The organism is Pseudoalteromonas sp. 2CM41L (genome assembly GCF_023161905.1).
In the GTDB taxonomy this organism is placed as follows: Bacteria; Pseudomonadota; Gammaproteobacteria; order Enterobacterales; family Alteromonadaceae; genus Pseudoalteromonas; species Pseudoalteromonas atlantica.
In genome coordinates this window covers 344,839-402,509 of the sequence record NZ_JALNTN010000003.1, presented here as the reverse complement: position 1 = coordinate 402,509, position 57,671 = coordinate 344,839, and the positions used below count along the sequence as shown (strand labels likewise).

The following is a 57,671-nucleotide window of genomic DNA, read 5'->3' as shown; positions in this document are numbered from 1 at the left end:
ATAAAGCTTAAATAACCCATAAGTAACACTCACCTACCACTCAAACATGTACGCCATTTTACTAATGGTTTTTAAAGGCACGTTATGCGTGTTGCGCTTAGCGTATAAATGCTGCATAGACTTGTCTTTTACTTCACCAACAATAACTTCTTTAACTTGATAACCAAGTGCATGTGCTGCTTGAGAGTACGCAATAAACTCCCATTTTTTTATATTGGTGTTATCAACAATTACAAGCGGAATATTTTGCGCTAAAGCATTTATAAAGCGCGCTAAATTTAAATTATGATATTGCGGTAGTTTAAATTTATCAAAGTGATACTCGCCTTGCTCATTGACAAAGTAGTCATCGGTTGAACATATTAAATACTGGCTTGTATCTACTCCACCAAGCTCATCGGCTAGGGTTTGTGCATAGTAAGACTTACCACTTCCTGGTAGCCCTCTTAAAATAAAAACTTGTTTCATAGCATCCATTTCTGGGTAATGGTAAATATTAAATAGTTAAAATTATGATGTGCTGATTTACCGGCTTAATTGTTACTTATTATTTCATCATTGTAAGCCATTAGAATAATGCTGAAGCAGTTAGCGCGCCCACTAGCTTACACATTTTGCTCGGTGATTAAATAGCCTCAAGGTTGGCTAATTTCAATCCGTAGAGTCAACACGCAGTAATAATGCCACAAAATCACTAAATTTCAGAGCACCAAATAACAATAGTGGTAATTTAAAGCAAAAAACGCTTTAAAAGTAACCCACTTGCATAAAAACTTTTAAAGAGTTGCTCACAATAGTTTTTTTATTTTATTTAACTAGGTAAGATACACGGTTCAAGTTCAACGCACTAAATTTAACCGCTGCGTTGAGTAGTTAATATTATACAGTTAGGCAACTTATATCATTGGAGTGAAGATGAGCCATTTAGCGATTTCAGAGCTATTAAAAGGCAATGTTGCGGTAGACAGCCAAGTAACAGTAAAAGGCTGGATCCGTACACGCCGCGATTCAAAAGCAGGAATATCATTTTTAGCCGTTCATGACGGTTCGTGTTTTGATCCTATTCAAGCGGTAGTTCCTAATTCACTAAATAATTATGATGAAGTTACTAGCTTAACAGCCGGTTGTTCTGTGTCGGTTACTGGTGTGTTAGTGCAATCTGCAGGTAAAGGTCAGTCATTTGAAATTCAAGCTAATTCTGTCACAGTTTTAGGTTGGGTAGAAAACCCAGATTCATACCCTATGGCCGCTAAGCGCCACAGCATTGAGTATTTACGTGAGCACGCTCACCTTCGCCCACGTACAAACATGATAGGTGCGGTAACACGTGTGCGTAACTGTTTAGCGCAAGCTATTCACCGTTTTTACCACGAGCAAGGCTTTTACTGGATCAGCACCCCAATCATCACAGCCAGTGACTGTGAAGGCGCAGGTGAAATGTTCCGCGTATCAACACTTGATATGCAAAACTTGCCACGCACTGATAAAGGCGACGTTGATTACAGCGAAGACTTTTTTGGTAAAGAAGCCTTTTTAACGGTATCTGGCCAGTTAAATGGTGAAACATACGCATCGGCTATGTCAAAAATTTACACCTTTGGCCCAACATTCCGTGCAGAAAACTCAAACACGTCTCGTCACTTGGCTGAGTTTTGGATGGTTGAACCTGAAGTAGCATTTGCTGATTTAGAAGATATTGCAAAACTTGCTGAAAACATGCTTAAGTACGTATTTAAAGCGGTACTTGAAGAGCGCCGTGACGATATGGAATTTTTTGCACAACGTATCGAAAAAACAGCAATTAGCCGTTTAGAAGAGTTTGTAGAAAAAGACTTCGCCCAAGTTGATTACACTGACGCCGTAGAAATACTTAAATCATGTGGTAAAAAGTTTGAGTACGCCGTTGAATGGGGTGTAGATTTACAATCTGAGCACGAGCGCTACTTAGCTGAAGAGCACTTTAAAGCACCGGTTGTAATTAAAAACTACCCGCGCGATATTAAAGCGTTTTACATGCGCCAAAACGAAGACGGTAAAACCGTTGCCGCTATGGACGTTGTAGCACCAGGCATTGGTGAAATTATTGGTGGTTCACAACGTGAAGAGCGCCTTGATGTGCTTGATGCGCGTTTAGATGAAATGGGCTTAAACAAAGAAGATTACAGCTGGTACCGTGATTTACGTAAATACGGTAGCGTGCCACACTCTGGCTTTGGTTTAGGTTTTGAACGCCTAGTTGCTTATGTTACAGGTATGGGCAACGTACGTGATGTAATTGCCTTCCCTCGTACTAAAGGCAGCGCAACCTACTAATCAAATTAATTGATTTTAAAAGCCAGCTTTTTTGCTGGCTTTTTAATGCCTATTGTTTTTAATTATGGCTTTGTAAAATACTGTTTATAAATTAGAGATTTATAAATTTTGAACTATAGTTTTATAACGTATTCGTTATTTGGCTAATAGCATGATAAAAAACCTTATTTTGGCAGCAACCGTACTGCTTTCATCCTCTAACATTGCAACTTCAGTTTCTAATATTGCCCCCGATCACAAGCCTTTACTTATTGGCGGTTCTTCTTCGGTCTCGCACCTGTTGCTTTTATTAAAGCCCAATTATGAAGAGCAAACAAATACGGCCATGCAAGTCCGCTCCATGGGCAGTACTAAAGGCATTAAAGCCATAGCACAAAACATTATTGATATTGGTACTTCATCGCGCTATTTAACCAATGAAGAGCAAGAGCAATACCCTCATGTACGTCAAATTGTTATTGCGCAAGATGCGCTGGTATTTTTTACTAACAAAAAAAATAACATTGATTCGCTAAGCGTAGAGCAACTCAGCGACATTTATGCGGGCAAATATAAAACGTGGCAAGAAGTTAACCCAAATTATAAACCAGAGACACAAAGAGATAATAAAATTCTCCTGTTTAGTAAGGCCTATAACCATGGCACCTTTGATATTTTATTAGAGTTTTTAAACCTATCTTTTATGCGGGTTCCAAATGGTAATACAATTAAACTAAAGCAGGCAGGTAACCACGGGTTATTTCCTAAAATGGAAGTGCAGATGTATGACGAATTTAACCAAGCCCTTGGCATAGTACAACGCATGCCCAATGCCATTGCTTTTGACTCATACGGTGCAGTCTCGCAGCTGCTTGGCTCTAAAAAAATAAATAAAATAAATTTACTGGGTATCAATGGCGTTAACGTTTCAGATGAAACTATTAAAAATGGTGAATATACGTTTGTTCGCCCCCTAATTTTATTGGTAAATAGCCAATCTAGCCGCTCTGTAGAACAAGCAGAGGTGTTGCTCAATTTATTAAAAGATAAGCGTGTTTTAGATACTTTGTCAGCGCATCATTATTCTATGCTTGAGGTGGAATAAAAAAAGCCGCAGGAACCTAAGTTCACCGCGGCTTTACAACCAGAATATGTTTATAGCGCGTTTTCAAGCTGCGGTAATACCTCAAATAAATCAGCAACCAGGCCGTAATCAGCCACCTGAAATATAGGGGCGTCTGGGTCTTTATTAATCGCCACAATAACTTTTGAGTCTTTCATACCTGCTAAATGTTGAATAGCACCACTTATGCCCACGGCAATATACAGATTAGGCGCTACGATCTTACCCGTTTGCCCTACTTGCATATCGTTCGGTACAAAGCCTGCATCAACGGCAGCACGAGACGCACCAATTGCAGCGCCTAACTTGTCAGCAATACCGTTTAATAAAGCAAAGTTTTCACCATTTTGCATGCCACGACCACCTGATATAACCACCTCAGCTGCAGTTAGCTCAGGACGCTCTGACTCGGTTTGTTCAACACTTACAAAGTCACTTAATTGAGTATCACTTAGCGCATCTAATGCATTTATGCTGGCAGGTGATTGTTGGCTTTGTAAGTCAAAACTACTCGCTCGTACGGTGATCACTTTTTTACTATCAAGCGATTTAACCGTGGCAATTGCATTACCGGCGTAAATGGGGCGTTTAAATGTATCACTATCTATTACTTCTATTATTTCTGACACTTGCGCTACATCTAAAAGCGCTGCAACGCGAGGCATAAAGTTTTTACCTGTGGTGGTTGCACTGGCAACAATATGTGTATAATTATCGGCAATAGTTAAAACAAGCTCAGCCATATTTTCAGCTAACTGATGCTGATAAAGTGCATTATCGGCGGTGAGTACAGTTGTTACACCTTCAATACTGGCAACTTGTTCGCTCATTGCGCCTACATTTAAACCCGCAATAAGTACATCTATATCAAAGCCTAATTTACTTGCCGCATTGATTGTTTTTGAGGTTTCTGGTTTTAGTGCACCGTTATCGTGCTCTGCAATTACAAGTGTTTTCATTTAAATCACCTTTGCCTCTGTTTTAAGTTTCTCTACCAGCTGGGCTACATCTTCAACAATAATACCGCCACTGCGCTTGGCCGGCTCTTCTACTTTTATTAACTGTACGCGGGGTGTTAAATCAACACCTAACGAATCTGCTGCTATTACATCAAGTGGTTTACGCTTTGCTTTCATTATATTTGGCAGCGATGCATAGCGAGGCTCGTTTAAGCGTAAATCGGTAGTTACAATAGCGGGCAGTTTTAGTGCAACAGTTTGTAAGCCACCATCTACCTCACGGGTTACATTCACTGTGTTACCGTTTATATCCACCTTAGAGGCAAACGTACCTTGGCCGCGCTTAGTTAAAGCCGCAAGCATTTGGCCTGTTTGGTTGTTGTCTGAGTCAATAGATTGCTTGCCTAAAATAACCAGTTCTGGGGCTTCTTGCTCAACTAATTTTGCTAATAATTTAGCAATGTGCAGCGATTCTAGTTTTTCATCGGTTTCGATGTGAATGGCTTTATCTGCACCTAATGCAAGTGCGGTGCGTAGCTGCTCTTGCGCTGCTTTTGCACCAATTGTTACCGCTATAACCTCAGTTGCTGTGCCCGCTTCTTTTAATCGAATGGCTTCTTCTATCGCAATTTCACAAAATGGGTTCATTGCCATTTTTACATTTGCTAAGTCAACGTCGCTGTTATCAGCCTTTACGCGTGCTTTAACGTTGTAATCGATCACTCTTTTTATTGGAACGAGAACTTTCATAGGAACTCCATCTATATTTAAACCTACAAGCTAACGTGTACGTCAACCTATTTATTTTATGAATTCAGACTACTTCCTGTTGACGTAAACGTCAACCTAAAATAACCTTAAAGTATTCACAGCCTGTAACATTTAATGTGCAAGTATTAAAAAGGCTGCATTGCTTATCTAATTTAGCTAAGCCCGTCATAGATTAAGAGGTTATTATGGTCGAACGTGAAACCATGGAATTTGATGTAGTTATTGTAGGTGCGGGCCCAGCAGGCCTTGCCAGTGCTATTAAGCTCGCACAGCTAGCGCAAGAAAAACAACAAGAACAAACTATCTGTGTAGTAGAAAAAGGCTCCGAGGTAGGCGCGCATATTCTTTCAGGTGCGGTATTTGAAACCAAGGCCTTAGATGAGCTTTTGCCTAACTGGCAAGAGCTAGGTGCTCCCGTCACTACACAAGTGACACAGGATGAAATTTATTGGTTTAATAACTGCGAAAAAGCCACTACTCTCCCTCGCTTTGCGACCCCTAAAACATTTCATAATGAAGGTAATTACATTGTTTCTATGGGCAATGTGTGCCGATGGCTTGCCGAGCAAGCTGAAAATTTAGGCGTTGAAATATTCCCAGGCTTTAGCGCTCACTCTTTAATTATTGAGCAAGACACCGTTAAAGGCATTATTACAGGAGATATGGGCGTTGATAAAGACGGCAATGAAAAAGATGGTTATATGCCAGGTATGGAACTTCGCGCTAAATACACTGTATTTGCTGAGGGGTGTCGCGGGCATTTAGGTAAACAGCTTATCAACGAGTTTGCGCTTGATAAAGATGTGTCACCACAGCACTATGGCTTAGGCTTTAAAGAAATTTGGCAAATAGATGCCAGTAAACACCAGCAAGGTAAAGTAGTGCATGGTACGGGCTGGCCGCTAAGTGGCGATACCAATGGCGGCTCTTTTATGTATCACTGCGATAACAATCAAGTGGTTGTAGGGTTAATTGTTGATTTAAATTATTCTAACCCGCATTTAAGCCCGTTTGATGAGTTTCAACGAATGAAACACCACCCTGTTTTTAAGCAAACCCTTGAAGGGGGTGAACGCATTGCCTATGGCGCCCGTGCAATTGCAAAAGGCGGCCTTCACTCGCTGCCTAAGATGCATTTTGCTGGTGGCTTATTAATAGGTTGCGATGCCGGTACGCTCAATTTTGCCAAAATTAAAGGTAACCATACCGCAATGAAATCGGGCATGGTGGCGGCAGACGTTATTTTTAAAGCGCTCCAAAGTGGCCAAGCTAATACTGATTTAGCTGATTATAAAAACGCGTTTGAAAATTCTTGGGCTTATAAAGAGCTTTACCAATCGCGTAATTTTGGCCCCGCTATGCATACCTTAGGTAAGTTTGCTGGGGGTGCGTATAATACCCTTGATCAAAACATCTTCAGCGGTGCACTGCCCTTTACCTTTAAAGACAACACGCCCGATTACGACACGCTAAAGGATGCAGCTAACAGCCCTCACATTGACTACCCTAAGCCTGATGGCCTACTTAGCTTTGATAAACTCTCTAGCGTGTTTTTATCTAATACTAACCATGAAGAGTCGCAGCCTTGCCATTTAAAGCTTAAAGATCCCGCCATTCCTATTGCGGTTAATTTAGTAAAGTTTGACGAGCCCGCACAGCGCTATTGCCCTGCAGGGGTATACGAACTGCAACAAATTGAAGGTGAAGATCAGTTTGTGATTAATGCTCAAAACTGTGTGCACTGTAAAACCTGCGACATAAAAGACCCAAGCCAAAACATTACTTGGGTAACACCCGAAGGTGCTGGCGGGCCAAACTACCCTAATATGTAACTATTTTATGCACAAAGGTGCATTAAAAACCTATCTTTTACATATAAATTATAAACCTATCCTAAATTGCAGGGGCTTCGGCCCCTTTTTTACGGTATGCTCATAGGTAAGTTTCATAAAGTGAGTATTTAATATGCCGTCGTCAAATGTTGTATTTCGTTTTTTAGCAGAGCCTACCGATGTAAATTTTGGTGGGAAGGTTCATGGTGGTGTGGTCATGAAATGGATTGACCAAGCGGGTTATGCCTGCGCTGCAGGTTGGAGCGGCCATTATTGTGTTACTGTTTCTGTTGCTGGGGTTAAATTTAGACGCCCTATTTTGGTTGGGCAAATTGTCGAAGTTGAAGCAAAAATTGCGCATACAGGGTCAACAAGTATGCAGATATTTATTCAGGTACGGTGTGGCGATCCTAAAACTCAAAACATGGTAGAAACAAACCACTGTGTTATTAGCTTTGTAGCAATGGACGAAACAGGTTACCCGGTAGAGGTTCCTGCTTTTAAAGCACAAACAGAAGAAGATATTAAATTGGAAAACTACGCTATTAAAATGAAACAAATTGCAATTGAGACAGAAAATTTGCTTCATAAAGTATAAAAGTACAATGTAAAATTCACATAGACCGTGTAAAAGGTACAACCTTTACTTAGAAAACAAAAAACTAAAAAAGTTCACCCTGCTTATAAAAAATACAAAATAGCCGTAAAAATGCCGTATAAGTCGTTTTTACGGCTATTTTGCAACCACAGCCTATTGTTGGCATGCTCACTGCAAATAACTAATTGTCGTTTGATAAGTTAAATCAAACATTTATTATTTTTTTAAAGGAGCTATACAATGATTAAAACACTTTCTCTTTCTGCAATTGCTTTAGCAACACTGGGTTTTAACTCTGCAGCACACGCTGACATTACGGATTTTGATTCTCCTCGCATTTATACAGGTGTTGGTTATGGCCAATACTCATTTGAATTTGAAGACAGCGAAAACGACACTGAATTTGATGACGATGCACAAATGCTAAAAGGTTACATTGGTACACAATTTAACGAACACTTTAGTGTTGAGTTAGCTTATCAAAACTTTGATGAAGTGAGCGACATCGACAGCAAAGCAGAAGTTGATGGTGTGTCATTAGCAGCTATTTTAGCGGCTCCGCTTTCTGAAAGCTTTTCAGTATATGCTAAAGGTGGTTGGTTTGAATGGGATGCAGATGTAGAGCAAGAGCTTCCTGTTGGTAGCATTTCAGCATCACAAGACGGCGGCGACGTGTTTTACGGCGCGGGTATTCAATACGCGTTTTCTAGCAATGTTCAAATGCGCTTAGAGTACGAACGCTACGAACTAGATGATGAAATTGACCCAGAAATGGATGTTGCATCAGTATCAATTCAATACATGTTTTAATTAGCATTTAAAACACTTAAGGGTGAGCCATGTGCTCACCTTTTTGTTGCTTATACATAATATCCATCCGTAATAATAGCTAATCATATCGCGGCGCTAAACGTGTCGCTCCAGCCTCAAAATAGCTCCACTTAATTTAGCAAATTGGAATAAACACTAATCGCTATATTTTAAACCGTTTAGTCTAATACTCAATTAAACCAGCTAGTCTAAAATATAACGCATTAACTGTACTGCTATAAATACTAAATAGAGGTAGAATAGCGCCCTATTTTTTTGTTAACTGAGCATTATGAGCGATTATAGCATTTCGGCTGTTGGCCACATTCAATCCCCTTATAAACAAAAGTTTGCAATACCTAGGCAACCACGTTTAGTGCCTCAAGCTAAAGCCAAACTTATTTTTACTGCTGAGTTTAATCGTGAAGAATTTGTGCGAGGCATTGAAGAATTTAGCCATATTTGGCTATTGTTTAGGTTTCATGAAACCGCCGATAAAGGGTATTCAGCTATGGTGCGCCCACCACGTTTAGGCGGCAATGAGCGCAAAGGCGTTTTTGCAACGCGTGCAACATTTAGACCCAACGCCATTGGGATGAGCGCAGTAAAACTTGAAGGCGTTGAGTATAAAAACGGCCAACTTAGTTTACTGCTTGCTGGTATTGATTTACTCGATGGCACGCCTATTGTGGATATAAAGCCTTACTTACCGTATTCAGATGCAATGCACGACGCCAGTGCCGGTTTTGCCGATACCCGACCAGAAACACAAATGAGCGTCGCGTTTTCACCCGAGGCAATTGAATTTATTGCCAAGCAAACACACTACCCTGAGCTTGAAGATTTTATTACTAATGTACTAAAACAAGACCCACGCCCTGCCTATAAAAAACAAAAACAAGGCGAGCAAAGTTATGGTATGACACTGTATAATTATAATATACGCTGGCAGGTTAACGGCGAGCATAACTTAGTAACAAGTATAGAAAATAACTAAAAAGTGCAGTTAGCGCTTTAGTGTAAAAGCAAGCGCTGGTAAACTTAGCGCCCTATTAAAAAGAACATATTACTTAATTTCGGAAAAATCATGCGTACCAGTCAATATATACTCGCAACACTTAAAGAAACGCCATCAGATGCTGAAATTGTTTCGCATCAATTAATGCTTAGAGCCGGTATGATCCGTCGCGTCGCTTCGGGTTTATATACATGGTTACCCTCTGGTTTACGCGTTCTTCGTAAAGTAGAAAATATTGTTCGTGAAGAAATGGATAAAGCAGGCGCAATAGAAATGTTGATGCCGGTTATTCAGCCTGCTGATTTATGGCAAGAGTCTGGCCGTTGGGAGCAATTTGGTCCTGAACTTGTGCGCTTTAACGACCGCCATAACCGTGAGTTTGCGCTAGGTCCTACGCATGAAGAAGTAATTACAGATTTTGTTCGCAAAGAGATTAGCAGCTATAAACAACTGCCTGTTACTTTATACCAAGTACAAACTAAAGTGCGCGATGAAAGACGCCCACGCTTTGGTGTAATGCGTGCACGTGAATTTACGATGAAAGACGCGTATTCATTTCATTTAAGTGAAGCGTGTTTAGATGCCACATATAAAGTAATGCACAAAGCGTACTGTAATATTTTTGAACGTTTAAACCTAGAATACCGCCCTGTGCTTGCTGATACAGGCTCTATTGGTGGTAGCTTATCGCATGAGTTTCATGTACTTGCTGAATCAGGTGAAGACGCGATTGCCTTTAGTGATGCAAGCGATTATGCAGCTAACATCGAAAAAGCAGAAGCGTTAGCTCCCACTCAAAGTCGTCCTGAGCCATCTAAAGAGCTTAAAGCGTTTCCTACACCAGATGCTAAAACCATTAGCGAGCTTAAAAAACACTACGGCGTTAAACCACACCGCGGTGTTAAAACTTTAATTGTGTACGGTACGCCAGATGAAAACGAACAACGTGGTTTAGTTGCGCTTGTACTACGTGGCGATCACGAGTTAAACGAATTAAAGGCTGAAAAGCACCCACTTGTAGACTCTCCACTAGAAATGGCCACTGAGGCTGACATTGTTGCGGCTATTGGTGCAAAGCCAGGTTCACTTGGCCCGGTGGGTTTATCAATGCCAATTATTGTAGACAGAACTGCTAATGTAATGGCAGATTTTGTTGCCGGTGCTAATAAAGATGACGAGCACTTTAGCGGAATTAACTGGGATCGCGATGTTAAAGAATATCAAGTTGCTGATATTCGTAACATTGTTGAAGGCGATCCAAGCCCGTGTGGACAAGGTACTTTACAAATTAAACGCGGTATTGAAGTTGGTCATATTTTCCAACTTGGTACTAAGTACTCAGAAGCCATGAAAGCAGGCGTACTGAGCGAGTCGGGTAAAAACCAAGTAATGACTATGGGTTGTTACGGTATTGGTGTTTCGCGCATTGTGGCAGCGGCTATTGAGCAAAATAATGATGATTACGGTATTATTTGGCCACAATCTATTGCCCCATTTGATTTAGCTATTGTGCCAATGAACATGCATAAGTCGCATCGTATTCCTGATATTGCTAATAATCTATACCAAGGTTTAAAAGATGCAGGCCTAGATGTTTTATTTGATGATCGTAAAGAGCGCCCTGGCGTTATGTTTAACGACATGGAATTAATGGGTGTACCTTATACTTTAGTGATTGGTGAGCGTAACCTTGATGAAAACAAGGTTGAGCTTAAAAATCGCCGCACCGGTGAAAAGTTAATGGTTGATTTAGACACCGCAATTGAGACTATTAAAGCGGCTGTTAAAGGTTAATAACACCCACGCTTAAAACAAACTATAAGGCCGCATTTAAACATGCGGCCTTTTTTATGCGCGTTTAATGATAATGTATAAAACCGCTCACCTAATCTCCTTTCCATAACAATAAACTTTAATTAGCTGGTTTGATATAAATTGTCATGCAGGCTTCGCTAAAGTGTCTCATAAGTGTCATTAGATTTATCTACAGTGTTTAATTATTACACTATGGATGACGGGCATGACAAACAATCAACAGCGTAAAAAACAACATTATCCAGCCGTTTGGATATCGGATGTACATTTAGGTTATAAAGACTGTAGAGCCGACTATTTATTAGATTTTTTAAATTCAATTGAATGCGATACGCTTTATTTAGTGGGTGATATTGTTGATCTGTGGTCGATGAAGCGCAGTTTTTATTGGCACCCATCTCATTACCAAGTGCTTAGTTGTATACAACAAAAAGCCCTTGATGGCACCCGTGTAATATACATACCTGGTAACCACGACGAGACCTTTCGCCACTACATAAATCAAACTTTATTTGGTGTAGAGGTCCACCAGCAGTTTATTCATACCACTAAAGCCAATAAACGCTTTTTACTGATCCACGGTGATGACTTTGACTCGGCAACCCGCTACAACAAGCTCATAAGTATTGCAGGCGATGCAGGTTACGACTTACTGCTGTTTTTAAATCGATGGACTAACCGAGTTCGTAAAGTGTTTGGCGGTAACTACTATTCGCTTGCTGCGTGGATAAAAGCACGCGTACATAAAGCCCGGGAAGCCATTGCGGCTTTTGAAGATGCCGCTATACATGAGGCAAAAAAACAAAAGGTCGATGGCATTATTTGCGGACACATCCATCACCCTAAAATTAAAGTAGTAGATGGCATAGTATATTGTAATGATGGTGATTGGATTGAAAGCTGTACCGCATTAGTTGAGCAACCAAACGGTAAAATAGAGCTGTTGCATTGGTCTGATACGCAAAAAGTACTTGATACAGCCGATGTAACCAGCTTAGTTAAACCTATTCAAACTGATACCAAACCGAGTAAGTCAGCAGCGTAACTGCTGACTTAGCTCATTTAGTTTAACCAGGTTAGCAGCCTATTTTTAAGCGTTTTAGGCTTTATTGGCTTGGTTATATAATCATTCATGCCGGCGGTAATGCAACGCTCTCTATCGCCTTCCATTGCACTTGCGGTCATGGCAATAATTGGAATGCTAATATACTCAACCCCAGCTTTAGCATTTCTTATTTCGCTGGTGGTATCGTAGCCATCTAGGTTAGGCATTTGGCAATCCATTAAAATTAAGTCAAACGGTTGCTCTTGATTAAATTTAAGAGCCGAGAGTGCTTCTATACCATCACTTGCACAGGTAATTTTTATCCCTGTGCGTTTTAAAATAGCCTTCGCTACCTCAATGTTAATCATGTTGTCGTCAACCAATAATACATGATACTTAGACAACTCAGGCTCTGGCTCTATGTCGTTTGCTTGTTTAGGCGCGGTTAAAACAAACTCATTATTAGCGCCAAAAATACTGCCTAGCTTATAGGTAAATTGATCTTGCGTAAGTGGTTTGTGCAAAATGTGGCTATGCTCAGGAAACACCTTTTTAGATTGCTTATTAACCACCATGTCTCGCAATATAAGCACATATTTTTTATCTGCCTTTTCGCAGTAGCTTATTAGCGCATTAACTTGCGGGTGTTCGTCATCAATAATCAGTAAATCGGCATCAAATTCGCTGTGTTCACTAAAGTAGTCGAGCCTTGTAATGTGGCTTGGCTGAATTTTACAGGTTTGAGTTAATAATCCGCATACATTTTTAAATACGTTATCGCGCGCAATAAGCGCCGCTACACTGACCTCTTTTGAAAGCTCGATGCCGGTATTAAGTTTTTGCTGTTGCGCCACATGTAGCTCTACCGTTGCAACAAAGGTGCTGCCTACGCCCTTTTCACTGCTAACGGTGATATTACCGCCCATTAATTGCGCCAGTTTTTTACATATAGATAACCCTAAACCGGTGCCACCAAAATGGCGGGTTGTGCTTGAATCTTCTTGGGTAAACACATCGAACAGTTTATCGATGTTTTCAGGGGCAATACCAATACCGGTGTCTTTAATTATAAAGCTCATTAAAATTTTACTGTCGGTAATGTATTTAGAGTTTAAGGTTAAACTTACTTCGCCTTTATGCGTGAACTTAAACGCATTATTTATTAGATTAATTAAAATTTGCTTAAGGCGATGGCTATCACCAATAACCATTCTATCAACCACGTTTTGGGTATTTAAAAAGACCTCTAGCCCTTTACGTTGGCCCTGCAGCGCAATTGAATTAATCATATCGCTACAGACAGAGATAACATCAAACGAGTGATTATCAATATCTAGTTTACCCGCTTCAATTTTAGAAAAATCTAAAATATCGTTAATTAAATTCATTAACGAGTGCGCACTGCTATTAGCTAATTTTAAATAGTGTTGCTGTTGCTCAGTGAGGCTGTCTTCTTTAAGCATTTCAAGCATGCCTAAAACACCGTTCATGGGTGTGCGTATTTCGTGGGAAATATTGGCTACAAAGTCACTTTTTGCTTGGCTTGCGGCAAGGGCTTGGTCAATCGCTCGCTCAAGTTCAACAGTACGCTGAGATACCTTTAACTCTAAGGTGCTATTTAAACCCTGTAACTGTGATTGAGTTTGCTTTAACGAGCTGATATTACGTAAAATAGCAGCAACCTGATAACGGTTGCTAAATACATCAAATACGCTGGTCAGCGTGATTGAATAATATTCTTTATTGCCATCATCACCAGTATAAACCGCTTCAAATGGCATTTTAGAGCCATGCTCTATGGTTTCACTAATGCAGTTTTTATCTTCATCTGCAAGGGTAAATAAGTTACTAAAGCGGGTGTTGTCATTACCTAGCCTACTTGCAAAAACTTTTTTAGCCGTTTGATTACAGTGAATAATAGTTTCATCACTGTCTATGGTAAAAATAGCGTCGAGTGAATTTTCAATCACTTTATTATTTTGCTCTGTTAAAGAGTGTATAAGCAGCTTGCGATTAATATAGCGCTGATACAACAGCGTAATAATTATAAATATGGTAAAAAATGTGGCGGTGATGGCAATAAAACTTTCGCGCCTTTTTGCAACGCGTTCCAACAAGGTTTCAGAATCAATAGAAACGGCCATCTCTAACGGCAGCATGGCAATATCGCCTTCAAAACTTACTCGTTTATTTAAAAAGTACTGTTTTGGCGCATCACCTATTAACAAGGTTTCGTGAGAGTTCATGTTTTGTGTGGGGCTAAATTCATCGCTCCAGGTTTTGGCTTGGTTAAATTCAAAGCCAAACCGTAAATCTGGATTTGGGTGGTATAAAAATTCGCTTTCATTATTAAGCAAATAAATATTAATCCCAGGTGGAAGTTCAAACGTTAAACTTTCAAATAACTTATCTGCGGAGTAGTTTGTCACTAAAATTGCAAACACTTGCTTTAAATGATCAAAAACAGGCTTAGCTACGCGGTATGTACTCACAAAGGGTTTTTGTATTTCACCGTTTTCGCGGTTGTAGTTAATAGGCGATATATACACGCTTTTTTCATCAAGCATGCTGGCTTTAAGTACGTAGTCTCGCCCGCCTTTTTTTTGCAGTTGTGCGCCCTCTAGCCTAATTATGTCACCTAAAAAGCGGTCTACTCGTACTATCTCTTGGCCATTTTCAGCAAGCATAATGTAACGTGCTTGCAAAATAGAATCGTCGGTTTGCATAAACCCGCTAAAAATATCAGCAAGGCGGTCTTGCCATACAGCAATTGGGGTTTGTAATAGAGGGTCAATTAATTGGTTGTCGGTCGCTCTAGATATACCTTGAATAGGTGGAGTGGCGTTTAAAAAGCGAATCGCGGTAATACTGTCGTTTAAATGATTTTTTAAAGACGCGGCTTTTGTTTCAAGCTCACGATTGAGTTCACTACGAGCATCGTTATATATCTCTGCGCGTACCTTTTTTTCAAACACATACACCGAAGGCAATGCAATAACTAAAAAAACAATAATGGCAACCAGTAATAATTTATTACCTTTTGCTGCTGTTATAAATACATTCCTTTCTAACATTAACCTTCACCAACAGATTTTACTCGCTACAGTATAGAGTATTAAAAGCTAAAAAGGAGCCCAAAACTAACTACTTATCGTTATTAACTTTAATATTTTTAATAATTAAAGTACTAATGTATTAGACAAAACAAATAACCACCTCAAAGAGTTAACCCAAGATGAACAAGCGCTCAATCGAGGAGCTACTTAGGAGTCTTCTGGTTATGCAAACCTTCTTTTACAACAAATATGGCTATAACCACACAAAAGGTAAACCCTCCTCCAATACAGATATAGTTGATTATTGGGCTGGATTCAGTATCTAAAGTCATCGAAAAAAGTCCATAACTCAATATGAATAAAGCTATTAAAGATGAAATAATTATTACAGTGAAGTTTTTCATTCTATTACCCCTGTTTCTTTGGCGATACTCTTTAAATTATTCAAAAATTGAATTGATTCATGCGTTATGTCTTTAATTATAAACTTAGACTCTATTTCAAGATCGTCTTGATCTATGTCATCGTTACTAACTGTCTTTAAAAAAACAGCTTTTCCTTCATTGTGCAGTGAGATTTCCGTCGGTAATTGATCTGTGTCGTATTTAAATTTGCGCATAAAGTCTATTAAAGGCACGTCTAAAAAACCAACCAACGCTTTTCCAAAATAAGTATCTTCTTTTGCTCGTTTTAACAGCCAAGTATATTCAGTAGATGATATAAATTGATTTGGGAATGCACTTATTTTAACTGTTTTTACTTTATCACCATCTAAATATCCTACAAATAAGTTATCTCCTTCCTTTTCATAAGCAATGTAATTATTAGGGTCATTTTTAGGATCTAAGCTCATTTCATAAATTTGCTCTTTGGTAAATCCTGGAGCGTATTGCAGCATTCCTTTTAAAGCATCCTCTGCGCGCTTATACGTAACTGAGTAATCAGTTCTGTAAGCAATGTTTTTTTGATGATCTAGAATATATTGGCCATCATCTTTAATGGTCATTTCTGTAAAGGTTTTATTTGGCAAAATATAATCTGTACGAAGGTATTTATCGGTGACCTTTATTTTAATATGTGCGAAATGATTTAACTCTTTAGTGACTTGATAATTAAGTGTTAGGCTATTTTGCGCATGTGCATAACCACAAAAAACCACAGTGATAAAAACTATTAACTTAACAATATTTTTCAAAATTTCATCCTTAAAACTTAGGAGCTAAAAAGCGATATAACACGCTATATTAAGCTGTTATTAGCGCCTATATTAAAGTATCTATTACATTAAATAGACATAACTTTTTCTAGGTTCATAACAAGTATAATGAGTATAAATAAAAAAACGAATAATCCCACATGAAGCTCAAGTGGGTAAACCATTTGACTTGTTCTGTCTAACGATACTGGGTATTTGTGTTTTAATAATGAAAACACAAGTGCTTCACTATCAACACTCCAGTGCGTCAGCGAAATGCTATTAAGCCAAACTGTAGCGGCCTGCCTCAAACATATGAAAGTTAACAATATGTTTTCCCAATTTCTTATATTCACTAATAACATACTTACTAATTACTCTGCCTTCTGAGTTTGATACATAAACTTGCGGGTCAAATCGTTTAGCTGCACTTTCAAATACAGCAGTGACCATAGTTCCATCATCAACGTTAAAACCATATAAATCACCTTTGTCTCTTCTTGATGAAATAACGCCCTTAACTTTAAAACCTTTACCAAGCTTTACTGCAGTTGCAACAGATGGGTTATCGTTAGGTTCTTTTTCAAAATAAACAGGGTATTGAGTTTTACTCGCTTCAAACGGATAGTCACCTTGCTCATCAGGCACACCATCACCGTCTTCGTCTTTGTTTTGCGATGTACCTATATAGGTGGTTGGCTGAATGCTTTTTGCATGTGAATTTTGTGTATAGGTTAGCGTGCAAAAAGCACAGCTAACACTTAAAAGCGAAAGATATATTAGTGGTGTTTTCAAGAGTCCATCCTTGTTTAATTATCCAATTTTTATAATTTAGTGCTGATAACGCTAAAAGCTAAAAGCTAAAAAAGATGTGTATTAAGTACTTATATAATAAATACTTACTTTACACATCCTTAAGATTAGCATAGTGCGCGTGGCTGTTTTCCAACTAGCGAAAATGTTATCTATCTTTATTTTTAGCATTGAAAAATTACCAACTTAGCTTTTTAGCATTAACTAAGTTGGTTATATTATATTTTTAAAATACATTAATTTGCATCAGACAGCCTTTCAACTAACTCAACACGACGGTTAAGCTCGCGCCCTAGCTCATTTTTATTAGTCGCTGCCGGAGAATAAGGCCCAACACCTTGAGGGATTAACCTTGTTTTGGCAATGCCATAATCAGCGATTAACGTTTTAACTACCGCATTAGCTCTGCGTTTAGAAAGGTCTAGATTATATTCTGCAGATCCTTTGTCGTCTGTATGCCCAACGACATATAAACTCAATTTTTTATTTTTTTCAAGAACTTGCGCTATCACATCTAAAGATTGCTTAGATTCAGGTTTTATAACTGCTTTATCATAGTCAAACAGTACACCATAAATAGACGCTTTGCCCTTTTGCTTTAGTTGTTCTAGTACTTTATCGCTATTTGTTTCTATTAACCCCGTTATTAGTGGCTCGGTTCTCATAACTAAAAGCTGAATACGAGAGTCACCTTCAAAGTTGCCTATGAAAAACGCTACGTAAGTAGTCTGCCCCTCAAATGTGCTTTTCATTACGTTATATCGCGGCTGATTCCAGTAATTGTAGACCTGTGATATAGAAATAGTATCCCCTAATTTTTGTACCGTAGGTCTATAACCACACCTAGATTTTTGACAAGAAAATATGGTTTCAAACCCTTCTTTTACTAATGCACTTAGATAGTTATGATAAATTTTAAGTGTTGACACATTTTTCACAACATAAGTAATTTGTGTTAAATCGCCAGTTACATCAAGTGTTGGAAGCTTTTTGGTCTTTTTATCAGCAATACCAATAGGAATGCTAAATTCTTCATAATCTACTTGTTTGTAATCTTCAATGTAACTGCTGGGGTAACGACTGATTAATGGGTGATCAGACGACCCACCTTTATCTTTGCGAGGGGGTTTTGTTGTTTTTGTGTCATTTTGTTTTTTGAATGCATTAAAATCAGCTGAGATAAGGCCTGTTTCAATGTCTTTTATATCCACAGAGGTTAATAGCACTCTTGTTTTATTTTCATGTTGTCCTACGAATAATGAAATTGCGGCTTTAAGTTCGTCACCTCCTTTTGTAGCAAAAATATAATGAGGCTTTTTATAGTAGGTATAAGCTTTAAAATAACTAGTCTTTTCTGATATCAATTTACCATTATTATATTTCCCAGAATTGCACTCACTCAAAGAACACCTGTAAATCACGTTAAAGCCTGCATCTTGTAAAGCGTTTTCATAGTTTTTTGTAACCTTTAACGAAGCTACATTTTTTATCTCATATGCGTAATGAGCTGTATCACCAATCAATTTTGTAAACTCAAACTGCTTAGATTTTTCTGCATTAGGATCAAACTTTGTCATTAACTGAGTTTCTTCACCCGCTAGAGTAACTGAATTATCTAGCTTTGCTTTTGGATACGGTGACAATAATGGCTTTGCTTGTACGCTTGATACTCCAATTAGATAAATAATAAATATTTGGAGTATTTTTATTACTTTATTGTTCATTAAAATTCCTTTTTTTATAGGTTCGGCTCTAAAAATTAGTTTATTTAGAAAACGTTAAATATTCTAATACTTTAACTCGTAAATTAAAACTTAACATATGGGTATGCATGAGTATTTTATTATTATTGATAGACATTTCAATTTCAATTTCAAATCTTTCCTTAGTTTTTTAAGTATATTAAACAATAAAGCCCAATAAAAACCCGATTGGGAAAAGAGATAAGTAGGTTAATGTCCACCATGAAAAACGGTGTTTAGTTTTTACGTTATGCACTTTCGCTAAATAATTAACAATTGCTCTATAGTCACTTAAATTAAACGTATGTACTCCGTAACGCTCTCCATTGACTGTTTTAATCGCTAAATGCGTACTTATGTAAGGACCAAACCAGAGAAGCGGCGTTAACGGAAAATAATTGATATACATCGCCTCTATATCTTTAAAGGCGATAAATACTTCACGCTCGCCTTTAAAATCTGGCATGGTTAAACCTTTGCGCGTGATAAATACATCGGCATTGTAAAATGTTTTTTGTAACGAAGATTGCAATAACACCAAACCAAAAAACAAAAACGGGGTAACCACAAACATAGTATTCAATGTTTGGTCAGCGTTTGAGTAACTCGGTTGACCATCAATAAAAAAGGAGGCGACAAAAGCGCCCAGTAGCATACCTAAAAACGATTTTACTCGGGTATAAGGCACCCAGCGCTTGTGTGCAAAACAGACTTGAAATGTATTCTTAAGCTTTTCAGATATTAAATTCATAATAATCAAGCTAGTCTATGATATGAATAAGCGTCGAGATCATCAACCACCCCATCGCCGTCTTCGTCTTTATTTTGCCACGTGCCTATATGGGTAGTTGGCTGAATAGTTTTTGCGTGTAATGGTGTTATAAAAGCACAGCTTACGCTTAGTAATGAGATGTAAAATAGAGGTATTTTCAAGAATCCATCCTTGTTGATTAGTCCGCTAAAGTAACGATTATTTGCCTAAAATTTATTCTTTTTTAGTTTATGATGTCATCGTACCTAAATTAATACAGCCATTCAAGGTTACAAATATATAGGTACCTACTTATTGATAGATTTTGCAAACCAATCATGTATGGCGATACTGTATTTTCTTGGTAAGTTGTAACCTAAACAAATCGCGCCAGATTTAGTTAACAGGTAAGTCCTTCGCGCGACTTTGGCAGCGCCCCACACATCGTCTAGCTTTATAACTTTGTTTTTGACCCCAGTAGCTTTAACTATTAAATCGCCATTGCTTACGCTAAACCGCTTACGGCCCATAACTAACATACTTAAATAACCCCCTAACACAATGAGTACTACCGATAAAACTGACTGTAGAGCGGCTGGTAAATATTGAGCTCCTACAAGGTCTGCATGGTTAAATAAAAACCAAATAGTAAATAATGTAAACAACCAAATTAGGATTAAGAGCGAGCAAAATTGCGGTGATGTAACGGGTCTGGCAGTTATTATTAACTCACCACCGTTACTTTGTTTAAAGTAACGGTCATTAGGAATATCAGCTGACTCTGTGCTTTTAGTTTTTAATCCATCAATACTTAATTTATGCCTACGATTACCAGCAACCAACGCCAAATCAGTATCAAAATGCGCCTCTAAAAAAGCAACTGATTTTAAAATATCTGAAAGTGTCGCAACGTTCATTGTGAGCTCTGGATAACTAAAAAACTTCATTGAAAAATGTTCTAGTACTGGCTTTTCTGGATCAAAAATTTTTTCAAACTCACCGGTTGTGAAGCCACTTACTTCAACCAGAGACAACTGTAAATTAATAATATGCTTTTTTTTAGTAACAAAGCCAAGCCAAGAGCGTGTACTGACAATATCTTTATTTTTAGCGCTTAGTATTACTTTATTGACTTTTAATACCGGCGTGCACAGCACCAAACCCAATAAAATTATTATACTGGACCAAACTAGCTCGCCTGTTTCATATATACCTATAACACTAATATAAATTAGCCATGCGCCTAAGCACATTAACAAAAAGTGAAATATAACCCCTGAAACTCCGCCATTATCTGTAAATATTTGCTGCTCATCGTTTTGTTTTTGTAATTTGTAACTCATTGATACACCATCATGAAAAATGAATTTCCTTTTTTAGTAAATTAGGTTTTTTGAGCTAAGTACAAACGGCCATTTTCATGCCGTAGCTACCCCTAAGACACTATATACACACCATAGTCCAGTACAACCAGATAAAATAAAGTGTACACTTTATTTTCAAAAAAAACTGTAAACTCAACATTTAAGCTAGTCTTCAATTCAACCTGCGACCTAATTTTGAAAGCTTGAAAGATATAATCATATAAAAACTGTTTTTATAGTTTAATACTCAAATACTACTTTGCTAACAGCTTACAGTACCTTGAAACAGTTATTAACTCATACTTCCATGTTTTAATTACCGTTGAGAACTTTAGAGTTAAAAACATGCTTCTTTGTAAAGATTAACTTTTTTAAATTAAAGTACGATATTAATTTTTAATACATAATAGAAAGAAAGCTCTTATTACTTTTCCAATTTTATAACTTAGATTAACAGACAGGTTTTTTTTAAAATTATTTTTTGCTAGAGTAATTGCATTGAAAGGATTAAATTGCTCAAGGATGATGATGATAAAGAACAATGTTATTGTGGATTCTGCATCAATTATACGCACACCTATAACTCTCTATTACTCTCACACTATTGGGGAGATCACTAAACACCCAAATAATGAATTTGAAATGTTTAACTATAATTCGAACTCACTATTTTCGCCACATTATAACTTGGACATACGTTATGATTAAGCAATGTACCTGTATCCCGTCTATTGTAGCCACCAAGCATTATTTTAGTTCATGCATTTATTGCTTAACTCTTATTTTATTCAGTAAATTCAGAATAATCAGTAAAAAATTTAATACATCTAAATGTAAAATAATAAAAATTAATTTTCCTTACTTAAATGTGAACCTTTTACCAATACTTGAGAATATAAATACTGATCTATATATATTTAAGAAAAAACGATAATAGTAGTTCTAATTATTTAAAGTTATAGCATGTTCAATGATTAGAGAAATCACCAATAACCGTTAACAAAAAAAGGAATTAACAGTGCAAAAAAGTAAATTAACTAAAAGTGCGATTTGCGTGGGGCTTGCTTTAGCCTCAAGCTCAGCCGTTGCAGCTAACAGTTGGTTGTCACGTGTAACTACGGATGACCAGCAGCAACATCAAAACATTCTTATGTCACAAGGAGTACAAAACACATCATCTTTAAGTACTGATTCATCTAAAGCGGTATTTGATATTACAGTATCTTTGCATAATAACCCTCAAGGCTCAGATAAAGTTGCCTACGAGCAAATATTTTCCCATTTTGCAAATGCAGTTTGTGAGCAAACTAATGGCGCACATAAGCTCGGCAAAGTAAGAGTATTTAGAGAAAACAAGCATCGTTCTAAGTCTGATATTATATGGGGTGAAAGAGAGTGGCCCCGAGCTAATGTTTCCGGTTTTGGTGCAAATGGCATGCACATTTGGTTTGGTGATGTTTTTCCTAATGGCTCGGGCCCAGGTCAAGACCATAACATGCTACAGGACCCAAAAGGAGCAGGATATACTTTAGCACATGAATGGAGCCATTATGCGTATGGTTTATTTGATGAGTATAAAGGTACAACTGATTCAGCAGAGCCTAACACTCCTATTAAGTCAGATGCACCAACAACCTCTATCATGAGTAACCAATGGCAAGCATTAACGGCAGGTATGCAATGGTTAAATCACTCAACTAAGGACACTATTGGTAATATTGACAGTACAGCACAAGGCCGAATATATGGTAAAAGTGCGTGGGAAGTGCTTCTGCAAGATATTAAAGATGATCCTAAATCTGGCCGTAAAACCGCACAGCCAAGCCGAACACGCTATTTAACTTTGGCGGATAATGCTCCGGATACAAATACACCATTAAAGATCGAATTACCAGCAGCGCAAGATTCCTGCCAAAACCAGCTTAGTGTAGAGTGGGTTGAAGGTGATATAGACATGCAAATTGTGATAGACCGATCTTATAGTATGCTAGGTCCAGCAATGAGTAATGCCAAACAAGCTGCTAAAGTGCTTGTTGATGCGTCATCTTCAGGTGGTACATCAATGGGGCTTATTTCTTTTTCAGACAAAGAGCTTGTTAACCAAGATTATCCTATTACAAAAATTGATAGTCCTAATTCAAATGTTAAAACAGAACTAAAAACAGCAATAGATGCTATTTACGAAAATGGCACTACTGCACTCTACGATGCTTCACAACTTGCATTAGATAATTTAACCGCGTATCAATTCAACGAAGAAAGCAATGCACCTGGCGTTGTTTTTCTTTTGGCTGATGGTTATGACAACGACTCAAGCTATACACAAGAACAGATTATCGCCAATTATCAAAATAATGACATTGCTATTTTTAGTTTAGGCTATGGTTTTGCATCACCTACAGGGCCATTATTAACACTTGCTAGCGAAACTGGTGGGAAATACTTTTCTTCACCCACCACACTTGCTGAAATTGTAGATGCTTTTTTACAAGCTAATGCTACTGCAACAGATAACCAAAATTTAGCATCTACAACCTTTACGATAGAAAGTTCGCAAAGTGCCACTCAAGTGATTGCCGTTGATTCAGGGCTTGATAACGTAAGTGTGTTTATTAACCACAACGCCAACCTAGATGATGTACAACTTACTCTTTTAGATAGTACAGGTAGTGAAGTAAGCGATGTGGTTTTCAACTGTAATGATGCTTCAGAAACGTTAACTTGCGGTGCTTATATTACTAACCAACACATAACATCACACGGAACAGGTGAATGGCAGTTACAAGTTACTAATTTAAATAATACCAATAGCTTAAATGCTATTGTTAATGTGAGTGCTGAACCTAACCTATCGGGCAGCTACACATTAAGTGTTGAAGGCCCTCAAGGAAACTCTGTCACCTACCCCAGTCCTATGATCTTAACTGCAGCGATTACTAAAGACAAACTAATCACGGGCGCTAATGTGTTAGCAACCATTACCGATCCTGATCAAAATTCAACTAATTTAGAAATGTCTGATGATGGTCTAGAAGGCGATGCCGTAGCGGGAGATGGTATCTACTCGGTAATAGCACCATATAACGAAAATGGTATTTACCAAATAGAAGTACATGTAAATAATGATGATGGAAATGCAATTTATACTACAACAGGTTTATTAACGCCTACACTTGATGGCTCAGTACCTGAGATGGAGGCTTTGCCAAGCATAGATGAAAATTTTGTACGTATAGGTAAAACCACGTTAGTTGTTAACGATGTACCACGCTCAGACTATAATGATGACTTTTATTTTAGCGAACAATTGGCTTCAAATAATGTATATATGAATGGAGTAATCAATAATAAGGGCGACAAAGATTTTTATGAAATAAATGACATAGATATAACTAAGGAGCTAGTTGTACGGGTATCTGACATGAGTTTGGGGATGGTTCCTACCCTTAATATATACAAATCTGATGGTACAACTCCCATTCAAGAAAATATCACTTTGCAGAGCAATCCATCCAACACAGATTATGTATATTATAAATTTGATAAATCACAACTTGAATCAAAAATTTATGTAGAAGTTATGCATCAAGATGAAAATGCAAGTATGGGGGGATACCAAATAAGTGCCGGAGAGCCTATTTATACAGATACACCTGTTAGCAATGAACCATCTAACAATGCACCCGAAGTTAAGCCTGATAATATCTCTTTGAAATCCGGAGAAATTAAAGTAATTAAGCCCTTAGAAAACGACTCTGATCCAGATGGTGAAACATTAGCTATTAATAGTATACAAACTGATGGGACTATTGGATTGGTTACTTTAGAACAAAATGAAGTAACTTATGATGCAACCTCTGCATTTTCTGATCAAGCACCAGGCACGGTCATAACCGACTCTTTTACTTATACAGTAACCGACAATAACGGGGCTTTTGTTGAAGGTACAGTCACTGTTACAGTAACAATCCCAAATGAAGGCTCAGAGCCGGAGGAAGAACCAGACGAGGTTAGTTCAAGTGATGATGATAGCGGCAGCCTATTTTGGCTTACATTGATGTTGGCACCACTTTCGATATTGAGACGCCGTAAGAAGTAATTTACTCTGATATCTTCATGATTTTAAAGGCCTTCGTAATTAACTTATACGAAGGCCTTTTTATATTAATTAGTTTAGGTGAGTAAGGCCGGCCAGCTGCACAATGAAATACGTGCGTGAATTGTGTGTTGAGCTTTAATTGGGTTTGTACCCACGTACACATATACCCTAAAAGTGCCGCTTCATTTAACAAAGCTAATAATTGCTGATTATCAAAAGTAAAAGCCCTTCCCACATAATTGTATGGAACAACTTTGAACGCCTTAGGCGGCCCGAAAGGTGAGCGCCATTGATGACTGAGAATAAAATCGTGCTGTGCAGTTACTTCTACGTTTGCTCTTCGTACAATGTCTTCATTTAACAATGTATAAGTAAGCTTTTACTTGATACCCGCTCTCGGTATTGTTTCACTGTTTGATTAAAAAAGATAAATTCTGATTTACTTAACTTTTCACCTTGTATGTAATTTTTCGTGATTAACGTGCCATTACACAGTTAATGCCAGCGAATAACAATTGCTTTGTCATGTAATCGATTTACTATTTTGCCATCAACATACAAGACTAAATGCGTGTACTACAGGCATCCTGCCTTCCGCCCTGCTGCGCTGTTGTAAAATATTTCAATATTTTGCTGGTTACTCATTACGGCATAACCAGATAGATTAATGCAAAACACCTTGGCTAACTAAAGCAGTTTATTTTAACCCAGCCTCGTCGATGCCTGTAAGTCTTACCTGTAAAGTGGTCTTCACCACATAAAAATTCACGTCGCACGCAACGAGAAATACAGTGGTAATATTTTTATCAACCAAACTTATTTGTCGCTTTCTTGCAATTGCCATGTGACACCCTGCTTGTTTTTAACACCACACAAAAGCTAGCTTGTAACTTAGAAAAGTGCAAAATTTAGGATGAGTGTCTTATTAATTGTTTACTGTGATATGAGATAAATGATAATTAAAGAAAAATATTTATTTTGATGTTCATACATTAGCTCATCTAGACTTCAAAGGAGCATCCATATATGTCTTATTAATTGTCTTCATTTTACAAAGCCAATGCAAATAGCCTATAGAAGCCACTCATAATCGCTTGTCGTTTATACTCAAGTGCTCACATTAACTTGATTGGATCTAAGTGTTTTACTCGCCATGAAACCTGTTAAGTTACTTAGCTAATTTAACTAGTTTCCTCAGCGATTTTGAATCGCTCTAATATTAGTTACTTACTTAAAACTCAAAGAAGTACATCGCTATTATAGGGAAGTTAGCTAAAATGCCAGAAACGCGTAAAAACAAATAGCCGATACTAGAACCTCCTCCTTCAAATGATTTTTTATAAATTAACGGGTAATCAAAGTAATACAACAAATACAAAACATTAAACAACCCCACTCTGTTAACGTTCAACTCAATGTTTTCGCCTGTTTTTAGGTTTATAAAAGCCCTGTTTAGCGCAGCATTTACTTGAATTTGTGTATCAGACACATGAGTAATAAAATTGTAATTAAATAATACCGACTCGATTTCATCCCTTTTGAATAGTCTGCTTTGTTTTAATGAATCATTAATAAAAGGGTAAACTTCAATTTTCTCTTTACTTATGGTCATCACGTTTTTTGAACTAAGCCCAAACTTGCGCCATATAAGAATACGTTTTAATAATAGGGTACCAATAAGGAGCGGTAAATAAACAACTAAACCAGCTAAGCTATAGCTATCAACTAACCAAAGTCCGGCCACCAATGAAAGTGAAATTAAAGCTACAGCAAATAATATCTCAATTGGGTAAGACAGATGACATAATAAACGCAATAAAGGAAGTTTAATTTCACTCGTAGGGCTTAAGGTATCCTGCTCTTTAAAGTGAACATTTTTAAACCATTTTTTATCGTTTAGGCTGGATGGCTGTTCATTGTTAGTCATAGTTAGCTTCTTAATAAGTTGACCATAAGCCACTTGCCATCAACTTGCCCAAATTTACATTTTCCTTTTATTGTTACGTTATCTTTCTTTTTACCAAGGAATAATTCTGAAGTTGTAAATGTATAATTAACCCACAGCTCGTCAGTATAACCATACTTCAATGCATTCTTTTGTGATGTTTGATATATACTATTCTTAGCATCCTCAAGCACCTCAGTACCAACGATTGTAAAGTCATGGATACCCAAATACTGTTTTTTTGTATAATTAGCATGCTTACGAGCTAACATTCCTTTTACAATACTTTGGTCCATATCTTTAGGTAGCGGTGCATAAAGCTGCTTGAAAAGCTCATAATCTTGATTTAAAACGATATCTACTGACTTTTTACAATTTTCAATCGGGATGCTGTAGTCAACGGCACTTGCCGTAAATGACAAAAGTAATGATTGAGCCAGTGTATAAAAAGCGATTTTTTTCATAGTTTTCTCCAGAATAGGTAATTAAAATGCATTAAATAAATGACAGCCCTCAAACTAGGCCAAAAGTTTATTTTTTTTATAAAAATATTCTCTACTTAAAAAGTGTTTAAACGATGATTATATTCAGGTTATATAATCCGTCTTTCACAAAATATTATTTTCAGAAATGTTAAACTCCCTGTACCACTCAATACCTAGCATTTAAATATTACAGGTAAAAAAATATGTAACCTTACTCATAATGTGCTTTACGCACTAAGGCTATGAGAAACACTCATAGCCTCTAGCAGTTTAACCCAATGAGGTACTAGTAACTGACTCAAATTAGCACAATCATGCAGTCGTTTTATTAATGTTTAATTAGTTACAGATGAACATTCTACCTCACTAGTTATACTCTCACTTTGTAAAATAAGATCCCTATTTAACGATATTACTGTATTCAAAGTTGAGCTTTTCTCACTTGAGTCAATAACGATATTATATGTTTTAACTACCTCAGGGCACAAATCTCTTCCTGATTGAGCGTCGCCACTAACACTACTAACATTACCGGCAAACTCAATATAATATGTGCCAATACCATCGTCAGCTCTAATACCCGTTAATTGTACTTTATGAGTGCCTTCTTCAAGAGAGACTCGGATAGGGCCTACGGTTCTTTTCGGTGTCGAATTGTCATAAATTACATCATCATTTACTGACAACTTATAAACATCATCATTTAAGTTACCATTATCTCCAAAGGTTATTAATAGCTCACTAGGTCCTATGAATGGGTACTCATTACTCAGTTCATTGTTTATTTCTACTGTTATTACTCCAGTTTGAATACCCTCAGGAACGATGACAGTTAAACTTTCATTTGATGCTTGTATCACTTTAGCTTCAAGCTCTTGCCCAGAATTATTTTTAAATATCACTTTATTGTCGATTAATTTTTCACTAAAACCAATACCAGATATGATAAGTTCCTGATTAACTTGAGGCTTATTTGGAGTAATGGCGGTTATTGAAAGATCAGATCCTACTAAAATTTGGTATGGTAGTTTTGCTGTATCCCCGCGGTGAGTGACAAATACATCTAATGGACCTGTAGCGGCATCAATTTGCCCAACATCACTAAGCATAAACTCTAATTCAGTTCCTTCTTTATTAACATTTAAAAAAGTTACTGTGAGGCTAGTATCTGTTTTAGTGTCAATAATTTTAACTAATGGAGCCTCATCAAACCACTTTTCTAATTTAGACATTCCACTACCAACTAAAGTAAACTTTTTTGTATTACCATTTTGCTCGATACTTCTTGGTGTAATATCTGATAGCGTTAACCCCCAGGTTACTACATAATCAAGCTTTGTAGGAACAGCTGCCAAATCTTTAATGGTTTTGGCCATATCAACCATTGCTGACGCTAATTGACTAGCATCATAAGCTGTATCAATCTGACCGAAACCAGGTAGCAATTTTTTCACAAGTTTTTCAGCAAGTGCTTTTCTAAAGTCTGGGACATCAATATCCAGTGCTTTCATAATTGCATTTGTAGCAGGCCCAAAATTAATATCTGGTAATTTAGCAAGGTCGCTGAAAATAGGCTTTATTTCATTATTATAAATATTAAGCCCTATTGCTTTTGCTAAATTCTGCCAATCGTCACCCGTTACATTGTCTTTTGTCGCTAATTTTTCAATTTCAGTAGTAATAAATGGCATGTCTTTATATGCAGCTTCGATTACTGCTTTAACTATTTTAGGATTCTTTAAAAGATCATCAGTAATACCGAGACCCGCAGCATCAAAGAGTATTGTAAAAAAACGAATTATTATATTGTCGATAATCGTTCTAACAGCAAGCATTTTTTTAGCTTTTTGAGCAGCTTTATTATATTTTTCACTGCCTGTTAAACTAAATGGGCTAGGACCATATATACCCTCTACGCCTGGTGTTATTATTTGGAATAAACAGTCCTTATACACACATTTGTCGATTAATTTGTCTGCCGACCAGTACTCTATTCCAATAAAAGAGCCACTTATGGGTGACATAATATCTATATGGTACGGACTATCGATATGTTCTTGTAGCGGGTTTTCAAGCGCAGACGAGGCCAAGTCACCAGTATTAGGGTTAACTTCGTAAGCTCTATAACTTAGGTAAAGTTGACTTCTATTTTGAAGCTCTACGCACCCATCGTAATTTAAAACCTGATACCATTTACTCTCTACTCCTTCACCACATTTATTAGCAACTTCCGTTATATTATCAGCGAAAGTTGTTGCTTCCATGGTCATGTCAAAACTATCCCAAGACCCATTAGTCGGTGGATAAGAGACAATGCTTGGTTCAATAGATGAATCAGTAACTGTATTCGCTGAGAGCGCAGGTAAGTATGATGCAGTGAATCTATTTACTAAATTATTTGTCTCTATATCTATTTGTTTAGATTTTAATATTTGCTCTTTAAAGTAACTTGCATACCTTTCTAGCAATTCCTGACTTGCTTTCCTTGAGTTTAGATATGAAAAAAAGCCACTATCTTGTTTTAGTGCAGTAGTAACTTCTTGCAAAAAAGCTGGGAATCGTTTGCTATTTTTAATTATAGAAGCGACCTCTTCAAGTGAAATTTGTTCAGCTTCATAAAAAAAAGTTAAATGAGATGCCATTGCAGACACCGCGGTTGAAGCGTAGCTGAATTCTATTTCAGTGGTATTTTTAGGAAGAACAGCGCTTAAGTAAGATTCAAGCTCCCCTTTATCATTAAGTGTGAAAGAGTATATAACTTCAGCACTAGAGCCTACTTTTGTGAATGCAGCTTTATTAGCGTTAACCGGTTCAGCAAAACTCGGAAAAATACCTCCGACAGCAGAGATTGGTTTAGCTGCTGACTCTACAACCGTAAAAGTTAGATTAGTTTGCAAGGTGTAGTTAATCGAGTTACTTTCTCCTGCTTCATTGACAACCCAATACCTTCCCGAACTAACTTGATTAGGGATTTCAACTACTATTTCAGAATCATTGCTTATAATTGGTTTGACAGCCGTTCCTGAAAAGAAAACTGTTGTATCTGAATCAAAGTTTTCACCATTTATTGTAATTGTTTGTCCTGGAGAAAAACTTTGTAGGTCACTAGTTATTATCGGGTTTGAAGAGTCAAATATTTCAATAGGTAACTCCTCAGATATAATCTCATCATACGCAACTTGTAGATATCCCGTACCCTTTAGGCTTGGTAAATCAAGACTCAAATAGGTAGAGTTACCGTCTTTTCGGTTAATGCGTGGGATTGAATTAAAGACTAAACCATTAACATAATAAACTATAACTAAATTATCAGCAGAATCAGGAAGACCTACGACTTCTAATTCAGAGGTATCCCCAATTCTCACAAATGATCTAATTTGATTACTGTCAGTACTAATTAAATTATAGATCCATGAAGGAGAAAAACTACCAGACTCTGATGATACGAATCGTTCGGCCTTTTCTAATCGATTAAGATCATTAATATCAAAAATACCATCGTTATCATCATCTAAATCTAAGTGATCAATTTTTCCATCATCATCAAAATCATTTGGGTTATTGAAATCACCACTTTCTAATTTATCATCTATGGTATTACCATCAGCATCTCGGTCAATATAATTCGGGAACCTATCGCTATTTAAATCTTCTATACCTTCTATTTTGTCTGAAAATGAATCACCATCAGAGTCAGTATCTTGCCAATTAGGTATCCCATCTTCATCAAAATCTATATCAGTAGAATTATTTAGTAAAACATACTCTAAACCATCTAAAATATCATCTTCATCTTGGTCATTCTTAATAAGGTCACTACCAAATGCACGTTCCTTTTCATCATCAAAGGCGTCTACGTCTTGGTCATGAAATAAAACCATACTGTAAGTCAAATCAGGTCCGCCTGCGTAATTATTATCCATCACACTGAGTTGATAACGACCTGCATCAAACATTTGAAAACTCACAATATGTTTACCCGATATTTTATATTCACTCATAACATATTTACTAATTACTCTCCCATCAGAATCTGAAACGTAGACTTGCGGGTCAAATCTTTCCGCTTGACTTTCAAATACAGCAGTTACTATTGTTGCTTCAGAAACATCAAAGCCATATAAATCCCCTTTATCTGTGCTAGAGGAAATAACGCCCTGAACTTTAAAGCCTTTACCCAGCTCGACCGGTGTTGCAACAGATGGGTTATCATTAGGCTCTTCTTCAATATAAACAGGATATTGGGTTTTATCCGCACCAAACGGATAATCGTCCTGCTCATCAGGCACACCGTCGCCGTCTTCGTCTTTATTTTCCCATGTACCTACATTTTCAGTCGGTTCACCACCGGTATCACCACCGGTATCACCACCGGTATCACCACCGGTATCACCACCGGTATCACCACCGGTATCACCACCGGTATCTCCGCCTGTTCCATCAGGTATTGAGGTTGAATCATCTTCACTTAATGATTCGTTACATCCGACTAGTGTGACACTCAATGAGCCTGCTAAAAGCAATGCTAAAAGTTGTTTTGCGTTCATTTTCCTTACCCTTATTGTTGGTGCTTTCCTTTACATCCGATATGGTGTTTGCATTCGGATCAGTGCATAAGATTTAATTGTAATGTAGTACCCGCTATAACTAGTATCCCCTGCTGAGGATGTTACAGCCCCCAATGCAGAGCACGTTAGTTGTTCTTGGTTTGGTATATAATAAACAAATTTGTCTGAAGTGGGATCGGGGTCTACGTCTGTTAAGGTTAAAATTTTACCTATTAACCAGTTAGCTAATGGCACCTCTAGGCGTTTACACCAATCAACTTCTATTTGTAGTAAGTTGGCATCTTGTATATTAAGTTTTTTGTCACTTGATATTGTTTCAACCTGCGGGTTTCTGTACATCAAGTTGTCGTTCGGTATTTCGTAGACTGTAGGCCCGTCTTTATAGTGCCTACGTTGCTTAAATTTATTAAACACATCACTTGTAGGATTAAGTACCGTTATGTTGGAGGCGATTGCAGTATATGCTTTAGACTTTGCAAACGCGGTAGCTACATCGAACCCATCTGGATCATCGCCTGAGTCAACCATAAATAGTGGCATCATCCCTTGTGCAAGTGCACTTTGCATTTTAGACATACTGCCATGATTTAATGCCCCTGCACGCGCAGCATCAAATGTTGCCGCATTTAGAGTTACTTTATCTTTGTAAATCAGCACCCATTGTATAAGCAACATGATAAGCACTAACACCAACGGCGCTAAAAATGGCAGGGTTATTGAAAACTCCACCATTGATTGCCCTCGCTGCTTTTGTAAACTCCTTTTTAGCTTACTCACCCTACTACTCCCTACTCTTTTTTCCCGGTTTGCAGACGCATTAATTGAATAAAAAGCTCATCCATTTGTGCTTTACCTGCAGAGTTCTCTTCAAGGTGTTTTTGCGCTTCTATTAACACCTCTGTTGCTTGTCTCATTCTGGCAATAGCCAAGTTGTACCATGCTTTATCATGCTCTACATCTAATTGAATACAGCGTTGATAGGCACTAATAGCAGCGTCTAAACGGTTAGTTCGGGTATAAATATTACCGAGCCTAAACCACGCTGGGGGGTAGCTATCTTTTAATTTAATTAACTGCCTATATAGGCCTTCTGCCATATCTAAGTGCCCTGCTAAATAGGCAGCTTCAGCTCTGTTTTCAATTTCGACCAAGTTTACTTTTGATTCTGGCTCTTGCTGTGGTGAGCTACTACAACCAGAAATAAGTAAAATCATTAATGCTATATATATAGTTTTCATGTACTTCTCAGTTATTCTATTATTAAGTTGTCGCCAACTTTTAGTGTTTGTGTATTATTATTTTTTGTTGATAACTCAATTACTTTGTATGCTTTACCACATGCACTAAATTGCCAGGGGCGTAAGTTTTTAACAATTTTTATAACCGTGTTTTGTTTATTTAAATAAACAACGTCTATGGCATATCGCATACCAAACATATGAACTGAGTTACAAGGTGTTATAAGTAACCCATCATTTTCCTTAAGCGTTCTGCCCAGCAATCCCCTTAAACGTAACCACCACGTATTTGCAATAAATAAATTACAAATGGTGTGCCCTGTTATTGTTTTTACTTGATGATTAAATCCGTTACAGGTCATACATAAACTTCATTACTATTGGGAAAAACAAAATCATAAATGTAACAGGGAAAATAAACATGATTAGCGGAAACACCAACTTTACTGGCGCTTCTAGTGCTTTTTTCTCTGCACGTTGGAAACGCTCAACACGACGTTGATCTGATTGCACTCTTAAAGTTGACCCTAAACTTGCCCCTGTTTTTTCGGCTTGTGCTAATGCACTAACAAGATTGTTTACTTCGGAAGTTTGTACTCGCTCTGCCATTGCTCTAAACGCATCAACTTTATTAACGCCAGCTCTTAAGTCTCTAAGCACCTTACCAAATTCAACTTTTAAAGGCCCTTCAGGTCCTTTATCAACCGCTTGGCTAAGGCCGCCTGTTAAGTTTAACCCGGCTTCTACAGACATGGTTATAAAATCCAAATAAACTGGTAGAGATTTTACAATTGCAAGTTGCCTTTTTTTCTTTAAATCGTTTAATGTTAACAGCGGTAAAAAATAGCCAAATATAGCGCCGTAAACTAAGGCCATAAAAGTAACGGCATCAAGCATTGCACAGACTAAGAATGTAAATAGTGTACAACATAGTGACGATACAACCCTTACACCAAAATACTCTTCTGCAGTCAAAACATAAGAGAGCCCAGATATTTGTAATTTTTTTCCTGTCTTTACAAGGTAATCAATGGGTAAACGTTCACCGATGTAAAATGCAGCTAAACGCACAAATGGCCATATTAATTTTAATGATGGCGGAAGCGGATCCATAAAATCACGAGTATCTTCAGGCAGCCTTTGTTTAATTTTATAACCACTATAAAAAAGTAAAAATAGTGATATGCCTGCTGTTATTAATATAAAAAGCATCTATTCACCTACACATCTATATTTACAATTTTACGGATGAATATATAACCAACATAAAGCATTATTGCGGTAACTGCACAAACAGCCCACCCCATTGGCTCTGTAAAAAGCCGCATCATGTGTATAGGCTCCATATGGTATAAAATAAAGCCTATAAATAAAGGTAATGCAGTCATTACTATGCCTTGCATTTTACCTTGACCAGTTAATGCATCTATCTTACCTTCCATTTCTAATTTTCTTCTAAGTGTGTCCGCTAGCCTTTCAAGAGTTTCAGCGAGATTCCCACCTATTTCCTTAGAAATTTGCATGCCAGAAACCACTAATTTAAAGTCAAGCTCAGGGATACGAGTTAACATATTATTCAAGCCATCGTTAAAGTCTACACCGAGGCGCTGCTCTCTTAAAAACAATGAAAACTCTTGACTGATTGGTGCGGATTGTTCCTGTGCCATCGTTTCTAACGCATTCGTTAAACTTGACCCTGAGCGCATCGAAGCACATACCATGTTCAAGGCATCAGGCAACTGCTTTATAAACAATTTACGTCTGCGCTTTTGTAAAAATTTATAAAAATAGGGTGGCAAAAAGGCAATAATACTCACTAATATAAATGCAAGTACAACCGCCCCTGTATATACCCAAACTATTAAAAAAAATACAAACATACCTATCATGTTAAAAATAAACAGTTTCTGTGGTTCTATAAATAAAAACATATCTGATAGGTTTACTTTGGCCGCATGAGTGAATGTTTCTCGGTATTTTTGTGCCAACTCACGGGAAACAAAGTTACCAGCATAAATAAGTAAGGTTACTGTTAGCCCAACCAGTGTCATTATTACTATATTACTCATGATGATCGCCTGTTTTAAAAATACCAAGGTCAACATCAACACCTCTATCGCGAAGCTTTTCGTAAAACTCAGGGATCATTCCTGTTGCGACGTATTCACCTTGTACTTTGCCGTTTATGTCATAGCCTGTTTGCTTAAATTTAAATATTTCAGAAAGCTGAAGTACGTTACCTTCAACGCCTGTTACTTCACAAATAGAAGTAACACGTCTTGAGCCATCGCTAAAACGTGATTGCTGCACAATCATGTTAACTGCGGAACCAATTTGTTCTCGTATAGCTTGTATAGGTAAATCCATTCCGGCCATCATAACCATTACTTCTAAACGTGATATACAATCTCGCGGAGTGTTGGCGTGAGCAGTTGTTAAAGATCCATCATGGCCTGTGTTCATGGCTTGAAGCATATCCAGTGCTTCACCACCACGACACTCACCAACAACAATTCTGTCTGGTCGCATACGTAAGCAGTTTTTTACTAAGTCACGAATTTCTACAGCTCCCTTACCTTCTTGGTTTGGGGGCCTTGCTTCTAGTGATACTAGATTAGGCTGATAAAGTTTTAACTCGGCGGCATCCTCGACTGTGATTATACGTTCATCATCTGGAATGAAATTAGATAAAACGTTAAGCAATGTTGTTTTACCAGAACCAGTACCACCAGAAATAACTACATTCCTCTTATTTACAACTGTCATTTGTAAAAACTTAACCATGGCCGGAGACATCGAACCAAAGTTTACTAAATCTTCTGCTTCTAACTTTTTGGCCATGAATTTACGAATCGTGATGCAAGGTCCTTTTAATGCTAAAGGCGGAATAATGGCATTTACACGAGACCCATCTTTTAGCCGCGCATCAACCATTGGCTGGCCTTCGTCAATCCTTCGCCCTAGCGGTGTAACAATTCTCTCAATAGCACTTAATACGGCTTGATCATCAGTAAAAGCAATGTCAGATAAAAATAGCTTACCCGCTTTTTCATAAAATATTTCATCGTGGGAATTAACCATAATTTCTGAAACATCAGGATCACTAATAATATTTTCAAGTGGCCCTAATCCAATAGTTTCATCTAGAACCTCTTTGCAAAGCTCATCAAAATCTACGTTTACTGGTATTTGTAATTTAAAGATTATTGACTCAATAAGCCCTTTACTTTGCTTTCTTAGTTCCTCATCGCTCATTTCTGATACATTTACTCGACGAAGGTCAATTTGTTTAATTAACTCCTTGTGTACTTCTTTCCTAAGTTCGTTACGTTTTTTTATTCTTTTACGAGTTTCTAGTTCTTCTACAGTTGCTTCATTATGTACTTCAACAGATTGTTTACTTTGTGGTGTAAGATCATCAAAAGTTACTTCAGAACTAGACTTTAAATGTGTATTTTCAGGTTTGTTTTCTTTTAATGAATCAAAGCCTTCGTTAAGTTCTACTCTTATATGATAACCACCAATTTCGATAAGGTCAGTGGACTTTAGCGGACCAGCAGAGTCAATTTTATTTCCATTTACTTGTGTACCCGTACGGCTTGCTCTGTCTTCTAAGAAAATTCCCTCGTCATTTAAATAAAGTTTCGCGTGCTCTTTAGATACCTTAAAACCATGGAGACTCACTTTATGCTGTTTATCTTTGCCAATCACACAGGTTTTTTCATTGCATTTAATTCTATTTACCGGTGTACCTTTGGCAGTTTGGACAATTACATCAAACATAGTGCTATCCTTAGTCTAAAATATAAAAAGCTTCAAGCTGCTGTGCTTCATCTATCATATCTCTGGCACGCTTAAGCCTGTTTTTTTGGTTTTCACTCTGTAGTGATACTATGTGAGGTGTAACTAAAATCACCAGTTCAGTTTTATTATCAGCAAAATCTCTAGATTTAAATAACTCGCCTAAAATTGGTATAGAACCTAAAAAAGGTACTTTATTTACAGCTTTAGACATCTCGCTTGAAACTAAGCCTGAAATGACAATAGTATCGCCGTTTTTAACATTAACTACTGACTCTGTTTCACGCGTTTTAAAACCAGGTATGCCTGCTACTTGTACTGATGCATCTACAGAGCTAACTTCTGCACTAACGTAAGATACGATATTACCTTCAGTGTCTGATACTGGCTCGATCTCTAACTTAATCCCATACTCTTTAAATTCAACACTTGGTGAACCATTTGCAGAAAGTAGAGGAATTGGTATTTCTCCACCCGCTAAGAACCGTGCTTTTTCACCACTGCGAGTGCTCAAGGTTGGTTGTGCTAACATGCGTGCATCACCTTGTTCCGACAAAAGCTGTATTTGTGAAGTGAGGCCTGTCACGATACCAAAATGTGAAAAACTATTTGACCCTACAAGAACATCCCCAACTTGTTCAAATATTGAGTCTGAGACAGTACTTGGTGTGTAAACTGAAAATAAATCATTACTAGTCCAATTACTAACAGCACCAAAGGCAGGGCCAGCAGCTGACGAGCCCCATTTAACCCCTAAATTTTTAAGTGTTTTCTTACCTATCTCAACAATATTGACATCCATACGGATCATCTGCTTAATTTCAAGGTCTTTTGTTGTGACTAAAGATGTTAAATTTGGAACAAGTTTTGCTATATTATCTGCTTTTGAAGCTGTCGCTTTATCTACAGTGCCTTCTAATACAACTAGGCCTCCGACTTCTCTTACTGACAAACCTGGTAAACCAGCTATTAAGCCATTAACCTTCTCAACCAAAGTCGAATTATCTATTAAACTAACAATGATATTAAGCTTTGCTTTGTTGTCATTTTTATCCCAAATCTGTAACTGAGTTTCACCTGGTGTTTCTGCAATAAGCAGTACACTTTTATTATCAATCACTTTGGCGCTAACAACTCCTGGCTTTGCCACTGCAATTCTTTTTACGTCCTCAATGGGAAGTAAACTCAAGGTTCCAACTTTCATTTCTATATCACTAGGTGTTAGTGCGTAAGATTTTGATGAAATTATTATTAAGGCGATAATGCAGTACTTTAAAACGCGATACATAAATGTATTCCTTTACAACTATTTTTATAATTTATTTTTTGTCACTGAAGCTACTTCAGTTTTTTTTGATTTATCAATATAGGTTGTAACAGATTGAGCAACAGCTCCTGAACCACCAAAGATCATCTCAACTTCATCTTCACCGCCTGATGATTTAAATAAAGATGACGAATCCACAAGACGCTCTGTTACAATTTTTTTATCTTGTCTGTTTTTTAATAAAGTAACAAACTTTCCATGTTCTTTAGCAAGGCTTACCCTAGCAGCATCGAGTACCGAAACATCTAAAGTTAAAGTGCTATAGTTGGTTGGATCATTATATATCTCATCGACTATTTCTTTATGCTTATCAGCTGTAATTTGGCCAGTTGCAAGAACATTAACACTTTCAATAAGTAGCTCTAACTGAGGTTTATCTTGCTGTTTTTCTGATAATAAATACAAATCAACTTTATCACCAGCTACTAATAACCCTGCCGTTGAATTAGTTTCATCTATTTGTATTGTAACTGCTCTTCGTCCATCGGTTAAAATATCAGAAAACTGTTGCAACCCTTTACCAGGCAAATATGCCCTTAAAAGGGGTTGTCCAGTAGATACATCCGTAAGTAACATTTGCCCATCAATCTCAGCGAACTCACTCGGATGAATAGTGCCGGCCGGTAAATAGTTTGTTGGAATCTCCCTTACCGCTACAGATACTTTATTAATAGTAGTACCTTTAAATAATGGTTTTGTTACCACAATAACTGGAACTTTTTTTTCATCACTTTTTGAGTAAAAAGTTTTTAATTCATCCTCTTTTGACTCTATATACTTTCCAACAGACCAAGCAGCGGCCACACCAAGTATTAAAGATATAATCAATAAAACCCAATTCTTATCTAATAAATTTCTTATTTTCACTTGTACTTCCTTGCTTTATAGACTTTCAAAGTCATCAGGTAATGGTGGTAAAGCTTTAGCATAGCTGTAATTGTTATAAGCTCTTTTAAATTTGTCTGCTAAGATTTCTACAACGTTTTTACCTTGATATTTTGTTAACCAATTATTATTTGTTAATTCATTATCAGGAACTGGCATTAAGAGCGAAAAAACCATAGCTGAAGTAATCACTAAATATTCAACGGATGACTGTCCCTTCTGTAAATTATTTAACATCTTCTCTTACCGCTGTAATGAATGTTCTTTGTTTTCTTCGCATAAAAGTTATACTCACGTTATTTGGACCATTTCTAGCGATGAATACACCATTATCAAGGTTTTTTGTATATATAGCTTTATCTATAGTCCAACTATGTTTTGTGAAATATTTTTTATAAAAACTTAAATTACTTTTCACAGATAACGTATTATCTAAAATCATAGTACTTGATATCTTAGCCCCATCTGCCGATTTTATTTCTCTCACTACAGTTGTACCACTTGGCATAGGGAAATCTTGTAGCGATTTATCTATTTTACTTAAGTGCTGGTCTGGCTTCGCTGAGGTTGCTATGTAGCCAAAAGTAAAATCATTCCCAGCAGAGCGTAATTTAGCCGTGTAAATTACCCCATCTATTACAGCGTTTAACACTTCCCATTCTTTTAATTGTTTATGAGTGAACTTATCACTTAGGGGTTGCCATTGTTTGGTAAAATAATGAATGTTTTCATTTAATTTATTTTTACTTTTAAATTCCCAAGCCCTCATATTTAAGCCATCAACGAGCATTCCATCTGACACCACGACCACAGTTGAACTATCAGGAAAATTAATATTTGCATGGGCTTTAAAACTTATAAATATTATTAAGATAATTTTGAGATAAAAATTCTTCTTCATTTTTCATTTCCTTGTGTGCTAGTACTTCCTTTTCGAGAGTTAGGCAATTCATCCATTTTTATATAACCAAATTTAAGCGAACTTGAATTTAACTTTTTAGCAATAGGAATTTGAGATAAACCATCACGTAGTGTGTTAATAATTCCAGCGTCTAATAAATTAGAGGGGACCAATGACTTTACACGGTTCTTATTATGTTGTTCACCACCAACATTCCACCCATTTGCAACTAAATAGGTTTTTGACTCAATTGGAAATTCAAATTGATGTGAACGTTTATTTTCTTCATCGGCATTTTCATTTCCGGGGTCTTGTTCACTATCTTCATTTATAAACTCTAATAGTTTATGGCTTGTTATTTGTATTTTATGATTTGCCTCGTAATAACCTTTTTTCTCAACGCTAAAATTACCTATTTCTAAAACTGATAGTGCTCCTGAAATTAATGATGACATAGTTCCCGGAACACTTTTTTTATTTAATTCTGTATTAAAGAATATGTGATTATTACTATCATCCTCCTCAGGATTAAACTCAGCGAGTAAAAATTCGTCACTGTTTTGTGATGCCTGATTAAAATATAGATATACTGCTGCATCTTCTTTTTTCCATTCTTCGGCCGGACTATCAGAAACAATACTTGAGTTATGACCATTTAGTATTCGCCAAGGAACTTCTTGATGAACTCTGTCAGAGTTTTTAATAGCTAATGTGCTCGTGCTCCCACTCCAGTTACCCGGTGTCCTTTCGAGCCATGTTGTCCTTTCCCAAGCAATATACCTCGATGACATATCTGAATAATGTTTCGCTTCTATTATTTTGCTAAAGTAAGGTAACAACAACATTAAAGGGGCAATAATGAACGTAATAAACACACTAAGTTCGACTAAAGATTGGCCTTTTTGATATTTCATAAAACCTCACAAAACCAGTGCGAGAGCAGTTAACAAAACTCTTTCACTATTATCTGTTTCATTCAAAGTCACCTGCCAATATGGGTTGTAAAGATTGCCATATTCCCATTTAGAATCGCTGCGCCCCCATAACGATTGATCGCGATAATAGTAAATTTTTGCTTTACTTAAAACTGTCAGTTTATCTCTTGGTAACGCAACACTTTCTTCAATATCTATGTCTATTAACCGGGTTGAATCTGGGTTTTCTGTACCTATATTAAATGTACTAGACGTGGTTATGTCTGATTTATCTTTAGATATTGCTAGAGTTAGCATAGGGGCTGTGTTTGTTTGTTCTACTTGAGAAATATCATAAAAACTTTGTAACCCTGAGTAATATGAATTTATGTCTTCTTCATTCTCATGAGCATATCTTGAGGCTCTTCCATTTATATCCCGAGAACGGCCATAGTAACTATCACTTCTATAGTTGGTTGTATCTTTATCACTGCCTGCGTGACTAGCTCCCCAACCGACAGGGACCTCACCTCCTCGCCATTTACAACCACTAGTTAACCTACAACTATAATGATATACATGAAACCCTAAGGTATCCATAGCACTCCATACCTCAGCCTCATCGCCGTTTTTAAATAGCTCTGTACCACCGGCTTGTCTGGTATTAACTTTGTCTGGGAAAATCGTTTGAGAAAAGGGAAACCCCCAGCTAAAACTCCTGTTCTCAGTGAAGGGATCTACAGAGTTAGTTATTAAATCAAAGTGTTCTTGATAACGGCCAGTATCATCTTGCCTATCATAGCTTCCTTGAAAATCAACCCAATCATATAAAAGAAACTCTCCTACGCCTACTGCTGAAGCAATATCAACATATGCGTCACTATCATTTGCTTCTAAAACATTTTTTGAAGTCTCAACAAGAGCGACCATGGTGGCCGCATTCATTAAATCTTGTGATAGAGACAATCCAGAATTAACAATATCTGTAGCAAATACAGCCCCTTTCATAACAGGTTGCAAAACCTGATTAATTGCTGTTAAAACGCCCTCTACAGCAGAAGTAATTTGGCCTACCAAAGGTATCCAAGAAGTTACATCGGCAATGTTTTCACCTGTTTTTTCAGCAAAATTCCCCCAGGAAGAAAGGCCAACATATTGTGCAACTGCAACATGATTAGCCACCATTGCTCGGTTAGTATAGGCTTTAAAATTTAAGTCTCTAGCAAGCAGGTTTGCACCACTGATTACAGTAGCGTCGGCGCTATTTTGCAATTTTGTTTTATTTAGGTTTTGTTGGGATACATTGAAGAGATATAGAAGCGAAACAACAATAGTTGCTAAAAACACACTTCCTAATACTAATGATTGTCCACGTTCCTTGTGCATATTACTACCTTAAAAAGCCATAATTAAAATTCAATTATGGCTATTACGTCTAATCTACAGTGCCTGAACCATCGCCGGAACCGCCATCAGAACCACCCTCACCTTGAGCAGCTCCATCATTAAAATTACCAAGATCGTAATCTTGATTTGCATTATCAGTCGCAGCTTGAGATGCAGTTTGTGCCGAACCAATATTTGCACTTGAGTTCTTACCTGAGACCTCAGAAGATAATGCAGACACTTGGTTACGAATAGTTTTACCAAAAAAACTATAAACTCCTATCGCTGAAACAGCTATTAAAGCAACAATGATAAGGTACTCAGTTAGACCTTGACCCTTTTGACGTATAACCATTAGAAGCTCCTAAATCTGCTAGTTACTACCTGAACCGCCTTCAGTTTGCGCTGCGCCTTCATTAAAGTTGCCTAAGTCGTAATCTTTATTTGCGTTAGTTTTTGCATTATCTGAAGCTAACTGTGCAGCTTCAATATTGCCGCTTGAATTTTTACCAGAAACCTCAGAGGCAAGTGCAGATACTTGGTTACGGATAGTTTTACCAAAAAAACTATATACACCGATTGCAGAAACAGCAATTAAAGCAACAATGATGATATATTCAGTCATTCCTTGCCCTAGTTGTTTTTTATTCGTATTCATTGTTTACTCCTTGTACGTTAATTGAATTTAAATTTTAATATCCTTTTTTTAACAAAAAAATCATCCTAAGGGATGATTTTATTTTGAAAGCTGGATTAACAAAGAAGTTCTATTTTTAGTATTAGTTTTGAAAAGTATGTTTTTTACATGTGATTTTACTGTTGCTTCACTTATACATTTGTTTCTGGCTATTTCTTTATTGCTATAACCTAACTTTAATTGTTCAACAATTTGCTTTTCTCTTTTAGTTAAGCCGAAAGAATTTATGTCTACTTTGTAGTTTTTCTTATCGAAGGTGTCGGTTATTTTTCTAGTTAAAGTCACTCTACTAAACCATTTACCACCATTATTTAAGGTTTCTATAACTTCTTCAATATCAGTATTCTTTATTGGGAGCCAAACGATACCAGACGCCTTTCTATTTAAAAGTTGATACTCAAACTCTAAATCAATTGGAACATAAGAAAGAACTAAAACATCATTTAATGGCTCGTCCAAAATCTCCGTATTATTGGTTTTAGTTGCTAATTTATAAGCGATACCAGAGTTTTTGAGACGGATGATTTCATTTTCTATAGTATTAACTCTTTGCATTTGCTGTATTCCTTTATCGCATATACATAAGCCGATAACTTTAATGAAATGTACCCGAAGTTGCAACCAATTTCATAAAATGTTAATTTAAGAAAAAATAATATGGATGTTATTCATGAAAAAATATGTATCTTCACTTCTTTTCTCGTCTTTACTTACCTCTTTTATTTCTAATGCCTCTTCAGCACCAAGCTATATTGAGGATAGACAAATGATAAAGTCGGGCACCGAAAGTCTTTATAGCTTTACCTTAGGCAAAAAGAAGATGGTTGCTTCATCTTCCAACTTCAAAAGTTTAACCTTTAGTGATTACAGTGATGCAACCGATAAATATATAGAAATTTATCAACACCTACTATCAGAAAGTTACACCTTGGTTAATGAATGCTTATTTGAATTATGTGGAAACTCAATTGAGTTAGCAAACAGCATAGATTCAGTACACTTTATTAGTGATAAAAATAAACAGAGGGTTGCCACCTTTAGAATAAGTAATAATTTACAGATTATTCATTTATCATCATATGAAGATAAATCTTTTGTATTTATCAGAAAAATTAATAATATAAAAGAGGTTCTCCCTCCAGTAAGTAGCAATCAGATTAATGATATCTACTTTGATTTAAACTCCTACAAAATCGCAAAATCTTACTATAAATATCTAAATTATTTAGTTGAAAGCAGAAGTGATAACGAAAATATTATCATTACAGGCCATACGGATAATTCTGGGAATTATGATCTAAACATGCAGCTTTCACTAAAAAGAGCAAAAGTAGTCGCTGATTATTTCATTAACAATGGAATAAGTAGCTCACATGTTAAAATTAAAGCAATGGGAAGCTTAGCACCAATAAGTTCTGATGATTCTAAGAACAGAAGAGTAGAAATTAGTTTTAGCTTGTAAATTTATGCTGCACTAAAATACTTTTGTGTATTTTAGTGCACAGATTTTACCTAAATAAAACTTCTTCTTTATTAAACCACTTTATACAAAAAAGAATTGATATCATTGCTATGATACTTGTTGATCCAATAATTAAATAAACATGATTATATTCTACAGTTCCTTTTAATAGTTCTCTAATGGCTAACGATATATTTACTATAGGAATAAGCGCGGTTTTTAAATTTAATTCCATGTTTGGCATCATTGATATAGCGAGAGGGAAAAATGTTAAAATAGACAGTGGTCCCATATAATTTTGAGCTTCTTTAAAAGTTTTTGCGTAAATTGAAATAGCTAAAACAACACTTGAAAAAATACATGCTAATGGTATCAATAAAAGTAAAATTAATAGCAAATCCAAGGTGCCAATGAGCTCGATTGCATCTAGTATAAAAGATATTGAGATAAATTGTTTTGCTATAAACATCCAGCTACCAAGACTGAACACTGTAATTAAAGATGTTACTAAGGAAGCAGTTAAAATTGTTATAAACTTACCAATCACTAATTGAGTTCTAGTAATAGGAGTAAGTAATAATGTTTCTAAAGTTCCTCTTTCCTTTTCTCCGGCGCCAAGATCAATTGCCGGATAACTTGCCCCAGTCAAAACTATAGGTATTAGTAAATAAGGTAATAATATACCAATTTTTTCCCCAAAACTTTCTCTAGCATTTGACGAATCTATCAGCTCCAACTCTATCGGCGATAATATAAACTCTTGTTCTTGCTTCTTGGTAACCCCTAACTTTTTTAGGTTTTTATATTGTACAAGTATTTTATACTCAGCAAATATTTTATTAATTTTCTCAGTGATATAATTTACTCTACTAGAGTTATTATAAATCACTTCAATTTTTATTGTATTTTTATCATTTGAAACTTGTTGACTTGATATATAAATGCCTAGGTCAATCAACTCATTTGTTACAGCATCTTTTAATTCCTGCCGAGAGTTCAATTTTAAGTCATCTTTTAATTTAAAATTTTTGTGATAAAAAACTGACTCACTAAAGCCTTTAGCATTTTTATCACCAATGATGAAGTAGTTATGGACCTCTTGTTCCGCATCTAAATGCGCTTGAGCCATAAAGTAACCTAAAGTTCCAAATATTACTGGAAAAATTAGAACTGGTAGCGCTATAACAAACATTAAAGTTTTTTTATCGCGTAGGAGTTCTGTTAATTCCTTTTTAAAAACTTCAAACATAGTGTTTCTCCGTTAATATGTTCATAAACGCTTGGTTTAGCTCTTCGCTATTACCTGCCTGTTTGAATTCAGCAAGTGTGCCGTCAAAGCAGCTTACGCCTTCATTAATTACCGCAACACGGTCACATAAAAGGGCGACTTCATCTAAATGGTGCGTTGAAAAAATAACAGGCGTGCCTTGCGCCTTTAAGCCTTTTATAAAGTTTATAACTGTTTGTGTGGTCATGATATCAAGGCCTGTGGTTGGCTCATCGAGTACCACCACTTCTGGGTGATGTACCACAGCACGGGCAATATTGGCTTTTTGCTTCATGCCGGTAGATAGGTTTTCTGCACGTTTATCAATAAATTTATGCATGTCGAGCAAAGTAAAAAGCTCCTCACAACGAGCCGCTATTTGCTCTTTGTTCATTCCATGAAGCTTTGCAAAGTATTCAATATTTTCTTTAACGGTCAGGCGACCATACAAACCAGTTGAACCGGATAAAAAACCAATAGACTTGCGCCCTACTAACGGCTTTTTAATTATGTCGTTGCCGGCAATAGTTATTGTGCCTTCATCGGGCTTAAGTGCCGTTGAGAGCATACGCAATGTAGTAGTTTTACCTGCGCCATTAGGGCCAAGTAACCCTAACACTTCGCCTTTTGCACATTGAAAGCTGACATCTCTTACAGAATGAAAAAAATCTTTATCTTCACGCGGGTCTATATCATCAACTTTATTTTTTTTATGATCCTTGGTTAACTTAAACTTTTTTTTAAGCCCTGCGACTTCTATCATTTTCGTATCCTTCGTTTAGCTCTAAAGTAATCGGTATTATCATAGAACGATTCATTCTCATTTGCGTCATGCCATCCTGGTACACCTAATAATGGCAATGGAGAAAGCTGTTTGTTATCGGCTAAGCAATGCTCTATTTTTATCTTCTCATAAAGTACTTGGTCTAGGTACTGATATTGAGTAACTAAATCTTTACAAAATATTTCATCCGGTACATTTACAAATAACGCTTTACCCGTTAAACCAATATAGGGTTTTGTGAGCATTTCATAATTAGCGTGGCCAAACATAAAAGGTTGTATTGTTTTGCCCCACTCTTCTCGGTGAGTTATAAATGCCGTTTTCCATTGGTGGTCTGTTAAAAGCGTTTGCCACTTAGTATCACTAATGGCAAGCACCACGCCGCACTCGTCAAATAATGTGAGTGCATTACGATGTTTAGTACGTTGCTTTAAGCCATGTTGCGCTATTTCTTGTACGTGGCGCTGATTAATAAGCGCCTTGGTTTTTGGAAACAAACACCAAATAAAGCCACCAAATAAGTCGTGCCAATTTTTACTACGTGTAGGCACTACGCCAGTTTCAAAAATGACTTGCTCATAATAGCGCTCGCCAAAATCAACGTTTGCATCGTCTTCAAACGTTATTGGCAGGTTATTAGCATTAATGGCATTCAAATACACAGTGAACCAATCGGGGGTTGGCCAATCAGTTTGTTTATCAATATTAAACAGTGTTCGTAAGTGCTCAAACGCACCGCTTTTCAAACTACTAACTTGCCATTGCTCGGGCGGAGTAAAGCGCTTCATTTATACCTTTAACAATTTATGCTGTTAATTTGCGGGCAGTTTACCGCAAAAACTGGTTCTAATTAATAGAAGTTAATATACTAATCACATCTTAGAACAAGAATAGAGCTACTATGAAACGATATTTCTCTCTCACACTGATTGCTGGCGCTGTGTTAGCTGGCTGTGCAACAACAAGTATTACACCTACCGATGTAACAAATGGTTACAACAGTATTAAAGCAGATGAACTTGCAGCGCACATTAAAGTGCTTGCCTCTGATGAATTTGGCGGTAGAGCGCCTTCATCTGAAGGTGAAAAACTAACCCTAGATTACTTAACTACTCAATTTAAAGCATTAGGGTTTGAACCTGGTAATGGTGATAGCTTTTTACAAGAAGTGCCGCTTGTTTCATTAGAAGCTGATTCAAATATGGTATTAAGTATTGGTGGTAAAGATTATCAATACAAAAAAGATATGGTTATGGGCAGTAGCCGCATTAGCGCACAAGAAGGGATTGAAAATTCAGAGCTTGTCTTCGTAGGTTACGGTGTAAATGCCCCTGAATATAACTGGAACGATTACGAAGGCCTAGACGTAAAAGGCAAAACTGTTGTAATGCTTGTTAACGATCCGGGTTTTGCTACAAAAGATCCTGCGTTATTTACCGGCGATGCAATGACCTACTACGGCCGTTGGACTTATAAATATGAAGAAGCGAGTCGTCAAGGTGCAGCCGGTGCTATTATCATTCACGAAACCGCCCCTGCGTCATACCCGTGGTCAGTTGTTGAAAACTCATGGAGCGGTGAGCAGTTTGGTTTTCAAAAAGAGAACAACAATATGGACCGCGTTGCGGTTGAAGGCTGGGTGACCACTGATGTAGCAAAAGAGTTATTTGCTAAAGCGGGTTTGGATTTTGAGACTGCAAAAGCCAATGCAGCTAAAGGTTCGTATAACGTTGACATGGGCGATTTAACTGCATCGGTTAATGTTAAAAATACAATTAAAAAATCGGTGTCGTATAACTTTATTGCCACGTTGCCGGGTAGCGAAAAAGCGGATGAACATGTTATTTATTCAGCGCATTGGGATCACCTAGGTACAGATACGACCCGTAAGGGCGACCAAATTTATAATGGGGCACACGATAACGCCACAGGCACTGCGGGGCTAATTGAGGTTGCAGAGGCATTTACTAAGCTGCCAAAGCACCCTACTCGCTCAATGACATTTTTAGCTGTTACGGCTGAAGAGCAAGGCTTACTTGGGTCTAAATACTACGCTGCTAACCCAGTTATTGCTGCCGATAAAACAGTCGCCAATATAAACATGGATAGCCTGAACTTATTAGGTAAAGTAAAAGACATGAGCGTAGTAGGTTTAGGAAAGTCGCAAATGGACGACCTACTAGCCAAAGCAGCAAAAGAGCAAGGTAGAACAATAGCGGGCGACCCTAAACCATCATCAGGTGGTTATTACCGCTCTGATCATTTTGCATTTGCAAACATGGGCATTCCGGCTATGTATGCAGGCGGCGGAACTGTTGCCGCTGATGAGGATACAGCAAATTATCGTAAACGTATGAGCTTAGTGCTACGTGGTTGTTACCATCAACCCTGTGACAGATACCGCGATGAGTGGGATTTATCGGGTGCGGTGCAAGACTTACAATTGTTTTATAAAGTAGGCTTTGATATTTCTGAGCAAGCACAATGGCCTGCATGGTACGAAAACTCAGAGTTTCAACGCAAATAATGCATTTAGCCTGAGCGTAGGTTATTTACCATCGAAAAACTCAAACTGAGCTATCGATTTAAATAGATGCAAATGATATTGATTATCATTTGCAAGGTGTATACAGTGTGTCCTAGTTAAAATAAAACTGGGGCACACTTATGATTTTACTCTCTCAAATAGGATTTATTACGCCAGCTTCCAAACGGTTTGTTAGCCAAAATAAACGCTTACTCCTACCACTTTTTTTATTGGTATGTTTAGCTGTTCCTAGTCTTCGCGAAATAACCATTACTGCTCTCAGTGATGCGTTTTTTCAGGTTAGTGTATTTGTAGCGGCTACGTTACTTATTTACTACTACGCAATAGAACATATCCCTCAATTAGAAATGAGCTACTTAAGCGCTAAATCTAAGTCGCTTGAAGTGCTGTTTGCATCCGTTCTTGGCGCTTTACCCGGCTGTGGTGGTGCAATTATTGTGGTTACTCAATACACTAAAGGCCAAGCAAGCTTTGGGGCTATTGTTGCTGTACTTACCGCCACAATGGGCGATGCTGCTTTTTTACTGCTTGCTACGCGCCCTACTGAAGGCTTAACAATAATGGCTATAGGTTTAGTGGTAGGCACGCTGTGTGGATTAATAGTTAATGCAATTCACAAACCTGATTTTTTACGTCCCAGCGCACAAGAGCAAAAACACCAAGTTAAAGTTTTGCCCACTAAAATAATAAAAATTAGCAAACCTGTGTGGATGTTTGCCATTATTCCAAGTTTAATCATTGCGTTTTTAATTGCATTTAATGTCAACTTTGATCAATTTGGTCAATATACCAGCACCGGTATTAGCTTATTTGGTGCAGCAATGGCACTGTTTACGGTTGTTATCTGGGCCTACTCTTCTAGAGGCGAAAGCTATAAAGAAGTAACCTCTGAAGACGATGAATGTAATCCGCCTTCAAAGCTTATAAAAGTATTACAAGATACCCATTTTGTAACTGCTTGGGTGGTGGCTTCGTTCATGCTGTTTGAAATATTAGTCAGTGTGGTAGGCCTTGATTTAAAAACCTGGTTTATGCACTACGCCTATTTAGCACCGTTAATTGCAGTCGTCATTGGTTTTTTACCTGGCTGTGGGCCACAAATAATTGTAACCACGCTTTATATACAGGGCATTATTCCTTTTAGTGCATTAGCTGCCAATGCGATTTCAAATGATGGCGATGCTTTGTTTCCTGCCATTGCAATGGCGCCAAAAGCGGCTGTAATTGCTACCTTGTATACCTCTATACCTGCTTTAGTTGTTGGTTACGGGCTTTACTTTTTAAGTTAACAGTTTAAAAAATCATAAGTACAAAAAAGCTCAGCAATTGCTGAGCTTTTTTAATGTTAGCGTATTATTTATACAGAAACAGGTTCAGCCGCTAACTCTTTTGGATTTGGGCCATAATCGTTCTCACCTTCATGTGAGTCTTGCGCAAGGAATACAATTATAACAATCCAGCCAATGATTGGCACTAACCAAAGTAGCTGCCACCAGCCAGAGCGGCCAGTATCGTGTAAACGGCGTGCGCCAGCGCTCAATTGAGGAATTAACAGTGCCAAGCTATAGATAGTACCAATTACAGCTACACCCATAAGCTCATCAACAACACCTAGTACTATGCTGATTAATAAATTTATTAAGTAAAACATCCAAAATGCTTTACGGCGATTGCGTCCTGAAAAATCTGCGTAGCTACGCAGCGCGTTCATATAATGTTCCATTACAATTCCTTAGTGTTAGTTTTTATATTCCCTAGCGGGTTTGTTTTATTACCTTTTAGTAACATTTGTATCTTAATTAAAAACACCGCGCTTTAAAACAAAAAACCAGCAAATTGCTGGTTTTTTTATAAGTTTAATTTTTAACTCATTGCCATCATCATTGCCGATGGGTTTTCTAAATACGATTTCCACAAATTATTAAAGCGAGCAATTGTACCGCCATCAATAACGCGGTGATCGCCTGACCAACTCACTTGCATAATAGCTTTGCTAACAACTTGGCCGCTTTCATCAAAGCGCGGTAAGTGTTGTAACTTCCCTAATGCTACAATAGCAACTTCTGGCTTATTAATAATCGGGGTCGCAATAGTGCCGCCAATTGCCCCAATATTTGAAATGCTAATGGTGCCCCCTTTTAAGTCATCTGGCGCTACGCGCCCCTCGCGTGCTGCATCAGTTAAGCTTGTTAAACTGTTTGCAACTTCAACAATACTCTTAGATTGGCACGATTTAATGTTAGGTACTAGCAAACCCACTTTTGAATCCACTGCTACCCCAATATTATGATCGTCATAGTAGGTAAGCTCAGTGCAATCATCATTTACTTTAGAATTAAGCACTGGGTACTCTTTCATCGCAAGCGATAACGCTTTGATAAAAAATGGCATCATAGTGAGTTTTACACCTTGCGCTTTATATTGCTCTTTTAAACTCGCTCGCAGGGCAATTAATTGCGTTAAGTCTATCTCGTCACTAAAGGTAAAGTGTGGGATTGTAGAGACCGAGGCCATCATTTGCTTTGCCATAGCCGCTTTAATGCCTTTAATTGGCTCTGCTCGCATACCACCGTTTTGTGTTTGTGGCGATTTTGGCTCTTTATTTTGAGTAACGCTGTTTTTAGTAGTAGCACTGCTAAGTGGTGATGTATCTATTGTGCTAGGTACCTCACCTTTAATAAATTCTTCTATGTCTTGTTTATAAATGCGGCCATTTTTACCGCTGCCCGGTACGCACGTTAAATCAACATCAAGCTCTCGCGCTTTGCGCCTTACAGCTGGAGAGGCAACCGCTTTTTTATTAACAACTTTATTTGCTGTTGTTTGCTGCGTTGCTACAGATTTATCTGCCGCTTTACTTTGTGCTTTTACAACGGCGTCGTTTACATCTACATTGGGTTTAGCTGTACTGCCGGCTATGCTCATTTGAAATAACGGGCTATGTACCTGAGCAATTTCACCTTTTTGATAGTAAAGCTTTTGCACTGTACCTGTGTATTTAGCCGGAATTTGTACCAGTGCTTTGTCGGTCATTACATCACACACAGCCTGATCTTCTTGTATTTCATCGCCTTCGGCCACTAGCCAATCAACTATCTCACACTCAACAATCCCCTCACCAATATCTGGAAGAATAAAATCTTCTAAATGCTCTGACGATGCGTTGTCGCTTTGTGTATTTTGCACTTGCTCTGTGTGTGTTTCATCGCTTTGGTTTTGCTCATCGGCTACATTCATAGCAAACAAGGGTGCATGAACCTGGGCTATCTCCCCTTTTTGATAATACAATTTAGTGATTACGCCATCGTGCACAGCCGGAATTTGCACCAGGGCTTTATCGGTCATCACGTCACAAATGGGTTGATCTTCTTTTACTGTGTCACCCTCTTGTATTAGCCATTCAACCACTTCGCACTCAACAATGCCTTCACCAATATCGGGTAATATAAAATCTTTAGCCATGGTATCCCCTAAAAATCCATTGATTGTTTAATTGCGGCCATTACTTTTAGCGCATCAGGCACATATTCTTTTTCAAGTGCTAATGGGTAAGGTGTATCTAACCCACATACTCGCATAATAGGTGACTCAAGGTGTAAAAAGCACTCTTGCTGAATAGTCGCCGCAATTTCGGCACCAAAGCCATTGGTAATAGGCGCTTCGTGGCTTATCACTAAACGTCCTGTTTTAGTGACCGACTTAGCAATTGTCTCAACATCCCAAGGTAATATGCTTCTAAGGTCAATCACCTCACAACTAATGCCTTGTTCATTGGCTTGTTTTGCTGCGTTTTCAACAATTTCCATTTGCGCGCCCCACGCAAGTACAGTGATATCTGTACCTTCTTGTACTACTTCTGCTTTACCCAGCTCAATGCTGTAATCATCCTCTGGTACTTCGCCGATAGAAGCGCGGTATAAACGTTTAGGCTCGAAGAAAATAACGGGGTTATCGTCTTTAATACTTGCTCGTAGTAACCCTTTTGCTTGGTACGGGTTACGCGGTACCACTATTTTTAGCCCTGGCGTATGGGCAAAGTATGCCTCTGGCGATTGTGAGTGATATAAGCCCCCCGCAATACCGCCACCATACGGTGTTCGTATCGTTAAATTGCCCACGTTAAATTCATTACCACTGCGGTATCTAAACTTGGCAGACTCATTAACTATTTGGTCAAATGCCGGAAAAATATAATCAGCAAATTGTATTTCAGCAAGTGCAGGCGCGCCAAACGCGGCTAAGCCATTGGCAAAACCTAAAATACCTTGCTCTGTAAGCGGTGTGTTAAATACACGGTGTTTACCGTACTTTTCTTGCAAACCTGAGGTCGCTCTAAAAACACCACCAAAATAGCCAACATCTTCCCCAAAAATACACGCCTGAGGGTGCTCATTCATGGTGATATCGAGCGCAGAATTAATTGCGTGTAGCATGTTCATTTTAGCCATTACTTAATTCTCCCTGCTGTGATTGGGTACGCATCTGGGTGCTGCTTTATATGTGCTTTTAAGTCGTTATATTGGCGCTCAAGTGAAGGAATTGGCGTATCGTAAACATCTGATATTAGCTCTTCAAGCGCTGGCTTTTGCACTTTTTCAGCACGTTTAAGGGCGGCTAAAATATCTTCACGAATAGTGTCTTTCGCTTTAGCATCGTCCTCTTCGTTTAACCACTCTTGTTTGATTAACCATTTTTTAAATTTATCAATTGGGCAAACTTTATGCGTGGCCTCTTCATCTTTTGAGCGGTAACCACTTGGATCATCTGAGGTTGAGTGAGCACCTAATCTGTACGCTATTGACTCAATTAATACCGGCTCGCCCTGCGTTGCTGCAATTTCGCGGGCCTTTTGTGTTGCTGCAAACACGGCTAATGCATCTGAGCCATCAACTCGTATGGTTTTAATGCCATACCCTACGCCTCGCGATGCTATACCATCGCCTTTAAATTGCTCATCTGCAGGTGTTGATATTGCATACCCGTTATTACGTGCAAAAAATATAACAGGGGCTTTGTGTACCGCAGCCATATTTAAACCCGCATGAAAGTCACCTTCAGATGCTGCTCCCTCACCAAAGTAACAAATAGTCACATTATCTATGGTGCTTGCAAGTTCGCCGGTTTTTGCGTCAATGTGTTTTACTTTTTGCCCGTAGGCATACCCTGTAGCTTGAGGAATTTGCGTACCGAGGGGCGATGATATGGTCATATAATTTAATTCTTTTGAACCATAATGAATCGGCATTTGGCGGCCTTTTCCTAAATCTAACTCATTAGAAAACATTTGATTCATAAATTGGTCAAGCGTAAATCCGCGGTAATGCAAAGCGGCTTGCTCGCGGTATTGCGCCATAATCATGTCATCTTGATCAAGTGCAGCAGCAGAGGCAGTAACAGCGGCTTCTTCACCTAAACATTGCATATAAAAGCTTACGCGGCCTTGGCGCTGCGCCCCTTGCATCCGCTCATCGAGTAGGCGAATAAAACGCATTGTTTCGTATAGTTTAATCGCTGTGTGTTTAGAAATAGTCGGTGCGGTAGCACTAGGATGAATGTCGCCGTCCTCAGTTAAAATACTAAGGGTTGGAATAGTTAGCGCATGACCGTCTATAAACTCGAGGTCGTGGTTAATATTCAGCGATACGTTATTTGGATTACTCATAACCTACCTTCTCTTGTTGTCTGTGATACAGCACCCCTTTTAAGTTTTTATTATGGGTGAGGCTTGCGAATAAACTTTGCAGCATCTGCGCTGTATTTAATTAAAGCTGCCACCACCTTACGTTAACGTAAGATGTTATTCAACAAGTGTAAGACGAAACAAAAGTAAAATACGATTAAAAAGATGGAAAGTTAACTGTACGCATTTATTAAACTAATAAAAACATACAGTTAAATATTTAAGATGAGTGGTCTGATGAGTTTTATTAGACGAAATTACTATCTACTTGCATAGGAATAACGGTAAGCAATGCCCTTTGCCCAAGCGCAACGTGCGCATTTGGAAAAATAATAGCTTCCCCTTCCACATCGGCATAATAAGGGGTATCGCCGTCTGTTGCTAGCAACTCACCTTTAGCAAACCCTGTGAAATTTTCTGCATCATCAGAAAACGGAAAGCTAAAGTCCTGCTGCGTTCTATTAATTGTGCGATGCACGGCAAACAGCTCAAAATCACTTGCATTAAATTGAGGGTATTGGACTTCTTTTTGGCTAATTAATGCAGTTAGCGTTTGCTTGGTTTTTGCAAAGCGAGCCATGTCGTTTTCACCAAACGGTTTAACTTGACCCAGTTCAACGGTAAATGAATCAGCGCCATGAACAAACGAAGAATAGTAACTGAATGTGGTTGCCGGTGATTTCATCATTAATACGGTATTTACACCGCAGCTAAGTAAAAATTGTAACTGTGATTTTTTCCATGGTTTACCATGAAGATAAGGATACACAGCGAATTTTTCATTTTTTGAGCCACGTATAGCAGTATGTAAATCATAATGATAACGTGCACTGCCTTGCTCACCTCGTGTAAAAAAGTCAGTTACATACTCTTCTAGTTTTGCTGCGCGTTTGCGCTCATCGTTCATTGGCACACCTTCAACAGTGTGGTGGCCGTTAAACAAACGGTTTAGGTTTTCTTCTACAAAACGCAGGCCAATATTTATTGATTTTGGATTACCAAATATAAAGAGCACACGCTGATTTAATGCAAGCTCACCTTTTATTATGGTTTTTATTAGCTCGTCACATATTTCTATAGGTGCGGTTTCGTTACCGTGTACAGCGCTTGAAAGCACAACATCTTTTGTTGTTGTACCCTGAGGTTGAAATTCAATAACGCCTGTATCGTGAACGGTTACGCGCGTGCCATTTTCTAAAGCAAATTCACTTGCCTCTAAATGCCATTCATTGTCGCGACTGAGTGTTAAAAAATCGCCGCTATTTATTAGTTCATTTAAATAATCTGGTTTGGCTAACATGATAAGCCCTTTTATAATGTGAGAGATACAAACAAAAACGGCTGAATAAATCAGCCGTTTTTAAATAGTGTAAGCCGTGTTAGCTGATCACAGAATCAACTAATTGCTTCGCTTCTTTTTCTAGTAGTGCTAAATGCTCTTCACCTTTGAAAGACTCAAGATAAATTTTATAAATATCTTCAGTACCAGAAGGACGAGCTGCAAACCAGCCGTTTTCAGTCACTACTTTTAAGCCGCCAATGGCCGCATCATTGCCAGGGGCATGAGTCAATTTTTGTAAAATAGGTTCGCCAGCTAATGTATCGGCTTTAACATCGCTTGCACTAAGTGCTTTTAAACGTGACTTTTGCGCACTGCTAGCAGGGGCATCTAAACGCTTATATAGTGGAGAGCCAAATTCTTGCTCTAGCTCTTTATAAAGCGCTGATGGTGTTTTACCTGTTACTGCGAGTATTTCAGCTGCAAGTAACCCCATTATAAAGCCGTCTTTGTCGGTACACCATACGCTGCCATCAAATCGTAAAAACGCAGCACCCGCACTTTCTTCGCCACCAAAGGCAAGTTTACCTTTGTTTAAGCCATCTACAAACCACTTAAAGCCAACCGGCACTTCTTTAACTTTACGCTCATTACGAGCTACTACGCGGTCAATCATTGAGCTAGAAACCAGCGTTTTGCCAATTTCTACACTGCTGTCCCAGTCGCGGTGTTTTAATAAATAATCAATCGCTACCGCTAAAAAGTGATTAGGATTCATTAATCCATCTGGGGTAACAATACCGTGGCGGTCGTAATCTGGGTCGTTGCCAATAGCAATATCAAAGTCGTCTTTTAATTTAATTAAATTAGCCATTGAGTAAGGTGATGAGCAATCCATACGGATTTTGCCATCTTTATCAAGTGGCATAAATGCAAAACGCGGATCAACACTGTCGTTTACTACGGTTAAATCTAAATTATATTTTTGCGCTATTAATGGCCAAAAGTTAATACCAGAGCCACCTAGCGGGTCAATACCTACTTTAATACCCGCATCGCTAACGGCTTTTAAATTAACGATATTTTCTAAGTCGTTAATGTATGGCGTCATTAGGTCTTCGTATTTAATAAACCCTGAACGCGATGCTTTAGCAAATGGAAACAGCTCAACTTCTACTAAATCTTCTAATAGTAATTGATTTGCTCTGTCTTCAATCCATT

49 protein-coding genes and 2 pseudogenes (2 of these 51 only partly in view) are annotated in these 57,671 nt (G+C 37.6%); 13 read left to right on the top strand and 38 right to left on the bottom strand.

Features of this window, described 5'->3' with window-relative positions:
* Positions 1–15: pseudogene (locus MTF64_RS19910) on the top strand (CatB-related O-acetyltransferase); its annotated part reaches 432 nt to the left of the window's first position; the annotation flags it as partial.
* A gap of 18 nt (positions 16–33) precedes the next feature.
* Here MTF64_RS19910 and MTF64_RS06695 read toward each other — a convergent pair.
* Complete coding sequence (locus tag MTF64_RS06695) at positions 34–468, bottom strand: ATP-binding protein (RefSeq protein WP_004586647.1); 435 nt, start codon at positions 466–468, stop codon at positions 34–36.
* Positions 469–915: 447 nt separating this feature from the next.
* Here MTF64_RS06695 and asnS point away from each other — a divergent pair, with 447 nt between their 5' ends.
* Together asnS and MTF64_RS06685 are read left to right on the top strand one after the other, a co-directional pair.
* Positions 916–2,313: an asparagine--tRNA ligase gene (gene asnS, locus MTF64_RS06690; protein ID WP_024033570.1), complete on the top strand. Its 1,398-nt coding sequence runs from the start codon at positions 916–918 to the stop codon at positions 2,311–2,313.
* A 151-nt stretch (positions 2,314–2,464) separates the two neighbouring features.
* Positions 2,465–3,397 carry a substrate-binding domain-containing protein gene (locus MTF64_RS06685; RefSeq protein ID WP_248450963.1) on the top strand — a complete coding sequence of 311 codons (933 nt, stop codon included), beginning with the start codon at positions 2,465–2,467 and terminating at the stop codon, positions 3,395–3,397.
* A gap of 50 nt (positions 3,398–3,447) precedes the next feature.
* On the opposite strand, the gene MTF64_RS06680 is transcribed toward MTF64_RS06685, so the two are convergent.
* Both MTF64_RS06680 and MTF64_RS06675 read right to left on the bottom strand, forming a co-directional pair.
* Entirely contained in the window at positions 3,448–4,374 is a 927-nt protein-coding gene (locus MTF64_RS06680; protein ID WP_248450962.1) for an FAD-binding protein, read from the bottom strand.
* The gene (locus tag MTF64_RS06675) at positions 4,375–5,124 is read right to left on the bottom strand and encodes an electron transfer flavoprotein subunit beta/FixA family protein (RefSeq protein WP_004586651.1); all 750 of its coding nucleotides are present in this window, start codon (positions 5,122–5,124) and stop codon (positions 4,375–4,377) included.
* A gap of 206 nt (positions 5,125–5,330) precedes the next feature.
* On the opposite strand from MTF64_RS06675, the gene MTF64_RS06670 reads away from it, so the two are divergent.
* The 6 genes from MTF64_RS06670 to MTF64_RS06645 all read left to right on the top strand — a co-directional run bounded on the left by MTF64_RS06670 (position 5,331) and on the right by MTF64_RS06645 (position 12,263).
* Complete coding sequence (locus tag MTF64_RS06670; RefSeq protein ID WP_248450961.1) at positions 5,331–6,977, top strand: electron transfer flavoprotein-ubiquinone oxidoreductase; 1,647 nt, start codon at positions 5,331–5,333, stop codon at positions 6,975–6,977.
* 133 nt (positions 6,978–7,110) lie between these two features.
* Positions 7,111–7,575, top strand: a complete 465-nt coding sequence (locus MTF64_RS06665; protein WP_004586653.1) for an acyl-CoA thioesterase — start codon at positions 7,111–7,113, stop codon at positions 7,573–7,575.
* Between the two features lie 240 nt (positions 7,576–7,815).
* Positions 7,816–8,385 carry an outer membrane beta-barrel protein gene (locus MTF64_RS06660; RefSeq protein WP_024033565.1) on the top strand — a complete coding sequence of 190 codons (570 nt, stop codon included), beginning with the start codon at positions 7,816–7,818 and terminating at the stop codon, positions 8,383–8,385.
* Positions 8,386–8,677: 292 nt separating this feature from the next.
* The gene (tsaA, locus tag MTF64_RS06655) at positions 8,678–9,382 is read left to right on the top strand and encodes a tRNA (N6-threonylcarbamoyladenosine(37)-N6)-methyltransferase TrmO (RefSeq protein ID WP_024033564.1); all 705 of its coding nucleotides are present in this window, start codon (positions 8,678–8,680) and stop codon (positions 9,380–9,382) included.
* Between the two features lie 90 nt (positions 9,383–9,472).
* The gene (locus tag MTF64_RS06650) at positions 9,473–11,197 is read left to right on the top strand and encodes a proline--tRNA ligase (RefSeq protein ID WP_004586656.1); all 1,725 of its coding nucleotides are present in this window, start codon (positions 9,473–9,475) and stop codon (positions 11,195–11,197) included.
* A 226-nt stretch (positions 11,198–11,423) separates the two neighbouring features.
* Positions 11,424–12,263, top strand: coding sequence for a UDP-2,3-diacylglucosamine diphosphatase (locus MTF64_RS06645; protein WP_029773612.1), 840 nt, complete (start codon positions 11,424–11,426; stop codon positions 12,261–12,263).
* 17 nt (positions 12,264–12,280) lie between these two features.
* Here the strand turns inward: MTF64_RS06645 and MTF64_RS06640 are convergent, their stop codons facing one another.
* From MTF64_RS06640 to MTF64_RS06610, 7 genes are all read right to left on the bottom strand, one after another.
* Complete coding sequence (locus tag MTF64_RS06640; RefSeq protein ID WP_248450960.1) at positions 12,281–15,337, bottom strand: ATP-binding protein; 3,057 nt, start codon at positions 15,335–15,337, stop codon at positions 12,281–12,283.
* Positions 15,338–15,719: 382 nt separating this feature from the next.
* A complete protein-coding gene (locus MTF64_RS06635) occupies positions 15,720–16,514 on the bottom strand; it encodes a hypothetical protein (RefSeq protein ID WP_248450959.1) in 795 nt (264 codons plus the stop codon).
* 282 nt (positions 16,515–16,796) lie between these two features.
* The gene (locus MTF64_RS06630) at positions 16,797–17,309 is read right to left on the bottom strand and encodes a hypothetical protein (RefSeq protein WP_248450958.1); all 513 of its coding nucleotides are present in this window, start codon (positions 17,307–17,309) and stop codon (positions 16,797–16,799) included.
* A gap of 254 nt (positions 17,310–17,563) precedes the next feature.
* On the bottom strand, positions 17,564–19,051 hold the full coding sequence (locus MTF64_RS06625; protein ID WP_248450957.1) for an OmpA family protein: 1,488 nt from the start codon (positions 19,049–19,051) through the stop codon (positions 17,564–17,566).
* 178 nt (positions 19,052–19,229) lie between these two features.
* Entirely contained in the window at positions 19,230–19,820 is a 591-nt protein-coding gene (locus tag MTF64_RS06620; RefSeq protein WP_096041684.1) for a hypothetical protein, read from the bottom strand.
* A gap of 5 nt (positions 19,821–19,825) precedes the next feature.
* A complete protein-coding gene (locus tag MTF64_RS06615) occupies positions 19,826–20,002 on the bottom strand; it encodes a hypothetical protein (RefSeq protein WP_248450956.1) in 177 nt (58 codons plus the stop codon).
* A gap of 126 nt (positions 20,003–20,128) precedes the next feature.
* Positions 20,129–21,163, bottom strand: coding sequence for a hypothetical protein (locus MTF64_RS06610; protein ID WP_248450955.1), 1,035 nt, complete (start codon positions 21,161–21,163; stop codon positions 20,129–20,131).
* 1,039 nt (positions 21,164–22,202) lie between these two features.
* On the opposite strand from MTF64_RS06610, the gene MTF64_RS06605 reads away from it, so the two are divergent.
* On the top strand, positions 22,203–25,283 hold the full coding sequence (locus MTF64_RS06605; RefSeq protein ID WP_248450954.1) for a VWA domain-containing protein: 3,081 nt from the start codon (positions 22,203–22,205) through the stop codon (positions 25,281–25,283).
* A gap of 302 nt (positions 25,284–25,585) precedes the next feature.
* Here MTF64_RS06605 and MTF64_RS19975 read toward each other — a convergent pair.
* The 19 genes and pseudogenes from MTF64_RS19975 to MTF64_RS06515 all read right to left on the bottom strand — a co-directional run.
* Positions 25,586–26,127 (bottom strand): annotated as a pseudogene (locus tag MTF64_RS19975) (hypothetical protein); the annotation flags it as partial.
* Between the two features lie 387 nt (positions 26,128–26,514).
* A complete protein-coding gene (locus MTF64_RS06600) occupies positions 26,515–27,243 on the bottom strand; it encodes a hypothetical protein (protein ID WP_248450953.1) in 729 nt (242 codons plus the stop codon).
* A complete protein-coding gene (locus MTF64_RS06595; RefSeq protein WP_248450952.1) occupies positions 27,213–27,692 on the bottom strand; it encodes a hypothetical protein in 480 nt (159 codons plus the stop codon). The genes MTF64_RS06600 and MTF64_RS06595 overlap by 31 nt, the downstream gene beginning before the upstream one ends.
* A 356-nt stretch (positions 27,693–28,048) precedes the next feature.
* Positions 28,049–32,260, bottom strand: a complete 4,212-nt coding sequence (locus tag MTF64_RS06590) for an IPT/TIG domain-containing protein (RefSeq protein ID WP_248450951.1) — start codon at positions 32,258–32,260, stop codon at positions 28,049–28,051.
* Positions 32,261–32,290: 30 nt separating this feature from the next.
* Positions 32,291–33,058, bottom strand: a complete 768-nt coding sequence (locus MTF64_RS06585; RefSeq protein WP_248450950.1) for a TadE/TadG family type IV pilus assembly protein — start codon at positions 33,056–33,058, stop codon at positions 32,291–32,293.
* 11 nt (positions 33,059–33,069) lie between these two features.
* Positions 33,070–33,519 (bottom strand): tetratricopeptide repeat protein, encoded by a 450-nt coding sequence (locus MTF64_RS06580; protein WP_248450949.1) that lies wholly within the window; start codon positions 33,517–33,519, stop codon positions 33,070–33,072.
* Positions 33,520–33,530: 11 nt separating this feature from the next.
* Complete coding sequence (locus MTF64_RS06575; RefSeq protein ID WP_248450948.1) at positions 33,531–33,881, bottom strand: DUF192 domain-containing protein; 351 nt, start codon at positions 33,879–33,881, stop codon at positions 33,531–33,533.
* A complete protein-coding gene (locus MTF64_RS06570) occupies positions 33,871–34,731 on the bottom strand; it encodes a type II secretion system F family protein (RefSeq protein WP_248450947.1) in 861 nt (286 codons plus the stop codon). The genes MTF64_RS06575 and MTF64_RS06570 overlap by 11 nt, the downstream gene beginning before the upstream one ends.
* Before the next feature lie 8 nt (positions 34,732–34,739).
* The gene (locus MTF64_RS06565; RefSeq protein ID WP_248450946.1) at positions 34,740–35,588 is read right to left on the bottom strand and encodes a type II secretion system F family protein; all 849 of its coding nucleotides are present in this window, start codon (positions 35,586–35,588) and stop codon (positions 34,740–34,742) included.
* On the bottom strand, positions 35,581–37,302 hold the full coding sequence (locus MTF64_RS06560; RefSeq protein WP_248450945.1) for an ATPase, T2SS/T4P/T4SS family: 1,722 nt from the start codon (positions 37,300–37,302) through the stop codon (positions 35,581–35,583). The genes MTF64_RS06565 and MTF64_RS06560 overlap by 8 nt, the downstream gene beginning before the upstream one ends.
* 10 nt (positions 37,303–37,312) lie before the next feature.
* Positions 37,313–38,608, bottom strand: coding sequence for a pilus assembly protein N-terminal domain-containing protein (locus tag MTF64_RS06555; protein ID WP_248450944.1), 1,296 nt, complete (start codon positions 38,606–38,608; stop codon positions 37,313–37,315).
* A gap of 24 nt (positions 38,609–38,632) precedes the next feature.
* Positions 38,633–39,514 (bottom strand): Flp pilus assembly protein CpaB, encoded by an 882-nt coding sequence (gene cpaB / locus MTF64_RS06550; protein ID WP_248450943.1) that lies wholly within the window; start codon positions 39,512–39,514, stop codon positions 38,633–38,635.
* A 15-nt stretch (positions 39,515–39,529) separates the two neighbouring features.
* Positions 39,530–39,769, bottom strand: coding sequence for a hypothetical protein (locus MTF64_RS06545; protein WP_248450942.1), 240 nt, complete (start codon positions 39,767–39,769; stop codon positions 39,530–39,532).
* The gene (locus MTF64_RS06540; RefSeq protein WP_248450941.1) at positions 39,759–40,433 is read right to left on the bottom strand and encodes a hypothetical protein; all 675 of its coding nucleotides are present in this window, start codon (positions 40,431–40,433) and stop codon (positions 39,759–39,761) included. The genes MTF64_RS06545 and MTF64_RS06540 overlap by 11 nt, the downstream gene beginning before the upstream one ends.
* Positions 40,430–41,347, bottom strand: coding sequence for a hypothetical protein (locus MTF64_RS06535; RefSeq protein WP_248450940.1), 918 nt, complete (start codon positions 41,345–41,347; stop codon positions 40,430–40,432). The genes MTF64_RS06540 and MTF64_RS06535 overlap by 4 nt, the downstream gene beginning before the upstream one ends.
* Before the next feature lie 6 nt (positions 41,348–41,353).
* The gene (locus MTF64_RS06530) at positions 41,354–42,733 is read right to left on the bottom strand and encodes a Tad domain-containing protein (RefSeq protein WP_248450939.1); all 1,380 of its coding nucleotides are present in this window, start codon (positions 42,731–42,733) and stop codon (positions 41,354–41,356) included.
* Positions 42,734–42,782: 49 nt separating this feature from the next.
* A complete protein-coding gene (locus MTF64_RS06525) occupies positions 42,783–43,088 on the bottom strand; it encodes a pilus assembly protein (protein ID WP_248450938.1) in 306 nt (101 codons plus the stop codon).
* Positions 43,089–43,106: 18 nt separating this feature from the next.
* Positions 43,107–43,391, bottom strand: coding sequence for a pilus assembly protein (locus MTF64_RS06520; RefSeq protein ID WP_248450937.1), 285 nt, complete (start codon positions 43,389–43,391; stop codon positions 43,107–43,109).
* 78 nt (positions 43,392–43,469) lie between these two features.
* The gene (locus MTF64_RS06515) at positions 43,470–43,985 is read right to left on the bottom strand and encodes a response regulator transcription factor (protein WP_248450936.1); all 516 of its coding nucleotides are present in this window, start codon (positions 43,983–43,985) and stop codon (positions 43,470–43,472) included.
* A 115-nt stretch (positions 43,986–44,100) separates the two neighbouring features.
* Between MTF64_RS06515 and MTF64_RS06510 the strand changes: the two genes are divergently transcribed.
* Positions 44,101–44,892 (top strand): OmpA family protein, encoded by a 792-nt coding sequence (locus tag MTF64_RS06510; protein ID WP_248450935.1) that lies wholly within the window; start codon positions 44,101–44,103, stop codon positions 44,890–44,892.
* Positions 44,893–44,938: 46 nt separating this feature from the next.
* Here MTF64_RS06510 and MTF64_RS06505 read toward each other — a convergent pair whose 3' ends face one another.
* The 3 genes from MTF64_RS06505 to MTF64_RS06495 are packed head-to-tail and all read right to left on the bottom strand — an operon-like array spanning position 44,939 to position 47,731.
* A complete protein-coding gene (locus tag MTF64_RS06505; RefSeq protein WP_248450934.1) occupies positions 44,939–46,141 on the bottom strand; it encodes an ABC transporter permease in 1,203 nt (400 codons plus the stop codon).
* On the bottom strand, positions 46,134–46,922 hold the full coding sequence (locus MTF64_RS06500; RefSeq protein ID WP_248450933.1) for an ATP-binding cassette domain-containing protein: 789 nt from the start codon (positions 46,920–46,922) through the stop codon (positions 46,134–46,136). Before MTF64_RS06500 ends, MTF64_RS06505 begins: the two co-directional genes overlap by 8 nt.
* On the bottom strand, positions 46,919–47,731 hold the full coding sequence (locus MTF64_RS06495) for a DUF3025 domain-containing protein (RefSeq protein ID WP_054982553.1): 813 nt from the start codon (positions 47,729–47,731) through the stop codon (positions 46,919–46,921). The genes MTF64_RS06500 and MTF64_RS06495 overlap by 4 nt, the downstream gene beginning before the upstream one ends.
* A 113-nt stretch (positions 47,732–47,844) precedes the next feature.
* Between MTF64_RS06495 and MTF64_RS06490 the strand changes: the two genes are divergently transcribed.
* Together MTF64_RS06490 and MTF64_RS06485 are read left to right on the top strand one after the other, a co-directional pair.
* Positions 47,845–49,470, top strand: a complete 1,626-nt coding sequence (locus tag MTF64_RS06490) for a M28 family metallopeptidase (protein ID WP_248450932.1) — start codon at positions 47,845–47,847, stop codon at positions 49,468–49,470.
* A gap of 140 nt (positions 49,471–49,610) precedes the next feature.
* Positions 49,611–50,780, top strand: coding sequence for a putative manganese transporter (locus MTF64_RS06485; protein ID WP_248450931.1), 1,170 nt, complete (start codon positions 49,611–49,613; stop codon positions 50,778–50,780).
* 68 nt (positions 50,781–50,848) lie between these two features.
* On the opposite strand, the gene MTF64_RS06480 is transcribed toward MTF64_RS06485, so the two are convergent.
* From MTF64_RS06480 to pgm, 6 genes are all read right to left on the bottom strand, one after another.
* Positions 50,849–51,214: a DUF805 domain-containing protein gene (locus tag MTF64_RS06480; RefSeq protein ID WP_054982556.1), complete on the bottom strand. Its 366-nt coding sequence runs from the start codon at positions 51,212–51,214 to the stop codon at positions 50,849–50,851.
* Between the two features lie 140 nt (positions 51,215–51,354).
* Positions 51,355–52,953, bottom strand: coding sequence for a dihydrolipoyllysine-residue acetyltransferase (locus tag MTF64_RS06475; protein WP_248450930.1), 1,599 nt, complete (start codon positions 52,951–52,953; stop codon positions 51,355–51,357).
* Between the two features lie 8 nt (positions 52,954–52,961).
* Positions 52,962–53,939 carry an alpha-ketoacid dehydrogenase subunit beta gene (locus MTF64_RS06470; protein WP_248450929.1) on the bottom strand — a complete coding sequence of 326 codons (978 nt, stop codon included), beginning with the start codon at positions 53,937–53,939 and terminating at the stop codon, positions 52,962–52,964.
* Positions 53,939–55,153: a thiamine pyrophosphate-dependent dehydrogenase E1 component subunit alpha gene (locus MTF64_RS06465; protein ID WP_004586667.1), complete on the bottom strand. Its 1,215-nt coding sequence runs from the start codon at positions 55,151–55,153 to the stop codon at positions 53,939–53,941. The genes MTF64_RS06470 and MTF64_RS06465 overlap by 1 nt, the downstream gene beginning before the upstream one ends.
* A 265-nt stretch (positions 55,154–55,418) precedes the next feature.
* Positions 55,419–56,471, bottom strand: coding sequence for a succinylglutamate desuccinylase (astE, locus tag MTF64_RS06460; RefSeq protein ID WP_029773602.1), 1,053 nt, complete (start codon positions 56,469–56,471; stop codon positions 55,419–55,421).
* A gap of 79 nt (positions 56,472–56,550) precedes the next feature.
* Positions 56,551–57,671, bottom strand: the 3' portion of a protein-coding gene (pgm, locus tag MTF64_RS06455) for a phosphoglucomutase (alpha-D-glucose-1,6-bisphosphate-dependent) (protein ID WP_004586669.1). The gene runs 517 nt beyond the window's last position; only the last 1,121 of its 1,638 coding nucleotides appear in the window; its start codon lies beyond the right edge, outside the window; the stop codon is at positions 56,551–56,553.

Excerpts from the sequence above, each read along its gene's own strand:
- MTF64_RS06595 (WP_248450952.1), bottom strand. The coding sequence starts at position 27,692 with ATGAAAAAAATCGCTTTTTATACACTGGCTCAATCATTACTTTTGTCA.
- MTF64_RS06665 (WP_004586653.1), top strand. The coding sequence starts at position 7,111 with ATGCCGTCGTCAAATGTTGTATTTCGTTTTTTAGCAGAGCCTACCGAT.
- MTF64_RS06480 (WP_054982556.1), bottom strand. The coding sequence starts at position 51,214 with ATGGAACATTATATGAACGCGCTGCGTAGCTACGCAGATTTTTCAGGA.
- MTF64_RS06685 (WP_248450963.1), top strand. The coding sequence starts at position 2,465 with ATGATAAAAAACCTTATTTTGGCAGCAACCGTACTGCTTTCATCCTCT.
- MTF64_RS06485 (WP_248450931.1), top strand. The coding sequence starts at position 49,611 with ATGATTTTACTCTCTCAAATAGGATTTATTACGCCAGCTTCCAAACGG.
- MTF64_RS06540 (WP_248450941.1), bottom strand. The coding sequence starts at position 40,433 with ATGAAGAAGAATTTTTATCTCAAAATTATCTTAATAATATTTATAAGT.
- MTF64_RS06500 (WP_248450933.1), bottom strand. The coding sequence starts at position 46,922 with ATGATAGAAGTCGCAGGGCTTAAAAAAAAGTTTAAGTTAACCAAGGAT.
- MTF64_RS06565 (WP_248450946.1), bottom strand. The coding sequence starts at position 35,588 with ATGAGTAATATAGTAATAATGACACTGGTTGGGCTAACAGTAACCTTA.
- MTF64_RS06580 (WP_248450949.1), bottom strand. The coding sequence starts at position 33,519 with ATGAAAACTATATATATAGCATTAATGATTTTACTTATTTCTGGTTGT.
- MTF64_RS06570 (WP_248450947.1), bottom strand. The coding sequence starts at position 34,731 with ATGCTTTTTATATTAATAACAGCAGGCATATCACTATTTTTACTTTTT.
- MTF64_RS06470 (WP_248450929.1), bottom strand. The coding sequence starts at position 53,939 with ATGGCTAAAATGAACATGCTACACGCAATTAATTCTGCGCTCGATATC.
- MTF64_RS06680 (WP_248450962.1), bottom strand. The coding sequence starts at position 4,374 with ATGAAAACACTTGTAATTGCAGAGCACGATAACGGTGCACTAAAACCA.
- MTF64_RS06620 (WP_096041684.1), bottom strand. The coding sequence starts at position 19,820 with ATGAATTTAATATCTGAAAAGCTTAAGAATACATTTCAAGTCTGTTTT.
- MTF64_RS06490 (WP_248450932.1), top strand. The coding sequence starts at position 47,845 with ATGAAACGATATTTCTCTCTCACACTGATTGCTGGCGCTGTGTTAGCT.
- MTF64_RS06660 (WP_024033565.1), top strand. The coding sequence starts at position 7,816 with ATGATTAAAACACTTTCTCTTTCTGCAATTGCTTTAGCAACACTGGGT.
- astE (WP_029773602.1), bottom strand. The coding sequence starts at position 56,471 with ATGTTAGCCAAACCAGATTATTTAAATGAACTAATAAATAGCGGCGAT.
- MTF64_RS06645 (WP_029773612.1), top strand. The coding sequence starts at position 11,424 with ATGACAAACAATCAACAGCGTAAAAAACAACATTATCCAGCCGTTTGG.
- MTF64_RS06555 (WP_248450944.1), bottom strand. The coding sequence starts at position 38,608 with ATGTATCGCGTTTTAAAGTACTGCATTATCGCCTTAATAATAATTTCA.
- MTF64_RS06590 (WP_248450951.1), bottom strand. The coding sequence starts at position 32,260 with ATGAACGCAAAACAACTTTTAGCATTGCTTTTAGCAGGCTCATTGAGT.
- MTF64_RS06525 (WP_248450938.1), bottom strand. The coding sequence starts at position 43,088 with ATGGTTATACGTCAAAAGGGTCAAGGTCTAACTGAGTACCTTATCATT.
- MTF64_RS06475 (WP_248450930.1), bottom strand. The coding sequence starts at position 52,953 with ATGGCTAAAGATTTTATATTACCCGATATTGGTGAAGGCATTGTTGAG.
- MTF64_RS06530 (WP_248450939.1), bottom strand. The coding sequence starts at position 42,733 with ATGCACAAGGAACGTGGACAATCATTAGTATTAGGAAGTGTGTTTTTA.
- MTF64_RS06535 (WP_248450940.1), bottom strand. The coding sequence starts at position 41,347 with ATGAAATATCAAAAAGGCCAATCTTTAGTCGAACTTAGTGTGTTTATT.
- tsaA (WP_024033564.1), top strand. The coding sequence starts at position 8,678 with ATGAGCGATTATAGCATTTCGGCTGTTGGCCACATTCAATCCCCTTAT.
- MTF64_RS06465 (WP_004586667.1), bottom strand. The coding sequence starts at position 55,153 with ATGAGTAATCCAAATAACGTATCGCTGAATATTAACCACGACCTCGAG.
- MTF64_RS06670 (WP_248450961.1), top strand. The coding sequence starts at position 5,331 with ATGGTCGAACGTGAAACCATGGAATTTGATGTAGTTATTGTAGGTGCG.
- MTF64_RS06505 (WP_248450934.1), bottom strand. The coding sequence starts at position 46,141 with ATGTTTGAAGTTTTTAAAAAGGAATTAACAGAACTCCTACGCGATAAA.
- MTF64_RS06675 (WP_004586651.1), bottom strand. The coding sequence starts at position 5,124 with ATGAAAGTTCTCGTTCCAATAAAAAGAGTGATCGATTACAACGTTAAA.
- MTF64_RS06545 (WP_248450942.1), bottom strand. The coding sequence starts at position 39,769 with ATGTTAAATAATTTACAGAAGGGACAGTCATCCGTTGAATATTTAGTG.
- MTF64_RS06625 (WP_248450957.1), bottom strand. The coding sequence starts at position 19,051 with ATGAACAATAAAGTAATAAAAATACTCCAAATATTTATTATTTATCTA.
- MTF64_RS06575 (WP_248450948.1), bottom strand. The coding sequence starts at position 33,881 with ATGACCTGTAACGGATTTAATCATCAAGTAAAAACAATAACAGGGCAC.
- MTF64_RS06510 (WP_248450935.1), top strand. The coding sequence starts at position 44,101 with ATGAAAAAATATGTATCTTCACTTCTTTTCTCGTCTTTACTTACCTCT.
- MTF64_RS06515 (WP_248450936.1), bottom strand. The coding sequence starts at position 43,985 with ATGCAAAGAGTTAATACTATAGAAAATGAAATCATCCGTCTCAAAAAC.
- asnS (WP_024033570.1), top strand. The coding sequence starts at position 916 with ATGAGCCATTTAGCGATTTCAGAGCTATTAAAAGGCAATGTTGCGGTA.
- MTF64_RS06610 (WP_248450955.1), bottom strand. The coding sequence starts at position 21,163 with ATGAGTTACAAATTACAAAAACAAAACGATGAGCAGCAAATATTTACA.
- MTF64_RS06495 (WP_054982553.1), bottom strand. The coding sequence starts at position 47,731 with ATGAAGCGCTTTACTCCGCCCGAGCAATGGCAAGTTAGTAGTTTGAAA.
- MTF64_RS06560 (WP_248450945.1), bottom strand. The coding sequence starts at position 37,302 with ATGTTTGATGTAATTGTCCAAACTGCCAAAGGTACACCGGTAAATAGA.
- MTF64_RS06695 (WP_004586647.1), bottom strand. The coding sequence starts at position 468 with ATGAAACAAGTTTTTATTTTAAGAGGGCTACCAGGAAGTGGTAAGTCT.
- MTF64_RS06520 (WP_248450937.1), bottom strand. The coding sequence starts at position 43,391 with ATGAATACGAATAAAAAACAACTAGGGCAAGGAATGACTGAATATATC.
- MTF64_RS06650 (WP_004586656.1), top strand. The coding sequence starts at position 9,473 with ATGCGTACCAGTCAATATATACTCGCAACACTTAAAGAAACGCCATCA.
- MTF64_RS06640 (WP_248450960.1), bottom strand. The coding sequence starts at position 15,337 with ATGTTAGAAAGGAATGTATTTATAACAGCAGCAAAAGGTAATAAATTA.